Origin of the sequence: Ventosimonas gracilis (genome assembly GCF_001580025.1) — a bacterium.
Lineage (GTDB): Bacteria > Pseudomonadota > Gammaproteobacteria > Pseudomonadales > Pseudomonadaceae > Ventosimonas > Ventosimonas gracilis.
This window is the reverse complement of the sequence record NZ_LSZO01000017.1, coordinates 1-49539: the sequence shown is the minus strand read 5'-3', so window position 1 is coordinate 49539 and position 49539 is coordinate 1. Positions and strand designations below refer to the sequence as shown.

Annotated in this window: 52 protein-coding genes, 4 tRNA genes and 1 other RNA gene; 26 read left to right on the top strand and 31 right to left on the bottom strand. The window is 55.7% G+C overall.

The features are described 5' to 3' along the window. A partial coding sequence (locus AXE65_RS01090; RefSeq protein ID WP_068386789.1) for an ABC transporter substrate-binding protein occupies positions 1 to 857 on the bottom strand: 857 nt, incomplete at its 3' end. A 179-nt stretch (positions 858 to 1036) separates the two neighbouring features. Between AXE65_RS01090 and ffs the strand changes: the two genes are divergently transcribed. The 4 genes from ffs (at position 1037) to recR (ending at position 3816) form a co-directional block, all read left to right on the top strand. Continuing rightward, positions 1037 to 1133: signal recognition particle sRNA small type (ffs, locus tag AXE65_RS01085), an RNA gene on the top strand. Between the two features lie 35 nt (positions 1134 to 1168). Beyond that, a complete protein-coding gene (gene dnaX / locus AXE65_RS01080) occupies positions 1169 to 2857 on the top strand; it encodes a DNA polymerase III subunit gamma/tau (RefSeq protein ID WP_068386787.1) in 1689 nt (562 codons plus the stop codon). Positions 2858 to 2871: 14 nt separating this feature from the next. Further along, entirely contained in the window at positions 2872 to 3198 is a 327-nt protein-coding gene (locus AXE65_RS01075; RefSeq protein WP_068386784.1) for a YbaB/EbfC family nucleoid-associated protein, read from the top strand. Between the two features lie 12 nt (positions 3199 to 3210). After that, positions 3211 to 3816 carry a recombination mediator RecR gene (gene recR / locus AXE65_RS01070; RefSeq protein ID WP_068386781.1) on the top strand — a complete coding sequence of 202 codons (606 nt, stop codon included), beginning with the start codon at positions 3211 to 3213 and terminating at the stop codon, positions 3814 to 3816. On the opposite strand, the gene fnr is transcribed toward recR, so the two are convergent. Continuing rightward, positions 3800 to 4540 (bottom strand): fumarate/nitrate reduction transcriptional regulator Fnr, encoded by a 741-nt coding sequence (gene fnr, locus AXE65_RS01065; protein ID WP_068386813.1) that lies wholly within the window; start codon positions 4538 to 4540, stop codon positions 3800 to 3802. The two genes, recR and fnr, sit on opposite strands and share 17 nt — an antisense overlap. 237 nt (positions 4541 to 4777) lie before the next feature. Here fnr and AXE65_RS01060 point away from each other — a divergent pair, with 237 nt between their 5' ends. Beyond that, positions 4778 to 5122 (top strand): hypothetical protein, encoded by a 345-nt coding sequence (locus AXE65_RS01060; protein ID WP_068386778.1) that lies wholly within the window; start codon positions 4778 to 4780, stop codon positions 5120 to 5122. A gap of 41 nt (positions 5123 to 5163) precedes the next feature. On the opposite strand, the gene AXE65_RS01055 is transcribed toward AXE65_RS01060, so the two are convergent. From AXE65_RS01055 to AXE65_RS01035, 5 genes are all read right to left on the bottom strand, one after another. Further along, positions 5164 to 7068: a beta-ketoacyl synthase gene (locus AXE65_RS01055; RefSeq protein WP_068386775.1), complete on the bottom strand. Its 1905-nt coding sequence runs from the start codon at positions 7066 to 7068 to the stop codon at positions 5164 to 5166. Between the two features lie 20 nt (positions 7069 to 7088). After that, positions 7089 to 8186 (bottom strand): agmatine deiminase, encoded by a 1098-nt coding sequence (gene aguA / locus AXE65_RS01050; protein WP_068386772.1) that lies wholly within the window; start codon positions 8184 to 8186, stop codon positions 7089 to 7091. A gap of 25 nt (positions 8187 to 8211) precedes the next feature. Further along, positions 8212 to 9282: an extracellular solute-binding protein gene (locus AXE65_RS01045; protein ID WP_068386769.1), complete on the bottom strand. Its 1071-nt coding sequence runs from the start codon at positions 9280 to 9282 to the stop codon at positions 8212 to 8214. 408 nt (positions 9283 to 9690) lie between these two features. Then, entirely contained in the window at positions 9691 to 10752 is a 1062-nt protein-coding gene (locus tag AXE65_RS01040; RefSeq protein WP_068386766.1) for an extracellular solute-binding protein, read from the bottom strand. Positions 10753 to 10889: 137 nt separating this feature from the next. After that, the gene (locus tag AXE65_RS01035) at positions 10890 to 11462 is read right to left on the bottom strand and encodes a DUF6436 domain-containing protein (protein ID WP_068386763.1); all 573 of its coding nucleotides are present in this window, start codon (positions 11460 to 11462) and stop codon (positions 10890 to 10892) included. A 98-nt stretch (positions 11463 to 11560) separates the two neighbouring features. Here AXE65_RS01035 and AXE65_RS01030 point away from each other — a divergent pair, with 98 nt between their 5' ends. Continuing rightward, complete coding sequence (locus tag AXE65_RS01030) at positions 11561 to 12295, top strand: hypothetical protein (protein ID WP_204376490.1); 735 nt, start codon at positions 11561 to 11563, stop codon at positions 12293 to 12295. A gap of 46 nt (positions 12296 to 12341) precedes the next feature. Continuing rightward, a complete protein-coding gene (locus AXE65_RS01025) occupies positions 12342 to 13328 on the top strand; it encodes a sulfate ABC transporter substrate-binding protein (protein WP_068386757.1) in 987 nt (328 codons plus the stop codon). 306 nt (positions 13329 to 13634) lie between these two features. Here the strand turns inward: AXE65_RS01025 and rplI are convergent, their stop codons facing one another. Genes rplI through rpsF form a run of 4 tightly spaced genes read right to left on the bottom strand, consistent with a single transcriptional unit; the run spans position 13635 to position 15731 of the window. Continuing rightward, positions 13635 to 14081 (bottom strand): 50S ribosomal protein L9, encoded by a 447-nt coding sequence (gene rplI / locus AXE65_RS01020; protein WP_068386754.1) that lies wholly within the window; start codon positions 14079 to 14081, stop codon positions 13635 to 13637. A 23-nt stretch (positions 14082 to 14104) separates the two neighbouring features. Then, positions 14105 to 14998: a hypothetical protein gene (locus tag AXE65_RS01015; RefSeq protein ID WP_068386752.1), complete on the bottom strand. Its 894-nt coding sequence runs from the start codon at positions 14996 to 14998 to the stop codon at positions 14105 to 14107. 29 nt (positions 14999 to 15027) lie between these two features. Further along, entirely contained in the window at positions 15028 to 15258 is a 231-nt protein-coding gene (gene rpsR, locus AXE65_RS01010) for a 30S ribosomal protein S18 (RefSeq protein ID WP_068386749.1), read from the bottom strand. Between the two features lie 26 nt (positions 15259 to 15284). After that, positions 15285 to 15731, bottom strand: a complete 447-nt coding sequence (rpsF, locus tag AXE65_RS01005; protein ID WP_068386747.1) for a 30S ribosomal protein S6 — start codon at positions 15729 to 15731, stop codon at positions 15285 to 15287. Between the two features lie 185 nt (positions 15732 to 15916). Here rpsF and mutM point away from each other — a divergent pair, with 185 nt between their 5' ends. From mutM to AXE65_RS00990, 3 genes are all read left to right on the top strand, one after another. After that, positions 15917 to 16729, top strand: a complete 813-nt coding sequence (gene mutM, locus AXE65_RS01000) for a bifunctional DNA-formamidopyrimidine glycosylase/DNA-(apurinic or apyrimidinic site) lyase (protein ID WP_068386744.1) — start codon at positions 15917 to 15919, stop codon at positions 16727 to 16729. A 71-nt stretch (positions 16730 to 16800) separates the two neighbouring features. Then, a complete protein-coding gene (locus tag AXE65_RS00995; RefSeq protein ID WP_068386809.1) occupies positions 16801 to 17388 on the top strand; it encodes a lysophospholipid acyltransferase family protein in 588 nt (195 codons plus the stop codon). Positions 17389 to 17465: 77 nt separating this feature from the next. Further along, positions 17466 to 17798: a multidrug transporter gene (locus AXE65_RS00990; RefSeq protein WP_068386740.1), complete on the top strand. Its 333-nt coding sequence runs from the start codon at positions 17466 to 17468 to the stop codon at positions 17796 to 17798. 8 nt (positions 17799 to 17806) lie between these two features. On the opposite strand, the gene AXE65_RS00985 is transcribed toward AXE65_RS00990, so the two are convergent. Further along, the gene (locus AXE65_RS00985) at positions 17807 to 18100 is read right to left on the bottom strand and encodes a DUF2845 domain-containing protein (RefSeq protein WP_068386806.1); all 294 of its coding nucleotides are present in this window, start codon (positions 18098 to 18100) and stop codon (positions 17807 to 17809) included. Positions 18101 to 18242: 142 nt separating this feature from the next. On the opposite strand from AXE65_RS00985, the gene mpl reads away from it, so the two are divergent. Together mpl and ubiX are read left to right on the top strand one after the other, a co-directional pair. Then, positions 18243 to 19610, top strand: a complete 1368-nt coding sequence (gene mpl, locus AXE65_RS00980) for a UDP-N-acetylmuramate:L-alanyl-gamma-D-glutamyl-meso-diaminopimelate ligase (RefSeq protein ID WP_068386803.1) — start codon at positions 18243 to 18245, stop codon at positions 19608 to 19610. Beyond that, on the top strand, positions 19607 to 20230 hold the full coding sequence (ubiX, locus tag AXE65_RS00975; protein ID WP_068386737.1) for a flavin prenyltransferase UbiX: 624 nt from the start codon (positions 19607 to 19609) through the stop codon (positions 20228 to 20230). Before mpl ends, ubiX begins: the two co-directional genes overlap by 4 nt. 6 nt (positions 20231 to 20236) lie before the next feature. On the opposite strand, the gene rraA is transcribed toward ubiX, so the two are convergent. The 10 genes from rraA to exbB form a co-directional block, all read right to left on the bottom strand. Beyond that, positions 20237 to 20716, bottom strand: coding sequence for a ribonuclease E activity regulator RraA (gene rraA / locus AXE65_RS00970; protein ID WP_068386734.1), 480 nt, complete (start codon positions 20714 to 20716; stop codon positions 20237 to 20239). A 32-nt stretch (positions 20717 to 20748) separates the two neighbouring features. Further along, positions 20749 to 20824: transfer RNA gene (locus tag AXE65_RS00965), tRNA-Ala, on the bottom strand. Positions 20825 to 21189: 365 nt separating this feature from the next. Further along, a complete protein-coding gene (pssA, locus tag AXE65_RS00960; RefSeq protein WP_068386731.1) occupies positions 21190 to 22002 on the bottom strand; it encodes a CDP-diacylglycerol--serine O-phosphatidyltransferase in 813 nt (270 codons plus the stop codon). A gap of 90 nt (positions 22003 to 22092) precedes the next feature. After that, positions 22093 to 23109, bottom strand: coding sequence for a ketol-acid reductoisomerase (ilvC, locus tag AXE65_RS00955; RefSeq protein ID WP_068386729.1), 1017 nt, complete (start codon positions 23107 to 23109; stop codon positions 22093 to 22095). Between the two features lie 22 nt (positions 23110 to 23131). Beyond that, entirely contained in the window at positions 23132 to 23623 is a 492-nt protein-coding gene (gene ilvN, locus AXE65_RS00950; RefSeq protein WP_068386727.1) for an acetolactate synthase small subunit, read from the bottom strand. Continuing rightward, on the bottom strand, positions 23623 to 25347 hold the full coding sequence (locus AXE65_RS00945) for an acetolactate synthase 3 large subunit (RefSeq protein ID WP_068386724.1): 1725 nt from the start codon (positions 25345 to 25347) through the stop codon (positions 23623 to 23625). Before AXE65_RS00945 ends, ilvN begins: the two co-directional genes overlap by 1 nt. Positions 25348 to 25707: 360 nt before the next feature. After that, a complete protein-coding gene (locus AXE65_RS00940; RefSeq protein WP_068386720.1) occupies positions 25708 to 26748 on the bottom strand; it encodes an ankyrin repeat domain-containing protein in 1041 nt (346 codons plus the stop codon). A 95-nt stretch (positions 26749 to 26843) separates the two neighbouring features. Further along, positions 26844 to 27557 (bottom strand): energy transducer TonB, encoded by a 714-nt coding sequence (locus AXE65_RS00935; protein WP_068386717.1) that lies wholly within the window; start codon positions 27555 to 27557, stop codon positions 26844 to 26846. After that, positions 27554 to 27973 (bottom strand): TonB system transport protein ExbD, encoded by a 420-nt coding sequence (gene exbD, locus AXE65_RS00930; protein WP_068386715.1) that lies wholly within the window; start codon positions 27971 to 27973, stop codon positions 27554 to 27556. Before exbD ends, AXE65_RS00935 begins: the two co-directional genes overlap by 4 nt. 3 nt (positions 27974 to 27976) lie before the next feature. Then, positions 27977 to 28945 carry a tonB-system energizer ExbB gene (gene exbB, locus AXE65_RS00925; protein ID WP_153015351.1) on the bottom strand — a complete coding sequence of 323 codons (969 nt, stop codon included), beginning with the start codon at positions 28943 to 28945 and terminating at the stop codon, positions 27977 to 27979. 218 nt (positions 28946 to 29163) lie between these two features. On the opposite strand from exbB, the gene hemE reads away from it, so the two are divergent. After that, positions 29164 to 30222, top strand: a complete 1059-nt coding sequence (hemE, locus tag AXE65_RS00920; RefSeq protein WP_068386710.1) for a uroporphyrinogen decarboxylase — start codon at positions 29164 to 29166, stop codon at positions 30220 to 30222. Here hemE and AXE65_RS00915 read toward each other — a convergent pair whose 3' ends face one another. After that, a complete protein-coding gene (locus AXE65_RS00915; RefSeq protein ID WP_439144665.1) occupies positions 30223 to 31083 on the bottom strand; it encodes a peptidoglycan DD-metalloendopeptidase family protein in 861 nt (286 codons plus the stop codon). Positions 31084 to 31270: 187 nt separating this feature from the next. Between AXE65_RS00915 and AXE65_RS00910 the strand changes: the two genes are divergently transcribed. Then, a tRNA-Ser gene (locus AXE65_RS00910) sits at positions 31271 to 31360 on the top strand. A 27-nt stretch (positions 31361 to 31387) separates the two neighbouring features. On the opposite strand, the gene AXE65_RS00905 is transcribed toward AXE65_RS00910, so the two are convergent. Continuing rightward, on the bottom strand, positions 31388 to 32890 hold the full coding sequence (locus tag AXE65_RS00905; RefSeq protein ID WP_068386706.1) for a leucyl aminopeptidase: 1503 nt from the start codon (positions 32888 to 32890) through the stop codon (positions 31388 to 31390). A gap of 135 nt (positions 32891 to 33025) precedes the next feature. Between AXE65_RS00905 and lptF the strand changes: the two genes are divergently transcribed. The 5 genes from lptF (at position 33026) to AXE65_RS00880 (ending at position 37670) form a co-directional block, all read left to right on the top strand. After that, positions 33026 to 34150, top strand: coding sequence for an LPS export ABC transporter permease LptF (gene lptF, locus AXE65_RS00900; protein WP_068386797.1), 1125 nt, complete (start codon positions 33026 to 33028; stop codon positions 34148 to 34150). Continuing rightward, positions 34137 to 35198 carry an LPS export ABC transporter permease LptG gene (gene lptG, locus AXE65_RS00895; RefSeq protein WP_068386702.1) on the top strand — a complete coding sequence of 354 codons (1062 nt, stop codon included), beginning with the start codon at positions 34137 to 34139 and terminating at the stop codon, positions 35196 to 35198. Before lptF ends, lptG begins: the two co-directional genes overlap by 14 nt. Positions 35199 to 35271: 73 nt before the next feature. Beyond that, positions 35272 to 35859, top strand: coding sequence for a DedA family protein (locus AXE65_RS00890; protein ID WP_068386699.1), 588 nt, complete (start codon positions 35272 to 35274; stop codon positions 35857 to 35859). A gap of 38 nt (positions 35860 to 35897) precedes the next feature. Then, the gene (locus tag AXE65_RS00885; RefSeq protein WP_068386696.1) at positions 35898 to 36161 is read left to right on the top strand and encodes an accessory factor UbiK family protein; all 264 of its coding nucleotides are present in this window, start codon (positions 35898 to 35900) and stop codon (positions 36159 to 36161) included. 27 nt (positions 36162 to 36188) lie between these two features. Continuing rightward, entirely contained in the window at positions 36189 to 37670 is a 1482-nt protein-coding gene (locus tag AXE65_RS00880) for a YifB family Mg chelatase-like AAA ATPase (protein ID WP_068386693.1), read from the top strand. A gap of 262 nt (positions 37671 to 37932) precedes the next feature. Here AXE65_RS00880 and AXE65_RS00875 read toward each other — a convergent pair whose 3' ends face one another. Beyond that, on the bottom strand, positions 37933 to 39090 hold the full coding sequence (locus tag AXE65_RS00875) for a phospholipase D-like domain-containing protein (protein WP_439144664.1): 1158 nt from the start codon (positions 39088 to 39090) through the stop codon (positions 37933 to 37935). A 230-nt stretch (positions 39091 to 39320) separates the two neighbouring features. Between AXE65_RS00875 and AXE65_RS00870 the strand changes: the two genes are divergently transcribed. Genes AXE65_RS00870 through AXE65_RS00850 form a run of 5 tightly spaced genes read left to right on the top strand, consistent with a single transcriptional unit; the run spans position 39321 to position 44178 of the window. Beyond that, positions 39321 to 40478 (top strand): branched-chain amino acid ABC transporter substrate-binding protein, encoded by a 1158-nt coding sequence (locus AXE65_RS00870; protein ID WP_079213981.1) that lies wholly within the window; start codon positions 39321 to 39323, stop codon positions 40476 to 40478. A gap of 50 nt (positions 40479 to 40528) precedes the next feature. Further along, positions 40529 to 41446: a high-affinity branched-chain amino acid ABC transporter permease LivH gene (gene livH / locus AXE65_RS00865; protein ID WP_068386687.1), complete on the top strand. Its 918-nt coding sequence runs from the start codon at positions 40529 to 40531 to the stop codon at positions 41444 to 41446. Beyond that, positions 41443 to 42684: a high-affinity branched-chain amino acid ABC transporter permease LivM gene (livM, locus tag AXE65_RS00860; RefSeq protein WP_068386684.1), complete on the top strand. Its 1242-nt coding sequence runs from the start codon at positions 41443 to 41445 to the stop codon at positions 42682 to 42684. Before livH ends, livM begins: the two co-directional genes overlap by 4 nt. Continuing rightward, entirely contained in the window at positions 42681 to 43475 is a 795-nt protein-coding gene (gene livG / locus AXE65_RS00855; protein WP_068386680.1) for a high-affinity branched-chain amino acid ABC transporter ATP-binding protein LivG, read from the top strand. The genes livM and livG overlap by 4 nt, the downstream gene beginning before the upstream one ends. Before the next feature lies 1 nt (position 43476). Next, complete coding sequence (locus AXE65_RS00850) at positions 43477 to 44178, top strand: ABC transporter ATP-binding protein (protein ID WP_068386677.1); 702 nt, start codon at positions 43477 to 43479, stop codon at positions 44176 to 44178. 20 nt (positions 44179 to 44198) lie between these two features. On the opposite strand, the gene rnk is transcribed toward AXE65_RS00850, so the two are convergent. From rnk to AXE65_RS00835, 3 genes are all read right to left on the bottom strand, one after another. Continuing rightward, positions 44199 to 44621 (bottom strand): nucleoside diphosphate kinase regulator, encoded by a 423-nt coding sequence (gene rnk, locus AXE65_RS00845; protein ID WP_068386674.1) that lies wholly within the window; start codon positions 44619 to 44621, stop codon positions 44199 to 44201. A gap of 174 nt (positions 44622 to 44795) precedes the next feature. Then, the gene (gene trmB, locus AXE65_RS00840) at positions 44796 to 45479 is read right to left on the bottom strand and encodes a tRNA (guanosine(46)-N7)-methyltransferase TrmB (protein ID WP_068386671.1); all 684 of its coding nucleotides are present in this window, start codon (positions 45477 to 45479) and stop codon (positions 44796 to 44798) included. Between the two features lie 6 nt (positions 45480 to 45485). Then, on the bottom strand, positions 45486 to 46280 hold the full coding sequence (locus AXE65_RS00835) for a thiazole synthase (protein ID WP_068386668.1): 795 nt from the start codon (positions 46278 to 46280) through the stop codon (positions 45486 to 45488). Between the two features lie 177 nt (positions 46281 to 46457). Between AXE65_RS00835 and AXE65_RS00830 the strand changes: the two genes are divergently transcribed. Both AXE65_RS00830 and AXE65_RS00825 read left to right on the top strand, forming a co-directional pair. Beyond that, positions 46458 to 46533 (top strand) — tRNA-Thr (locus AXE65_RS00830). Positions 46534 to 46860: 327 nt separating this feature from the next. After that, positions 46861 to 47880, top strand: coding sequence for an Ldh family oxidoreductase (locus tag AXE65_RS00825; protein WP_068386665.1), 1020 nt, complete (start codon positions 46861 to 46863; stop codon positions 47878 to 47880). Between the two features lie 67 nt (positions 47881 to 47947). On the opposite strand, the gene AXE65_RS00820 is transcribed toward AXE65_RS00825, so the two are convergent. The 3 genes from AXE65_RS00820 to AXE65_RS00810 all read right to left on the bottom strand — a co-directional run bounded on the left by AXE65_RS00820 (position 47948) and on the right by AXE65_RS00810 (position 49387). Beyond that, positions 47948 to 48679 (bottom strand): GntR family transcriptional regulator, encoded by a 732-nt coding sequence (locus tag AXE65_RS00820; RefSeq protein ID WP_193393226.1) that lies wholly within the window; start codon positions 48677 to 48679, stop codon positions 47948 to 47950. A 54-nt stretch (positions 48680 to 48733) separates the two neighbouring features. Then, a complete protein-coding gene (locus tag AXE65_RS00815) occupies positions 48734 to 49177 on the bottom strand; it encodes a Z-ring associated ZapG family protein (protein ID WP_068386661.1) in 444 nt (147 codons plus the stop codon). A gap of 133 nt (positions 49178 to 49310) precedes the next feature. Continuing rightward, positions 49311 to 49387: transfer RNA gene (locus AXE65_RS00810), tRNA-Met, on the bottom strand. Positions 49388 to 49539 lie beyond the last annotated feature (152 nt).

Sequence of the window (49539 nt, the reverse complement as noted above, 5' to 3'; positions counted from 1 at the left end):
GCGTGCTCACCCGCCACTTGCAAAATGGTCTTGGTTTCCGAAGCGGCGGGCGAGCTAATCGGCCCGCGATAGCCCAGTTCTCTGGCGGCCTTGATAATCGAGGCGGTAATCCCGGGCGGCGACGGGCTGGTGACGATAAAGGCGGGTTTTGCGGCAATACAGCGCGCAACAATCGGGTAGAAGTCGGTATCTTCCCAGTTGTAGTAGAGCGCTGTGGTCTGCTTGATACCGTAGTAGTCCATCAACCGTTGGTAGGAAAAATGGCAGTCGGTGCCGTCTTTATCATTCGGGCCGATAAAAGCGGCGGTTTTTAGCGCGTCTTTGCCGTATTTTTCGAGCATAAAGGGGATATAGGCGTAGCCCTGCTCGTAGTCGGACATTTCCGCGCGAAAGTGCAGCGGGTATTTGCCACCAAACAGTTCCAGATAGCCCCAGCAGCCCACCATGGAAATCGCCCCGGCCGGTTCGCTGACCTGCAATACGCCAACGGTGGAAGCCGCTCCGTTGGTAAATACGTACTGGCAGCCGTCCTGCTCAATCAGCCGCAAGGTCGCGGCGCGTGAGTCGGCGGTTTCGCCTTTGGTGTCGTAGTTAATCACTTCAATGCGGTGCGCCACGCCGCCCAGTATCAGCCCACCCGCCGCGTTGACTTCGGCTGCGCCGTCGATAAAACCTTGCGCGGTGGACTGCCCCCAATAGGCCGCAGGACCTGATAAAGGCCCCGCGCCGCCAATGCGGATGACTTTGCTGTCTTGCGCGAATAAATGCTTGGGCCAGAGCGCGGTGGCAGCGGCGAGTGTCGCGCCGCCTGCCAAGAGATTACGGCGGCTGAGATGGCCGGGATGGGTTGTATTCATGAGGGTAAACCTCCCAGTTCGGGGTTTTGTGTTGTTGTTAAAAGGCTAACGCGGGCAGTATTGAAGTACCTTTGCCTGTGCGCTATCCAAAATCGGCAAAAAACCAAACTTGCAACTCGCCCACAAGCCGCTACAATGGCGCACCTTCGTGCTTGGCGTGAAGGGCGTTATGGTGGCTTTATTTGTCCCCTCGCAAAAATCAGCCGTGAACCCGGTCAGGCCCGGAAGGGAGCAGCCGCAGCGGTGACATTTTGTGCCGAGGTCAGGCGGGTAAAGCTACCACCCTCTTATTCCAATCTCTCTGCCCGCCTATGAGCTATCAGGTTCTCGCCCGCAAATGGCGACCGCGCACTTTTCATCAGATGGCGGGGCAAGAGCACGTGCTCAAAGCGCTGATTAACGCGCTCGATAGCGGCAGATTGCATCACGCCTACCTATTTACCGGCACGCGCGGCGTGGGCAAAACCAGTATTGCGCGGATTCTCGCCAAGTGCCTTAACTGCGAGCAAGGCGTTAGCGCCCAGCCCTGTGGCGTTTGCGCCGCCTGTACGCAAATCGACCAAGGCCGCTTTGTCGACCTGATTGAGGTGGACGCGGCCAGTCGGACCAAGGTCGAAGACACCCGCGACCTGCTGGAAAACGTGCAATACGCGCCGACCCGTGCGCGTTACAAGGTCTATCTTATCGACGAAGTGCACATGCTTTCGGCGCACTCGTTTAACGCGCTGCTGAAAACCCTGGAAGAGCCCCCGCCGCACGTTAAATTTCTGCTGGCCACCACCGACCCGCAAAAACTGCCGGTCACGGTGCTCTCGCGCTGCCTGCAATTTGCGCTGAAAAACATGTCCGCCGAACGGGTCGTGCAGCATTTACAACACGTGCTGCAAGCCGAACAAGTGCCTTTTGAGGATGAAGCCCTCTGGCTTTTGGGTCGCGCCGCCGATGGCTCGATGCGTGATGCTTTAAGCCTTACCGACCAAGCTATTGCCTTTGGCGAAGGCAAACTGATGAGCGCCGATGTACGCAGCATGCTGGGCACACTCGACCACAGCCAGCTTCACGGCCTGCTGCAAGCGCTCAAGGCAGGCGATGCGCCGGGGCTGATGGCACAGGTTAATCAACTTGCGGAACTTGGGCCGGACTGGGCGGGGTTGCTCGCGGAACTGATCAACCTGCTGCACCGCATTGCCATTGCCCAAGTGGTGCCGGATGCGCTGGATAACGGCGAGGGCGACCGCGAGGCGGTGCTGCAATTGGCGCAAAGCCTGCCGCCGGAAGACGTGCAGTTCTACTACCAAATGGCCTTGATAGGACGCCGTGACCTACCGCTTGCGCCGCAGCCGCGCGGCGGTTTTGAAATGCTGCTGCTACGCATGCTGGCGTTTCGCCCGCATGATAGCGAATACGCGCCATCCGTCAGGTTAAGCGGCTCAGCCGAAGTCAAAGACCATTCCCCGTCGCCCGCCGAATCGATGACTCAAATAGTGGCCGAAGAACCGCCGCCGATTGAGCAAGACAGCGGTTTTGAGCCGTCCGTTAATAGCGGGCAAGAGAGCCTACCGCAGGCTTCGCCCCCATCAGCGGGACCAGCCGCTGAAAGCCACAGCGCAAACAGCGCGGAACTTGCCGAACGTTGGCAAGAGCTGCTGCCGCAACTGGGGCTAAGCGGCATGTGCGCCAGTATCGCCAGTCACAGCACGCTGGCCGCAGTAGACGGCGATCACTGGCTGCTGCACCTTGACCCCAGCCAGCCCCTGCTGAGCGAAACACAGCAGCAACGCCTTGGCGAGGCGCTGGAAAAATTCCACGGGCGGCCTATTCGCTTGCGTATCGAACAGCAAACGCCCAGCCAGCAAACCCCGGCGCAGCGCAGCGAGCAACAAAAACAAATCCGTTTGCAGCAAGCGGAACTTGCCATTGCTAAAGAGCCAATGGTCATGGCGATGATGGAACAATTTGCTGCCGTGATTGAACCCGGCAGCATTCAACCGATTGATTGATGAGGAAAACCTAAATGCTTTCAGGTGGAATGGCCGGGCTGATGAAGCAGGCGCAAGAAATGCAGGAAAAAATGCAGAAGATGCAAGAAGAACTGCAACAAGCCGAAGTCACCGGCCAAGCGGGTGCGGGCCTTGTTAGCGTAGTGATGAACGGTCGGCATGACGTTAAGCGGGTGAGTCTGGATGACAGCCTGCTACAAGAAGACAAAGAAATTCTCGAAGACCTCATCGCCGCCGCAGTTAACGACGCTGTTCGCAAAGTCGAGGCCAACAACCAGCAAAAAATGGCGAGCATGACCGCCGGATTGCCGCTACCGCCCGGCTTTAAATTGCCGTTTTAAGCCGTTGATTTCATGAGCTTTAGCCCGCTGATCAGGCAACTTATCGATGCTTTGCGCATTCTGCCTGGCGTTGGCCAAAAAACCGCGCAGCGCACCGCACTGCACCTGCTCGAACGCAACCGCAGCGGCGCATTAAGGCTCGCCGAAGCGCTCGAACAAGCCATGCAGGGCGTAGGTTATTGCGAACGTTGCCGCTCCTTAAGCGAGCAGCCGATTTGTAATTTATGCCTTGACCCGCGCCGCGATGACAACCTGCTCTGCGTAGTAGAAGGGCCGCTCGACGTACAGGCGGTCGAACAAAGCGGCTACCGCGGGCGCTATTTTGTGCTGCGCGGGCATCTGTCCCCGCTCGATGGATTAGGCCCGGAAAGCATCGGCATTCCCGAACTGCTGGAACGTCTTGAAAAGGGCGCATTTAGCGAACTGATACTGGCGACCAATCCCACGGTCGAAGGGGAAGCCACGGCGCATTACATTGCCCAGCTACTGATCCAAAAAGACCTGCTGATTAGCCGTATCGCCCACGGCGTGCCGCTCGGCGGCGAATTGGAACTGATTGACGGCAGCACCCTGTCGCATGCGCTGGCCGGACGCAAGCCGCTTAATCCGCTGGATTAAGCCTGCCTGCGGCGCAGCCTTCAAGCTTTGGCACGTCCAAAATACGCACCTCTTTACCCTCTGCCGATAGCCAACCGCTTTGCACAAAGCGGGTAAACACGCGCGAGACGGTTTCCACCGCAAGCCCTAAATAGTTGCCCATCTCGCGGCGCGACATGGCAAGGCGAAACTGGCTGCCCGAATAGCCGCGTGCGCGAAAACGGGTGGACAGGTTCAGTAGAAAACTGGCAATCCGCGCATCAGCGGTTTTTTTCGACAGCAGCCACATCATCTGCTGGTCGCCCTGAATTTCGCGGCTCATCACACGCAGTAACTGATGACGCAAGCTCGGCAAGGTCGCGCTTAATTCATCCAAATGCGCAAAAGGCAATTCGCATAACGAAGTGGTTTCCAGCGCCTGTGCACAAACCGGATGGCGCTCGCTGTACAGGCCGGACAATCCCAACAGTTCACTGGGCAAATAAAAGCCGGTTAATTGCTCGCTGCCGTCATCATTAATACTGAAGGTTTTAAGACTGCCCGAACGCACCGCAAACACTGAATTAAAGTGGTCGCCTTGATGAAACAGAAATTCGCCTTTTTTCAGCGGCTTGCCCCGTTTGACAATACCATCGAGCCTATCCATATCGGCAAAATCCAACGACAGCGGCAGACACAAACTGGACAAGCTGCAATCCTTGCAATTTATTTGCGGCAAGGTATTGGTCTTGATAAGAGTTGTCATCATCAGAAATCTGCGTTTACAAAGACAATAGTGAGGGTACCCCAATACATCTGCCCGCGCCATGTGCGCTTTTGTCCTTGACAAAATTGTGCATTTCATAGCGATTTATTTATAGTCGCACGAGCAATAAATTCTATTGCTTACAAAAAGGAATTTCCTGCATAAAAAGTAGTAGCAGCGTTATTTTAGTACTTGCATGTTCCCTGCTTTTAGCCGCATTACCGGCAGCAGCGCAAGTTGGAAATCAATACCGCCAGCAGAAGCTGGACAATTAACGACTCCCTCGTTAGCGCCGAACCCGGCACCAGCGTTAAAGGTAAAGTCGAGTTCTCCGACTTCTCGCCTTATTTAGCTATTGGTTGGGGGCATCAGAACAATAAATCGGGCTTTGCTTTTATTGCCGATTTGGGCATTTCTTTTGGTAAAGCCAAAACCAAGTTTGATCTCAGCGATTCGGTACATAACAAGCTGATTATCTCAATCGGTAGCGCCGCCGATGGTGAAACTGCCCGTCAGCGCAAAGAGTTGGCCGTCATTAAAATCTGGCCGCAGGCTTATATTGGGGTTTCTTATAACTGGTAAGCGGCTATTGCCCTTTTGCCTTTAGCCAAAAGGGCAAAGCATTACAGCATATCTAAAAAGCGCTTGTCTTGTTGATAATCGATTGGCAGCGGATAACCAGGAACCGTTATCCCTTGCATTGTTAATTCAACGGCCTGTTCATCAATTAAATCCTGGCCGAAGTTATAGATAATATCGAACTGTCCGCCTAGCGCTCTTTTATCATAAGCTGCGGCCTGTTCACGGGTGCCTTCAAGGCGCTTTTGCCAAGCATTGAATGCAGCGCTTCCGTGGCGTTTATGCAGCATTTTTTGGGTTATCGCAGGCGATAATACGACGCCTGTTGCATTGTTGCCGCCAAAGCCTTTGGAGTTAATAAAGCAAACATCCGCCTGGTATTCGCGGTCGTTTAATGCAATATCCAAATGGCTGCGATATAAATCATCGGCCAGTTTATCGATGGTTTTAATGCCCGGCAAAAGGCCATAAGCAAAACTGCCCAAAGCCGAAACCATTTGGTCGGCGCTGGCGGTGGCCAAGGAATGTCCTAGATAGGCTTTAACGGCAACCAAAGGCCAGCTTTCTATCGCAAAGGCCTCGGCCACCCGGTTAATTAAATGCGATTCGCTGACCCGATTGGCGGGCGTGCTTGAACCGTGCGCTTGCACAAAGCTGCGTTTTCTTATGCCTTCAAGACCCACTAATTGGCTGGCGCTTTGCACCGCTCGGGCAAGGGTTAATAGATTGCCAGGACCCGGAGCGGAAATGGATTTTTTAAAGCCATCGGCATGGATAAACACATCCGTTGCCGCGCCGTAAATCTCTGCACCTAATTCCAGGGCGAGCGCGTCATCCATCAATATCAGGTACTGGCTGGATTCACCGAGGGTAAAGCCGCAGTTCTCGCCAAACGGGCGGCTGGCGCGGCGAAAATCGACTTCTTCTGTACCTTGCACGCGGCGCAGACCTTCTTCGGTCGCAAGCGCCCCCATGGCGCTGTAGCCTTCAATACATTCCGGCGTAATCGGCGCTTCACTGTTGCCGACCAGCACCACGCGGGCGCGGCCTGTATTGATCTGTTCAATGCCTTTTTGCAGGTTGTACAAAAAGGTCGCGCAAGCACCGGTGACGCTGCCACTGGTACCGACGCTGCCTAATACATAAGCGTTGATAAAGTCCGTCGGCATGCTGTTTAGGCCCAGCGGACACTGCTTGGCGCTAACTCGCGTGCCTTTAAGGCGCGCTTGCAGCATGCCGCCAAGACCGTTTTCATCCAGTTGGCTCATGATGCTGCCGGAAAATACCGCAATTTGTTCCGGCGAGACTTTTTGCAAAACACAAGGCCAGTCGATGCCCATTGAGCGCAGCGCATCGGTCGCGCCGATGATCGCCAGTTGCAGACCGCGCGGGTGAAAGCGCGAATGATAGAGTTCGGCGGGTTCAAAGCCGCTGGGCAGTTGGCCGGCGGATTTAACCGGCAGTTCACGGAAACTGGTGGCCGAAAACTGCGCCGCTTCGCTTAAGGTCACGCGTACCTGATGCCCTTCTGCCAGCGCCTCAACCTGCCAGCCAGCGGGCAAAGGTTCGGGCAGTTGGCGGCGACGGGTAATAAAAGTAATGGGTTCGCCGCCTTCGCCTGAGAGGCTGATGGGCGTTTGCCAAGGCACCGCGTTGACATCGAAATAGCGTTTTTCAATTCTTCTGACCAAGGTATCGGCCAGAATTTGCGGCGAGTAGCGCTGCAAAGTGGCGGCAAGGTCAAGCGGCTCACCGCTGCTGGTGCAGCAATAGCGGCCATTACTGTAGCTGACCAGCTTCATCATGGTGGCAAGACCGGCCAAGGTCTCCTGGCGCTGTTCGGCGGGCAAGGATTGTAAAACCGTGCGGCGAAAGCCGTGATGGAAGGAGCTGCGACCGGCCGCGTTGTAGCCGCCGAAGCCGACAATAACCGGCAGATGGGATTTCACGAAGAACAATCTCTACAGTTTCAGGCAGTTGCCGGTTGTTGTTGAGTGATGCAGTGGATATTGCCGCCGCCCAGCAGGATTTCCCGCCCCGGCAGCATCACGACCTCACGTGCAGGGAACAGCCGCTGCAAAATCGCCTTGGCCTCGTCGTCCTTGGGGTCGTCAAAACAGGGCGCAATGATACCCCCATTGACGATAAGAAAGTTGACATAAGAGGCGGCGAGGCGAATGCCACTGTCGCGCAGTTGACTGCCTTGTGCGCGATCGACCCCGGCACATTCTTCATCCGTGGCATAAAGAGGGCCGGGGATGGGCATTTTGTGCACGGTTAGCGAGCGCCCTTTGGCATCTTGGCTATTTTCCAATACGCGAAGCGCGGCTTGGCAGCGGGTAAAGTTGGGGTCTTGTGGGTCGTCGGTAAAGGCCAGCAGGACTTCGGCGGGGCGAATGTAGCAGCAAAAATTATCGATATGGCCGTCGGTTTCATCGTTAAACAGTCCATACGGCAGCCAAATAATGGTTTCTACACCCAAATAGTCGCGCAATTTTTGCTCAATTTCAGCGCGTGATAGCTGTGGGTTGCGATTGGGGTTTAGCAGGCATTCTTCGGTGGTTATCAGCGTACCCTCGCCATCGACATGGATGGAGCCTCCCTCAAGGACAAAGTCTGGCGTGTGGTAGCGCGGGCAGCGCTCGATTTGCAAAATCTTTTGCGCGACCTGTTCATCACGCAGCCAATTAGGGTAAAGCCCACCGTTAAGGCCGCCCCAAGCGTTAAACGCCCAATCCACCCCGCGTACTTCGCCCGCTGCATTGCGGACAAAGGTAGGCCCGGTATCGCGCACCCAAGCATCGTCGCTGCTGATTTCCACCAGCCGTATCGCGGGCGAAAGACGGGCACGGGCGTTTTCATATTGCGCGGCGGATACCCCAACAGTAACCTGCTCAAAGCGGGCTATCGCCTGCGCTACAGCGGCAAACGCCGCCTGCGCCGGTTTGCCGCCCAAACGCCAGTTATCGGGACGCTCCGGCCAGAGCATCCAGGTCTGCCGGTGTGGCTGCCATTCGGCAGGCATAAAAAAGCCATCGGCTTTTGGAGTACGGACGAGGGCGCTCATGGCAGTACCTGTAATTTGAGCCGTTTTATTGGGCTGTGCCTTTGACAAAACGCGACCATATTTCATCTCTTAGCGCTTCTTTCTCTGCGCTTAGCGTACTAAGCACATAAAGGCGCCGAAGATCCGCGCTATCCGGGTTAAACATGGGGTTTTCAGCAAGGTCAGCCGGGAGGAACTGGGCCGCCTCGGTATTGAAGTTGCCGTAAAAAAGCCCCTCGGTCAGCCTGGCGGCGATTTCAGGTCGCATCAAATAATTGATCAATTCGTGGGCAAGCTCTGGGTTGACGGAGTTGGCCGGGATAACCAAGCTGTCGAGAAACATCGCCGAGCCTTCTTTGGGGATAAAAAAATCTACCGGCTGCCCGGCTTCGCGCGCACGCAGCGCATCGCCCATCCGCGAGACGGCGACACAGAGCTTGCCTTCGGCAAGGTCACGGATATAGCGCTCGCCATCGGCATAGCGCAGATGGGGGCGCAACGTGTCCAAAACCGGCACGGCTGCTTGCCGAATGCGCCGTATTGAGCTTCTGTCCAAAGACAATCCCTTGTAATTGAGCAAGATGCTCAGCATCTCATTAGGTGCATCCAGTGTCGTCATACCGCAGCCGGCAAGACGGCGGCTGATGGCTGGGTCAAACAGGATGTCCCAGCTTTGCGGAACGCGCGAGCCCAAAGCAGCTTCAACCTTTGGCCGATTGACTGCAAGGCCGATGGTTCCCCACAAATAGGGCGCGGCATACTGGCGTTGTGGGTCAAAAGCATTGAAGTGAACCATCAGTCTACCGCCGGAGTAGGCAAGATTGGGCAGTTTGCTTTTATCCAGTGGTTGCACTAACCCCTCATCAATCAATGTAGGCAATACAAAGTGCGAAGGCACCAGTAGATCAAGCGCTTCCCCACCACGAACCACATTGAGCATCTCTGCCATGCTGGTATAAATGGGGGTTTGAACTTTGATGCCGGTTTCTTTGGTGAAGTCGGCTAAAACTTCCGGCACCATATAATCGTTCCAATTGTAAAAGCGCAGGGTTTTATCTTGCGCCTGAACCTGCATGCAACAGAGAAAAATAAAAACCGTTGTAATCAGGTACTGCATCATTAAGCTCCTGCTGGTAAGTGTGCAGAAAACAGGTAAAACACGCCACCTTGCGTATTTAATCCATATTTAGAGACGATATAGAACGAACCCGTGATTTTCGGCGAGATATGCCATTACCGCAAGACGTGTAAGGCTTTGCAGAATGCTAATGGCTCTGCCAATCACAACAACAACCGAGCGCGAGATTATGGCGGGCTTACGCGGCGGCCTTCGAGCAATGCTTGCAAAATCGGTTTAGCAAAGCTGAACGCCGCCTGCGCCGGTTTGCCGCCCAAACGCCCGTTATCGGGACGCTCGGGTCAGAGCATCCAGGTCTGCCGGTGCGACTGCCATCCGGCAGGCATAAAAAAGCCATCGGCTTTGGGGGGGGGTACTGCTGGGGCTGATCATAAAAATACCTGCGGGTTACTTGCCTTCAACAAAGCGCGTCCAAATATGGTCACGTGCGGCTTCTTGTGTTTCGCTTAACGGCTCAAGAGTATGCAAGCGGAGCATTGTCGCCGTGTCGGGGTAAATTGAGTGGTTATTAACCAAGGCTGGGCCAAGAAACTTGGCCGCTTCCAGGTTGTAATTGGCAAAAAACAACCCCTCGGTCAAACGGGCGGCAATTTCTGGGCGCATCAGGTAATTGATGAACCGGTAGGCGAGTTCCGGGTTCGGCGCATTGGCTGGAATCACCAAGGTATCCAGGAACATCACCGAACCTTCGCGCGGAATAAAAAACTCAACCGGCTGACCCGCCTCACGTGCCTGTAAAGCCTCGCCTACCCAAGCAATGGCAAGGCACAGCTTGCCTTGGGAAAGGTCAACTAAATAACGCTCGTCATCTACATAGCGCAAGTTAGGGCGCAGTGCATCCAATATCGCCCCCATCTGTTCGATGCGCCGCGGAGAACTGCGTTTCATGTCGAGACCTTTGTAGTTCAGCAAAATGGTTAAGGTTTCGTTGGCGGCATCCAGCGCACTGACCCCGCAACCGGTAAAACGACTGACGAGTTTAGGATTAAAGAATAAATCCCAACTTTCCGGCAGCGGCCCGCCAAAGGCGGCTTCAGCTTGCGGTTTATTGATGGCAATGCCGACCGTTCCCCATAAATAGGGGGCAGCGTAAAGATTTTGCGGGTCAAACGGGGCGAGTTTTACCATCAGCTGCTGATCGGTATAAGCCCAGTTGGGCAGCTTGGTTCTATCCAGCGGCTGCAAATAACCTTCGTCAATCAAAGGAGGCAATCCAAAGTGGGACGGCACCAGCACATCAAAGGCTTCACCGCTGCGCACTACTTTCATCATTTCTTCCATGCCGACATAAATCGGTGTTTCTACTTTGATGCCGGTTTCTTTGGTGAAGTCGGCTAAAACTTCCGGCACCATGTAATCGTTCCAATTGTAAAAGCGCAGGGTTTTATCTTGCGCCTGAGCCTGCATGCAGCAGAGAAAAATAAAAACTGCTGTAATCACGTATCGCATCATTAAGCTCCTGCTAGTCAATGTGCAGAAAAACTAAGGAAAGCACGCCACCTTGCGTATTTAACCCATTTTAGAGGCAACATAGAACGAAGCCTCGATTTTCGGCGAGATGTGCCATTACCGCAAGACCTGTAAGGCTAATGGGTCTGCCAATCACAAAAGCAACCGACTGCAAGATTATGGCGGGCTTCTACGCGGCGGCCTTCGAGCAATGCCTGCAAAATCGGTTCAACAAAGCTGTTTGCCGAGTTGCAAACCGCGCCTTGGCTGTACGGGCCAAAATAAGCCAATTGGCCACTGTTATCCCAAATAGCAAGCGCCGGGCTGGCTGGAATGGCCTCACTGCCGGGCAGCGTATCCAGGGGCTTTAAGGCCGCAAGCGGCGCGGGTAACTGGCCTTGGCTGGCGGTTTTTTGCAGGACATAAAAATCCACCCCAAGCGGGGAAAAATGCTCCATCAGTTCCGCCAGATGCTGCTGATTAAGCGCATTGCACGGGCAGGTCGGGTGCCAAAAATGCACCAAGCGGATGCGGCCTTTTCCGGCGAGTGCGGGCGGCAGTTGCAAGGTTTCTCCGGAAAAAATCTGCGTTTGTGCGGCAAACGGGCGCAGCCATCGCCCTTCAAACCAGCGTAGGGTCAGCCAGATTCCCGCAGGCACCAAGGCGAGCAGCAGGCCAAGCAGCAGTGTTTTACGACGAAGGATGGGCATGGCAGTACATGACTAAAACGTTATAGCTTGCCACGGTACGGCTTTCGGTTGAATATCGGCGACTTTCTGTCACAGGTTTGCAAACAATGCGCAAAAACATGCAGGACGTTAGCTTTGAGCGACGGGCGCAATTAAATAGCGGTGCACCGTCTAGCCATTTGATGGAAACACTTTGCGTGGATTTTGCCGAGCTGATGCGCGTTGCCGTGCCACAAGTGGACGCGGCAACGCTTTTAGCCATGCAGGGCGCACAAAGCGAAGGTATTGTCCGCCGTATGCAGCGGGCGGGCGAATTGCTTGCGGTGAAATTGGGCGATGATGGTTTTGCTCAGTTGGCTCAGCATTCATCGGATACGGTGCGTGGCTGGGCTTGTTACCTGTTAGCCAGATTGCCCCATCTTGACTTGGCACAGCGCCTTGAGCGGATCAAACCGCTCGCCGATGACCCACACTACGCGCCGCGAGAATGGGCATGGCTCGCGCTTAGGCCGCAGATGGCGGCGGAACTTGAGCATTCGATTGAGCAGCTTAAACCTTGGACGTTAGCGCCACCTGAAAACCTACGCCGCTTTGCCAGCGAAAGCCTGCGCCCGCGCGGGGTTTGGTGCGCTCATATCAAGGCATTGAAGGACTATCCCGAATTAGCTTTGCCGCTACTCGAACCCCTACAGGCAGACCCTTCCCGCTATGTGCAGGATTCAGTCGCCAACTGGCTTAACGATGCCAGCAAAAGCCAGCCGGATTGGGTGCGCGGCGTTTGCGCGCGCTGGCAGCAATCAAGCAATCCGGCCACTTGGCGCATTTGCCAACGCGCGTTAAGAAGTTTGGCGTAACTCTTTATTGATCCTTTATTTACTCTTAACCCACAGGAAGCTGTTAATGAAAAAGCTCTTACTCGCCGCTGGTTTTAGCCTCGCCGCCGCCACGGCGCAGGCGGCAGAACTGCTCAATGTCTCTTACGACGTGATGCGCGATTTTTACCGCGCCTACAATCCGGCCTTCCAAAAGCACTGGCAAGCACAGGGCAATCCGCGTTTAAGCATTCGCATGTCGCACGGCGGCTCCAGCAAGCAGGCGCGTTCGGTGATTGACGGCCTGCCCGCCGATATGATCAGCATGAATATGGCGACCGATATTGATGCGCTGGTGGAAAACGGCCAGTTGCTCCCCGCTGATTGGGCGAGCCGTCTGCCGAATAACAGTGCGCCCTTTAGTTCGGCGACGGTGTTTATCGTGCGCAAGGGCAATCCAAAAAATCTCAAAGATTGGCCGGACTTACTCAGCGAAGGCGTGCAGGTGGTCATCCCCAATCCGAAAACCTCCGGCAATGGCCGTTATACCTATCTGTCCGCTTGGGGCTATGTGCTAAAAAACGGCGGCAGTGAAAGCGAGGCCGAGGATTTTGTCGGCAAACTGTTCCGCCAAGTGCCGGTTTTGGACAGCGGAGGACGCGCCGCGACTTCAACCTTTGTGCAAAACCAAATTGGCGATGTGCTGATTACTTTTGAGAATGAGGCAGAAATGATCGCCCGCGAGTTTGGCCGTGGTGAGTTTGAGCTGGTCTATCCCAGCGTCTGCGCCGAAGCCGAACCACCGGTTGCGGTGGTCGATAAGGTGGTCGATAAAAAAGGCACGCGGCGCGAAGCCGAAGCCTATTTGCAATGGCTATGGTCAGAGCAAGCGCAGCGAATGGCGGCTGAGCACTATCTGCGCCCACGCAACGAGACGATTTTGGCGGAATTTGCCGACCGCTTTCCGTCCGTCGAGTTTCTGCCCGTAGTAGAAACCTTTGGCGCTTGGGCGGATATTCAAGCCAAACACTTTAAAGACGGCGGATTATTTGACCGGATTTACGGCGGACAATAATAGGGTCTGTTCCCGCTTCAAACGTGGCCGCGACGGAGGCAGATTTTTCGCGCGGCAAGGCGCGAGAAGCGAAATTTGCTCATGCAAATGAGCGACGAGTAACACAGCAGCGCGAAAAATCTGCCCCGTCCCTTCGGGCTGCGCTCAAAATTTCGCCATACGGCGTTGCAGCCTTTGCCAAGGTTGTACACATTGGCTGCAGGCTGCGCCTAGTCTGGCGAAATTTTGCGCAGCAGCGCGGCTCGCGTTTGAAGCGGGAGCAGACCCTACAGAAACCCTCTCCCGCCTGCGGGAGAGGGCAAGCCTTTAAGCGGCAGCGACGACCACGCGCACGCTGGCTTCAACTTCCGTGTGCAAATGCAGCATCACATCAAACTCGCCCAATTGGCGAATATTGCCGTTCGGCAGGCGAACTTCGCTTTTCGCAACCGGAACGCCCGATTCGGTTAAGGCATTGGCAATATCGTGCGTGCCGACCGAACCAAACAGCTTGCCTTCGTCACCGGCGCTGGCGCTAATGCGCACTTCCAGTTCAGCCAGTTGCGCGGCGCGGGCTTCAGCGGCGATTTTTTTATCGCGCGAGGCTTTTTCCAGTTCGGCGCGACGCGCTTCAAAGGTGGCGATATTGGCCGCCGTAGCCGCCGTAGCCTTGCCTTGCGGCAGCAGATAATTGCGCGCATAGCCGCTGCGCACACTGACTTTATCGCCCAAGCTGCCAAGCCCGGTGATTTTATCCAGCAAAATAACTTCCATTGGGTATTACCTCTTAATTCTCTTTAAATGTCAGGATTGCTTGCCGAGTGCCCTTTGCGCGTTTTCAGACCGCGAAAATCAAACAGGCTGTCGGCCAGCGCCAGCACCACCAAAAGCGGATAAGCAAGCTGCATAAACAGCAGCAAACTTAAATAAAGTCCCACCAAGCCAAACTTTCCGCCCGCCTTGCCCGCCAGCTTGCCATGCACCAGAGCGAGCCCTGCAAACAGCAAAGGCAGACTGCAAAGCGGCACCAGTACGGCTCCTGTCGCCGATAACGCGGGCATTAGCAGCAGCAGCGCGAACAGAGAAAAAGCAACGCTCTTCGGCAGACGCAGTGCGTGAAACTCGCGGGCAAAGCCACCGGGATTGAACAGCAGCGCCTGCCAATAACGCGCCAGCATCAAGCCAATCAAGCTGGCAATCTGCAGCAGCGTGGCCAGTACGCCGAGCAAAAGTTGCGGCATTAACTCGCTCAAACGCAACTGCTCGGCCTCGCTCATCTGCTGATACAAAGTGCCCAAAGCTTGCGGCAAAAACGGCTGCAACTGCGCATTCTGCGCGGCCAAGGGTTCGCTGAAAGCGAGCTTTAAGCACAGTGCAGAGGCAGCGCCGGTCAGCAGACTGCAGAGCAGTACCCATACCCAGCTTGAGTAACGACGCAGCACTTGTGCTAAGGCGAAACTGCCCAGCAGTATCAGCGCCATGCGCGGCTCGTCCGCTACCTGCCACCAAGCAAGGGTAGGCAACAGCGCCAGCAGCAAAGCAGGGCCGCTGGCGGCCAAACCACGGCGCAGCAGCAACAAACTGCCGCCCGCGGCCGCCAGCCAAACTAGCAACGGTATGGCAGAAGCCGCGGCGAGCAGCAGGCCGCAAGAGACCTGCCCGCGCAAGATAAAGTGCAGCAGGGCGCGCATGGGTGCGGGGGTTCAAGGTGCTTTGTGGTTTAGCGGTCGTGACTGTCGCTGTAGGGCAGCAGCGCCAAAAAGCGTGCGCGTTTTACCGCGGTCGCGAGCTGGCGCTGGTAGCGCGCCTTGGTTCCGGTAATACGGCTGGGAATGATTTTGCCGGTTTCCGTGATATACGCCTTGAGCGTGTTCAGGTCTTTGTAGTCAATCTCTTTTACGCCTTCGGCGCTAAAGCGGCAGAACTTGCGGCGACGGAAAAAACGTGCCATGGAGTAACTCCTTCAATTAGTAGCGATTAGCCTTCGGCTTTGGACTCTTCGACGTCGTCAGTATCCGCTTCGTCATCATCGTCTTCAGCGCCTTCTTGCTGCGCAGGCTCTTCTTCCGTGCGTTCACGACGCTCACGACGCTCACCGCGGTTTTCTTCAGCTTTAAGCATTTCCGATTGTTCGGTGATGGCTTCGTCACGGCGGATGATCAGATTACGGATAACCGCATCGTTATAGCGGAAGGTTTCTTCCAGCTCGGCCAGTGCTTTTTCCGAACATTCAATGTTCATCAGCACGTAATGGGCTTTGTGGACGTTATCGATACTGTAGGCCAGTTGTCGGCGCCCCCAGTCTTCAAGACGGTGGACTTTACCGCCGTCTTCTTCAATCAGCTTGCTGTAGCGCTCAACCATCGCGCCAACCTGCTCGCTTTGGTCAGGATGAACCAAAAAAACTACTTCGTAATGACGCATAAATGCTCCTTACGGGTGAAGCCTGCCGCACTGCGCGGTCAGACAAGGAGGGTGAAGGTGAAAATGCCAAGCATTTTCGCGCTTTGCACAAGGCAAAACGCCCGCCAAGATGGCAGGGGGCAGCATTTTAGGCAAGAAGGTAGACACACGCAAGGTAAACTGGCGCTTTTGCTTGGGTGGCTCGCATGCCTGAATTGCCTGAAGTCGAAACCACTCGCCGTGGTATTGAGCCCTATCTGCTCGGCCAACGCGTCATCCGCGTGTTGCTGCGTGAACGAAGATTGCGTTGGCCGGTGCCAGAGGATTTGGACGTGCGTTTATCCGGTCAGTGCATCCAAGCGGTCAAGCGCCGCGCCAAATATCTACTGATTGAGGCCGAAGTGGGCACATTGATTTGTCATTTGGGCATGTCCGGCAGCCTGTTTTTGCTGCCAAGCGGCTCGCCCGCCGCCAAGCATGCGCATGTGGATATTGAGCTGTCATCCGGACAATCGCTGCGTTATACCGACCCCAGACGCTTCGGCGCTTTATTGTGGACGCTTGACCCGGCGCAGCATCCGCTGCTTTTAAAGCTCGGGCCCGAACCGCTTTCCGATGAATTTACCGGCGAGCATCTGTATCGCCTGTCGCGCACGCGGCAAACCGCCATCAAGCCCTTTATCATGGATAACTTGGTGGTCGTCGGCGTCGGCAATATCTACGCCAGTGAAGCGCTGTTCGCCGCCAAAATCGACCCCAGACGCGCGGCGGGCTCGATTTCCCGCGCCCGCTTACTGCGACTTGCCGAAGTGATCAAACAGATATTGCAACAAGCGATTGCCTGTGGCGGCAGCAGCCTGCGTGATTTTGTCGGCGCGGACGGCAAACCGGGGTATTTTCAACAGGAACTGTTTGTCTACGGGCGTGGCGGGCTGCCCTGCAAAGTCTGCGGCAGCTTGCTGCGCGAAACGCGCCTGGCTCAGCGCAGCAGCGTTTGGTGCGCATATTGTCAGCGTTAAGCTCATTGCAGCTTGACCTGCTTGCTGCCATCATCGAAAAAAGGCCAGCAGTGAAAAGGAGCCGCCGTACCGTGAATGATGCCAAAGACAGCAACTACCGCCGCAACCGCTTTACCGAATGGCTGGGGCGCAGCACCTTAAAGCTGCTGGGCTGGCAGGTTAGCGGCGAGCTGCCCGCACTGGATAAATTCGTTCTCATCGGTGCACACCACACCTCCAACTGGGATTTTGTTGTGCTGCTGGCGGTGAAGTTCAAACTCGCCCTAAATGCCCGCTGGTTCGGCAAACATACGCTGTTTCGCTTTCCGTTCGGCGGCCTGCTGCGGCGTTTGGGCGGCGTACCCATTCAAAGACACTTAAAGCAAGGTATGGTCGAACAAGCCGTTACCGAGTTCAAAACCCGCCAGCAATTTGCCCTTGCCATCACCCCGGAAGGCACTCGCAAAAAAGTCGAGCGCTGGAAGATGGGTTTTTATCACATCGCCAAAGGCGCTGGCGTACCGGTAATATTGGTCGCGCTGGATTACCCTGGTCGCCGCGTTATCTTGGGACCTGCTTTTTATCCCAGTGACAATGAGGCCATTGACATGCAAAAAATACTGGCGTTTTATCGCAACTTCATACCGAAAAAGCCCGAGTATGCCTTGACCTGTGAATAAAGCCAGTCAAACTGCTGTTGTTTATTTCGTGTTATCTGCTGTATCGCACTTCATCATCTAACTAAAGGACTGACCTCATGAAAACATTTCGCACCGCCGCCGTTATCGCTACTTTTTCCGCCTGCCTGCTGACCGCGCCGGTACAGGCAGCCAATAACGGCGACGAACTTTATCAAGTGGAAGCGCCCTCCGCTTTTTCCATGATCGCCGACTTGGTGATTGCCAGACCCATATTGATTATCGGTACGGTAGCGGGCGCCGGGCTTTTTGTAGTGACACTACCCTTTACCGCACCGGTTGGCGCAGCCAAGCACAGCGCCAAATCCTTTGTGGTCGAACCCGCCCGCGCCGCTTTTGTGCGCTGCCTGGGCTGCACTGAAACCGGCCGTTACCAGGACGACAATCAGTAAACGCAAAGCTAATTCCTGCGCTTGCTTTTGATGTCTACCAAGCGGTTGCCTTCAAAGCGCAGGAAATACAGCATGCCGCCGCGCAGCAAGTAAGACCATTCTTCCACCGCGACCTCTTCTTGGCGAAAACCGTAAAAACTGCCCACCCGCACCGTGCGGTAGCCGATGACATCGCGGCTGCGCGCCTCTCCGCACTTATCCTGCACTTCAGCCATACGCTCGCCCAAGCTCACCACGGCACTGCCACAACGCAGCGTGGAAGCCGCCTCAGCCACCCCCGCCCATAGCAGCCATAACCCCATCAATAAACGCAGTAAAAAAGCCACAATAGCCTCCTTAGCAGACAGAGGATTGCCCGAAGGATACGCCAACCGCTTAAGCTATGCCCTGTTAAAACCTTTGGCTGTGTTGCAAATCCTTGCAGCCGTATTGTTCGAGAGCCTTATGCACATTCATATATTGGGTATTTGTGGCACTTTTATGGGGTCTTTGGCGCTGCTCGCCAAGGCTTTCGGCCTTAGGGTCAGTGGCTGTGATGCCAATGTTTACCCGCCGATGAGCACGCAATTGCAGCAAGCCGGTATTGATTTGATAGAGGGCTATGACCCGTCGCAGCTTTCGCCCACACCGGATGTGGTGGTGATTGGCAATGCGCTGTCACGCGGCAATCCGCTGGTCGAAGCGGTGCTCAACCAAAATCTGCCCTATACCAGCGGCCCTGCCTTTCTGGCGCAGCATTTGCTGCCCGCGCGCTGGGTGCTGGCGGTTGCCGGAACGCACGGCAAAACCACCACCAGCAGCATGCTCGCTTGGCTGTTGCAAGCGGCTGGTCTTAAGCCTGGCTTTTTGATTGGCGGCGTGCCGCAGAACTTTGGCTGTTCGGCGCAGCTTGGCAAGTCTCCATTTTTTGTATTGGAAGCCGACGAATACGACAGCGCTTTTTTCGACAAACGCTCCAAATTCATCCACTACCGCCCGCGCACAGCGATTTTAGGCAATCTGGAATTTGATCATGCCGATATTTTCCCTGACCTTGCCGCCATCGAGCAGCAATTTCACCATTTGGTGCGCACCATCGCGGGCAATGGGCGGATTATTTATCCCAAAACCGATGCGGCGTTGACCCGCGTGCTGGAAAAAGGCTGCTGGAGCGAGACGGATACCACCTGCGAAGGCGGGCGCTGGCAGGCTAGGCTACGCAAAGACGACGGCTCCTGCTTTGAGGTCTGGCTAGATGGCAAGCCACAAGGCACGCTCGAATGGACTTGTAGCGGGCAGCACAATGTCGCCAACGCCTTGGCTGCGCTGGCCGCTGCCGAGCATGTTGGCGTGAGCCCGGCGCAAGGTATTGCGGCGCTAGGTGAATTTGTCGGCGTAAAACGGCGTATGGAAAAAATCGCCGAACTGCGTGGCATCAGCCTGTACGATGACTTCGCCCACCATCCCAGCGCCATTGCCAGCACTTTGGACGGCCTGCGCAAACGCATTGGCAAGGTGCCGTTGATCGCCATTATCGAGCCGCGTTCCAACTCAATGAAACTCGGCGCTCATCAGGCCGGATTGCCGCAATCGGTGAGTCAGGCTGACCAGGTGATTTGGTACGCACCGGGGCATTTGGGCTGGGATATTTCCAGCGTTGCCGCCGCCTGTAGCGTACCCTGCACGGTAGCGCGCTGCACACAAGCGGTTATCGATCAGGTGATCAGGCACGCCAAAGCGGGCAGTCATGTGGTCATTATGAGCAACGGCAGTGCCGATGGCCTGCACGGCAAGCTCGCCAAGGCACTGGAGGAATTGGAGGATTTGCCATGAAGCGCATTACCTTGGCGATAACCGGCGCATCCGGCACGCAGTACGCACTGCGCCTGCTCGATTGCCTGATACAAGAACAGCGCGAGGTGCATTTTTTAATTTCCAAAGCCGCACAACTGGTGCTGGCGACCGAAACCGACTTGGCTCTGCCGGGTAAGCCGCAAGCCATGCAGACGTTTTTAACCGAATACACCGGCGCACAGCCCGGGCAAATTCGCGTATTTGGCAAGGAAGACTGGCTCGCGCCGCCCGCCTCAGGCTCAAGCACGCCCGCGGCAATGGTGGTCGTGCCCTGTTCGACCGGCACACTGTCTGCCATTGCTTGCGGCGCTTGCAACAATCTGATTGAACGCGCCGCCGATGTTGCGCTTAAAGAGCGCCGCCCGCTGATTTTGGTGCCGCGCGAAGCGCCCTATTCAAGCATCCATCTGGAAAACATGTTGCGGCTTTCCAATCTGGGCGCGATTATCCTGCCTGCCTCGCCGGGCTTTTATCACCAACCAAAAACTATCGACGACCTGATTGACTTTATCGTCGCCCGTATTCTTAACCTGCTCAACATCCCGCAAGACATACTGCCCTGCTGGGGCGAGTATCACCAAACGGGCGATGAGGATTAGCAGACCCTAGCCCAACGCCTTGGGCGAGATAATCACGCCATTGTTGTCGGCATAGAGAAAGTGACCGGGGTGGAAGGTTAAACCGGCGAAAGTCAGCGCTAGATTGACATCGCCCAAGCCGCGCTTTTCGGTTTTTTTCGGATGGGCGGCGAGCGCCTGAATACCTAAGTCAGTTTCAGCGAGCCTATCGACATCGCGCACGCAACCGTAAATCAACACCCCTTCCCAGCCGTTTTGAGCCGCCTGTGCGGCGACTTGGTCGCCGAGCAAGGCGCAGCGCAGCGAGCCGCCACCGTCAACGACCAGCACCTTGCCTTGTCCCGGCAGGGCGAGTTGCTCCTTGACTTTGGAGTTGTCCTCAAAGCATTTGACGGTCTGTATCTGCCCGCCAAAGGCATCACGCCCGCCAAAGTTTGCAAACAAGGGTTCAGCGACCTGGGTTAAATCGGGGAAAGCATCACACAGATCCGGCGTAACAATGGACATGCTGGCGAGCTTCTAAAAGGATGCGGGGGATTTGGTGGAGCTAAGCGGGGTCGAACCGCTGACCTCTTGCATGCCATGCAAGCGCTCTACCAACTGAGCTATAGCCCCATCTGAAGGGACGCGCATCTTAGGCGGGAGGAAAATGACTGTCAACTGTTTCCCTTAAATTTTTGTGTGCGATTGCCCGCTCCCGCAAGCGGGCGAGCCTAGGGTCTGTTCCCGTTTCAAACGCGAGCCGCGCTGCTGCGCAAAATTTCGCCAGACTAGGCGCAGCATGCAGCCAATGTGTACAACCTTGGCAAATGCTGCAACGCCGTATGGCGAAATTTTGGGCGCAGCCCGAAGGGACGGGGCAGATTTTGCGCGCCGCTGTGTTGCTCGTCGTTCATTTGCATCAGCAAATTTCTCTCCTCGCGCCTTGCTGCGCGCAAAATCTGCCTCCGTCGCGGCCACGTTTGAAGCGGGAACAGACCCTAAGGTTTAGCGCGGTTCAGTTGCAATACCCACTGCACCGGGCCTGAGGCGGCGTAGATCAGGGCAATCAGCAGCAGTACGCGCGGCGGGTCACTGAATATCAGGGCAAATACCAGTACGACGACCAAGATGGCGACAAAGGGTACGCGGCCTTTGAGGTCGAAGGCTTTAAAGCTGTGGTATTTGATATTGCTGATCATCAGCGCACCGGCGAGGGCGACCAATAGCGCGACTAATAACGAGAGCTTGGAGCCTTTTATGCCAAAGTCGTGGAATGCCCAAACTAACCCTGCAATCAATCCGGCGGCGGCCGGGCTGGCAAGGCCGATAAACCATTTTTTATCCACTTTGCCGATTTGCGTATTAAAGCGTGCGAGCCGCAGCGCAGCACCAGCGGTGTAGATAAAGGCGACGGCGAGGCCGACGCTGCCTAAATCCGACAGTGCCCAAGTGTAGGCGAGTAGCGCAGGCGCAAGGCCAAAGGCGACCATGTCGGAAAGTGAGTCGTATTCCGCGCCAAAGGCGCTTTGTGCGTTAATCATGCGCGCGATGCGTCCGTCCAGTCCGTCCATCACCATTGCCACAAAGAGCGCGGCGGCGGCAAAGGAAAACTGCCCGTTCATGGCGGCGATAATCGAATAAAAACCGGCAAACAGGTTGGCGGTGGTAAACAGGTTCGGCAGCAGATAAATGCCGCGCCGATGCACCTTGCGCCCTTCGGCATCCTGCACTTCTTCGACGTGCTCATCAATGGGCAACAGGCTGGAAGCGGCGTCTTTGGATTCTTCGGCGGGTTCGGGCTGTTCGTTCATAAAAGAACTCTTAAGTGGATGAAGCCAAGGTCTACCCTATCCCCCCAGCCCCTCTCTTACAAGTGGGAGAGGGGAGTAGACCGGGCCTGCTTAGTTTTTGCTTTTATCCACCAGTTTGTTAGCTGCAATCCAAGGCATCATGGCGCGAAGGCGTTCGCCGATTTGTTCAATCGGGTGCTCAGCGGTCAAGCGGCGGCGGGCGGTCATGGTGGGATAGCCCAAGGCACCTTCAGCAATAAATTGCTTGGCGTATTCACCGTTTTGGATGCGTTTTAGCGCTTTGCGCATGGCTTTGCGTGACTGCTCGTTAATAATCTCGCCGCCGGTGAAATACTCGCCAAACTCGGCATTGTTGGAGATGGAGTAGTTCATGTTGGCAATGCCGCCTTCGTACATCAAATCGACTATTAATTTGAGTTCGTGCAAGCATTCAAAATAGGCCATTTCCGGCGCGTAACCGGCTTCGACCAAGGTTTCAAAACCGGCTTTGACGAGTTCCACACAGCCGCCGCAGAGCACTGTTTGTTCGCCGAACAGGTCGGTTTCGGTTTCGTCTTTAAAGGTGGTTTCGATAATGCCGGTACGTCCGCCGCCAATGCCGCAGGCGTAGGACAGCGCGAGGTTTTTTGCGTTGCCGGAAGCGTCTTGGTAGACGGCGATCAAGTCAGGAATGCCGCCACCTTTGGCAAATTCGCTGCGCACCGTGTGACCGGGGGCTTTCGGCGCAATCATGATGACGTCAAGGTCGGCACGCGGCACGATTTGGTTGTAGTGGATGGCAAAGCCGTGGGCAAAGGCGAGCGCCGCGCCTTGTTTAAGATTAGGTTCCAATTCTTCGCGGTAGAGCTGGCCCTGGAATTCGTCCGGGGTTAAGACCATCACCAGATCCGCCTGCGCGACGGCGTCTTTGACTTCGGCCACATTCAGGCCATGTGCCTTGGCTTTGGCGACCGAAGTCGAGCCGGCACGCAGTCCCACCGTGACATTGACGCCGGAATCTTTGAGGTTGCAGGCGTGTGCGTGTCCCTGCGAGCCGTAGCCGATGATGGCAACGTTTTTGCCTTGTACCAGTGACAGGTCGCAGTCTTTGTCGTAAAACACTTTCATGGGAGTTCCTCGGGTTGAAATTTCAAAGGCTTAGAGTTTTATCGCCACGGGCGATACCAGTAACGCCGCTGCGCACCGTTTCTACAATGGCGGCGGTGCCGATGGCTTGCAGGAAGCTGTCGAGCTTCTCGCTGGTGCCAGATAGCTGAATGGTGTAAGTGCTGCCGGTCACATCGACGATTTGTCCACGGAAAATATCTGTGGTGCGCTTGACCTCCGCTCGCTGCGCGCCGCTCGCCTTGACCTTGACCAGCAGCAGTTCACGCTCGATATGGGCGTTTTCCGACAAGTTGATCAGCTTAACCACGTCAATCAGTTTGTTTAGATTTTTGGTGATTTGCTCAATCATCTGGTCGTGACCGATGGTGGTCAGCGTTAGCCGCGACAAGGTCGGGTCTTCGGTCGGCGCAACGGTCAGGCTTTCGATGTTGTAGTTGCGCTGCGAGAACAGGCCGACCACGCGCGACAGTGCGCCGGGTTCGTTTTCCAGCAAAAGGGAAATAATGTGCCTCATCAGGTACGCTCCGTCTTGCTCAGCCACATATCACGCATGGCGCCGCCGCGAATTTGCATCGGGTAGACGTGCTCGCTGGTATCCACCTGAATATCCAGAAAAACCAAGCGGTCTTTATGGCTGAAGGCTTCTTCCATTTTCGGCTTTAAATCCGAAAGCTTATCCACACGAATGCCGATATGCCCATAGGCTTCGGCGAGCCTTCGAAAGTCCGGCAAAGATTCCATGTACGAATGCGAATAGCGGCTGTTGTACTGCATATCCTGCCATTGGCGCACCATGCCAAGCGCACCGTTATTGAGGTTGATGATTTTCACCGCGAGGTCATATTGCAGACAGGTGGACAGCTCTTGAATGTTCATCTGAATGCTGCCCTCGCCGGTCACGCAGGCGACGGTTTCTTCAGGGAAGTTGAGCTTGACGCCCATCGCCGCCGGAAAGCCAAAGCCCATAGTGCCAAGGCCGCCGGAGTTAATCCAGCGCCCGGCTTTGGGAAAGCGGTAATGCTGCGCGGCAAACATCTGGTGCTGGCCGACATCTGAGCTAATCCATGCCTCGCCCGCTGTCACTTCCCACAGCGTTTTAATCACTTGTTGCGGTTTGATAATCGAGCCGTCACCCGCCTCGAACGGGAACAACTCTTGTGCGCCGCGCCATTCGTCAATCTGCTGCCACCAAGCGGCCATGCTGCTTTCATCCAGCCGCTGATTGATCTCCGTCAATTGGCTCAGCATCTCGACCAGCACCGGTTTGGCAGGACCCACGATGGGAATATCGGCCTTGATGGTTTTGGAGATGGAAGCCGGGTCTACATCGATATGGATAATTTTCGCGCCCGGGCAGAACTTATCCGCGCCGTTAATCACACGGTCGTCAAAGCGTGCGCCAATCGCCAAAATCACATCCGCATGGTGCATGGCAAGGTTCGCGACATAACTGCCGTGCATGCCGAGCATGCCCAAAAACTGACTGTCTGTGCCCGGAAAGCCGCCCAGCCCCATCAGCGTATTGGTCACCGGCAAATTAAGCTGCTTGGCGAGCGCGGTTAATGGCTCAGAGGCATGGCCGGTAATAATGCCGCCGCCGGAATATAAAATGGGTCGCCGCGCCGACAGCAGTAAATCCAGCGCCTTGCGGATTTGCCCGGAATGCCCACGCACAGCAGGGCTGTACGAGCGTAATTTGACCTTCTGCGGGTAGTGGTACTGGTACTTTTGTGTGGGGTCGCCCATGTCTTTGGGTATATCAATTACCACAGGCCCGGGTCTGCCGGATTCGGCAATATAAAACGCCTTTTTAACAATCTCCGGAATTTGCGCCGCATGCTGGACGATAAAGCTGTGCTTCACTATGGGTCTTGAGATACCGACCATGTCGGTTTCCTGAAACGCATCACTGCCGACCAAGTCACTTTGTACCTGGCCGGAAATCACCACCATCGGGATGGAATCCATATAGGCCGTGGCAATGCCGGTAATCGCATTGGTCGCGCCAGGACCTGAAGTGACCATCACCACCCCGGCCTTACCGGTCGCGCGCGCGTAGCCGTCAGCCATGTGGGTGGCGGCCTGTTCGTGGCGCACCAGAATATGGGTGACATCATTTTGCCGAAACAGCGCGTCATAGACGTGCAGCAACGCACCGCCCGGATAACCGTATACGTACTTAACGCCCTCATCGTGCAAGGCACGGATGAGCATTTCGGCGCCAGATAAAAGCTCCACCTGTGTTACCTCTGCTTGCTAAACATAAAAAGACAGACGAGCCGCAAAACCTTGCAAGCTGTCGTTAGCGGGAAGAATCCTTAACGTTTGGAATCCCCCACCCAAAGCGAGATAACGCCACTGGGATTATCGCGGGCGGCGCGGATAGTGGCCAATCCCCCACAACGCCCCTACCGGTTACAGCACAAGGCGCAGAAGCGGCCAATTGTTCGGATTAGTGCACGGCAAGTCAAGCAGCCGTAGGGTCTGCTCCCGCTTCAAACGTGGCGAAGGCGGAGGCAAATTCTGCGCGCAGCAAGGCGCGAGAAGAGAAATACGCCGCTTTCGGCAGCGTTCCAATAGCTCAAAATACCCTCTTGCTTATGGAAAAGCATGAGCGCTTTTTTCTGTCATCCGCTCGTGCAGCTCAATATAAAGTGGATGCTTGCTGCTGTTAATAGCCGATTGAACGGCTTGCATTGTTTCGGCATTAAAAGCCGCACCCTGTTCAACCAAGTAAAGCGCAATCTCGGGCTTATCACTATTAATGGCAGCGTCAAGGGCGCTAATACCTTGGCTGTCTTTCGCGTTAATATCGCTGCCGCGCTGTAGCAGCAGTTTGACTTGATCAAGACCGCCACCCGCAATGGCACGGTGCAGCATGGGCGGTTGTCCCGGGTGCGTATGATTGGGCGATAATCCGCCATCTAACATGGCTGCCAGATAACTGGGGCCTGCTTTTATAAACGCCAAATCCAGTGTGCTGCCGTAACTTTGCGTCTCTTCATCCGGATTCACGCCGAGTTCCAGCAACAGATGGACAAGCGCAAAGCGCCGATTATCCAAGGCAAATTCCATTAAATACAGCGCCTGGGTTAATGCCGGGCCTTTTTGCCGAAAATCGTATGCATTAAGTTGCTGGCGAAGCCCGTGGATATCGATAGTGTTGCTTTCACGTATTGTCTGAAATTGCTGATTAAGCTTGTCGTCCAGCAGCAGCATGTCACGCAGTTCGGCGCTGTGGAAAAAATCAATACATTTAAGCAGTTTGATTTCTTTGCCATCTTCCAAACCATGATAAGCCTGCCCCTTTAAATAATCCTCGGCAAGATCGGCTAAATGGCTGTATATATCAAGGCCGTCAGCAAAATTAAAATACCCGTTTGCCGCCCTAAGCGCATCTTCACGCACGGGTTCATTGTCTTCAAAGGTTTTAGCGATACAACTGGAAAGCGCCCAATTGCGCTTTAATGTGAAATCGTCATAACCGCTTAATGGCGATTGTTCGCCGGATTGAACGGCGGCGACATTGTCATGCGGTGGATCGGCGTATTCGCTGGGCGGCGTTGATGGATTGGACGAGCAGGCCATCAGTGAAAAAGTGAGCAGACCTATAAAGCAAGATTTGGCCGGGTACGCCATGATCATCCTCTGCTTATCTGTAAAAGCCAGACTATAGCAGGGTTATCGTTATTCGCTTATTGCAGCGATGGCTTTTCACGCAGCGCCGCTTGCGTCTAGCGGCGGCGCTCCAGTGAGTAGACGAACGGGGCGATGACTTCTACACCGTCGCCCTTTATCAGTTCGGCGGGCGGCTTGGGCAGCGTTCCGGCGCGGCGCAGCATGGTGAGTGTGGCGCGGTCTAATGAGGCGCTAGCGGACGGGCCGACCACTTCGGCAGACAGCAGCTTGCCGCCCGCATCAACCTTAAAGCGCACTTTCACCGTACCTTCAAAGCCGCGCCTTCTGGCGTCTTCCGGGTAACGCTTGTAACGCGCCAGATGGCTCAATAGGCGGGTTTGCCAGCTAACTTCGGCCTCGGACGGGCCGCGTGTAGCGACCACTTGTGGCGCGGGTGGCGCGGAAACCACCGGTGGCGGCGATTCTCGCGGCGGCGCAGGAGGCGCAGGAGGAGGCGGCGGCTCGGGCGGTTTGGGCTGTGGCGGTTTCGGCGGCTTGGGTTTAGGTTTTGGCTTCTCGATAACGATTTCTGGCTCGGGCACCTCCGGCTCGGGTTCTTCCTCAGGTTCCGGCGGCGGTGGAGGAGGCGGCGGGGCGATAACCGGTTCAGGCAGCGGCGGCAATTCCAGCATAATGGTAGCGGGCGGCGTGGCGGCAGGCGTGGCTTCGACTTGCCAGAAAAACGCCCAAATCGCCAGCCCCCCGTGCAGCAAAAGTACCGCCAGCAGGCTGGCTCCGTAGCGTAAAAAGGAACGAACAGGCGCGCTCATTGCAAGGTCTCAAGCCCCACCAGGCCGATTTTCAGATAGCCCGCGCTGCGCAAGGCGTTCATTACCTCCATCAGGCGATCGTAGAGCACATCTTTATCGCCACGGACAAAAATGGTTTTGCTTTTATCCGCGCCGGTCAGTGCATCGAGCGCTTGCCCTAGTTGCTCTTTGGTAATCGGGTTGTCGCCCAGATACAGGGAAAAATCGTCCTTGATGGACAGGTAAATGGGCTTGTTCTCGCGCGGCTGCGGCTTGGCGGTGGAGGCGGGCAGGTTGACTTTAATATCGACCGTGGCGAGCGGTGCAGCGACCATAAAGATAATCAACAGCACCAGCATCACGTCGATAAATGGGGTGACGTTGATTTCGTGCGACTCAACCAGGTCGTCACCACCGTCATTAAGATGCAGCGCCATTGGCTAAGCCCTCTTCACCAGGTGCATTTGTGCACCCTGCTCTTCGGGCAAATGGTCGAGTTCACGGCTGAGCAGCAGCAGCACTTCGGCCGAGCAGTCGGATACTTCGGCCTTGTAGCCGCTGATGGAGCGGGCAAAGACGTTGTAAATCACCACCGCCGGAATGGCCGCAACCAGCCCCAGCGCAGTTGCGAGCAGCGCCTCGGCAATGCCGGGGGCGACTACCGCCAAGTTGGTGGTTTGCGACTTGGCAATGCCGATAAAGCTGTTCATGATGCCCCACACGGTGCCAAACAGGCCGACAAAGGGCGCGGTCGAGCCGATGGTAGCGAGCGGCCCGGTGCCACGGCTCATGGTGCGTCCGCTGGCGGCAACCAAGCGCTCCAGACGAAACGCGGCGCGCTCCTTGATGCCTTCACGCTCGCGCGTATCGGCGGACAGCCTCACCTCTTCCAAAGTTTCCTGCACCAGATAATGGCTTAAGCCTTTGCGCCGAAAGCCGCTATCGGCTTCTTTAAGCGAGCGGGCTTTTTTCAAGCCCGCCAATTCGCCTTTTAGTCTTCTGCGCGCGATAAAGATTTCGAGACCCTTGGCCAGAGCAATAGTCCAGGTAATCACCGAGGCAATCGCAAGCCCAATCATGACGATTTTGACCACGATGTCGGCGTTTTGGTACATGCCCCAAGGCGACAGGTCGTGGGAGAACATCGGCGATTCGCTCTCGCTGCTCTCGCCTTCAGCAGCCAAGTCTTCAGCCGCGATAGCTTCATTCTCAATGGTGTTGCTTTCAGCTTCAGCCGCTTCGGCCTCAGCCTCAGCCTCAGCGCCCGGCGCTAAGCTAGTGGTCGCAACCGGCAAAGCGGCGTTTTCCTGCGCAAGCGCTGGCAATGGCGCAAACAGTGCAGCGCAAAGCAGCAGCGCGGACAAACGGGCAACGCGGGAAGAAGCCGCGAAAAGAGAAGAGGAATACATTTCGTTTAGCATCATGCAAGGGAGGGATTAGAGCAGACCAGGGAGAAAGTACAGAATAGAGAATGCTGATAAGCATTATCATTGATAAAGGGGTTTGGGTTCAAGCACAATGTTACAAGATAACAGGCTAATGACTTAAAATCCGACAAAACGCTTATTGCGTGTGTTTTACCTTCCATTTTGCGAAACTGCCTGCCCTTTTCAGTGCGAACCGAGCGATGACCTCCTTAAAAAACGACCGTCTGCTGCGAGCCTTAACCCGCCAGCCTACCGACGTCACTCCGGTATGGATGATGCGCCAGGCCGGACGCTACCTGCCGGAATACCGCGCCAGTCGCGCTCGCGCCGGTGACTTTATGAGCCTGTGCCAAAATCCTGACGCCGCTTGCGAAGTCACGCTCCAGCCGCTGCAACGCTACCCGCAGCTCGATGCCGCGATTTTGTTCTCGGACATCTTAACCATCCCCGACGCAATGGGCTTGGGGCTGTATTTTGAGGCCGGCGAAGGGCCGCGTTTTAAGCGCCCCATCAGCAGCCGCGCGGATATTGAGGCGCTGCCGGTGCCGGATGTCGAACAAGCGCTCGGCTACGTTATGCAAGCGGTACGCCAAATTCGCAAGGAGCTAAATGGCCGTGCACCGCTGATTGGTTTTTCCGGAAGCCCGTGGACGCTCGCCACCTATATGGTCGAAGGCGGTTCCAGCCGTGATTTTCGCAAAATCAAAACCATGCTCTACAACGAGCCAGAGACCCTGCATGCACTGCTGGATAAACTGAGCCAAAGCGTCACCGACTATCTGAACGGGCAGATTAAAGCCGGTGCGCAAGTCGTGCAGATTTTTGATTCCTGGGGCGGCGCGCTCTCTTCTGCCGCTTTTGCTGAGTTTTCACTGGCTTATCTCAAACGCATTGCCGCCGGATTAATCCGCGAAAACGAAGGTCGCCAAGTGCCACTCATCCTCTTTACCAAAGGCGGCGGATTGTGGCTTGAAGACTTGGCCGAAACCGGTGCCGATGCATTGGGGCTGGACTGGACTTGCGACATAGGCCGCGCCCGCGCCCGTGTCGGCCATCAGGTCGCGCTGCAAGGCAATATGGACCCGGCCGTGCTGTACGCAAAGCCTGCCGTTATCCGCGCCGAAGTGGCTCGAATCCTCGCAGCCTACGGGCAAGGCGCGGGACACGTATTTAATCTGGGTCACGGCATCACGCCGGATATTGACCCATCCCACGTGGCCGCGTTTTTTGAGGCGGTGCATGAGTTATCCGCACGATAGTTATTGGCTGCCGGCAAAGTTGGGCAAACGGTCTATCGGCTGATTGAATTCAAACGGGATGGATTGCAGCGCAAAACCGACATTGCGCTGCACCACAAAATGCAAATGCGGGCCGGTGCTGTTGCCGGTATTGCCGGACAGCGCCAGCAGCGCGCCTTGGGCAACCTTTTGCCCTTCCCTGACTTTAAGCGAACCGCGCTTAAGGTGCAGATAAACGCTCATGGTGCCGTCCTCGTGCAGAATGCGCACATAGTTGCCAGAGGGATGAGTGCCGCGCCCGCTCTGGTTGTTCTCAATACTGACCACCGTGCCAGCACGCGCGGCAATAATCGGCGTTCCTTCCGGCATGGCGATGTCCATCGCATAGCGGCCTTTGGGCGTGTTGTGGCTGAACTTACCGTTCGCCCCCTGGGTCAAGCGAAACGGCCCGCCACGCCAAGGCAGCGGGTAACGATACGGCTTCATGCTTTGCTTGGGGTTGCCCAGCACGTGGAGCAGCTTGGTCTTGTAGTGCAGCGGTTGTTTCGGGTCTTTGGCAGCGAGCGTTAGCAGGCGGATTTCACTGCGTGGCGGCAATACCCAGCGGATGGGTTTTTGCGGCACAAAAGAAGCGTTTTTGACCTCAGACAACGAAAGCTCCACCTCCACCGGCGCGTACAGCTCGTTTTTCACCAGCAGCGTCTCACCGGCTTCGTGCTTGAGTTTTTGTAGCTTTAAACGGTTATCTAATTTTTCGACCATGCGGTCTTTAAATTCAATCACCTTGGCACCGCGCACCACTTTATCGGTATAGGTGACGACGCCGTTTTTATCGGTGTATTTGTAGACTTTAGCCGCAAGGGCGCTGCTGCTGGCTAGCAAGCAGAGAATGGCGAGGCAGCATCGACAAAACAACCAATCAGACACAATAAAATAAACAGATGGCTTAAGCGGGGATGAACCATAGCGCATAAAGCAGACCAATACCCGCTGCTTGGGTCAATTCTTCCCAAGCAAAGAGTGATGGCGGCCATTTCGATAATCAGGTATTATCGCCGCCGTTTGCTTTGGGGAGATGCCGGAGTGGTCGAACGGGACGGATTCGAAATCCGTTGTATTCTCACGAGTACCCAGGGTTCGAATCCCTGTTTCCCCGCCAAATCCATCCCGTTCCATCCCTTGCACCTTAACTTTGCGCCGCGCAGTTCAGCAGGTATTGGGTGAGTAGTGGAACGGGTCTGCCGCTGGCACCCTTTTCTTTGCCGCCGCTGACCCAGGCAACACCGGCAATATCCAGATGCGCCCAGTTAAAGTTTTTAGCAAAGCGCGAGAGAAAGCAGCCGGCGGTGATGGTACCGGCTTTCGGGCCGCCGATATTGGCGATGTCGGCAAACGGGCTGTCCAGTTGTTCTTGATACTCTTCCAGCAAGGGCAGTGTCCAGGCGCGGTCGGCGCACTGCTGCCCCGCTCGCTCAAGCTGTTTCAGCAAATCCTCGTTATTGCCCATCAATCCGGCGGCGTGACTGCCGAGGGCGACGATGCACGCGCCGGTTAGCGTGGCAATGTCGATAACCGCCTGCGGTTTAAAGCGTTCGGCGTAGGTTAGGGCATCACAGAGCACCAAGCGGCCTTCGGCATCGGTATTTAAAATTTCTACCGTTTGCCCGCTCATGCTGGTGACTATGTCACCGGGGCGAGTAGCGCGGCTGCTTGGCATATTTTCCGCGCAAGCGAGCAGGCCAATTAAGTTAATTTTTAGCCCCATCTTGGCGACCGCCTGCACGGTACCCAGCACGCTCGCCGCGCCGCACATGTCGTACTTCATTTCGTCCATATTGGCGGCCGGTTTGATGCTGATACCGCCGGTATCGAAGGTAATGCCTTTGCCGACCAGTACAAAGGGGGCGCTGCTTTTATCCGCACCTTGATAGTTCAGCACGATCAAGCGCGGTGGCTGCTCGCTGCCTTTGGCAACGGCAAGAAAAGCCCCCGCACCTTCAGTCTCAAGTTGTTTTTCATCGAGAATCTCGACCTTGAGTGATTTGTGCTGACTTTCCAGCCACTGCGCTTGCTCTGCAAGATACTGCGGTGTGCAGATATTGGCGGGCAGGTTTGCGACATCGCGGGTCAGTTGCATGCCAAGGCCAATGGCGAGTGCGTGCTCAAGGGCACGTTTGGCCTCGCCAAGTTCTGCTTCTTTGACCAGCACTTGAATGCTTTGCAGCGCACGCTCGGGACTTTTTTGGCTTTTGAATTGGTCAAAGCGGTAATCACAACCGATCAGTACTTCCAGCAAAAGGCGGGTGGCCGCGTAGCGGTCAAAGTCTTTAGGCAGTAAGTCGCCCAAGGCAAAGGTTGCGTCTTTGCCGCCTAAATCCTTAATGGCGTTAAAAGCCGATTGCACGATTTTTCGGTATTTTGCAGCGCTTGGTTTTTCTTTTTCTTTGCCGATACCCACCAATAGTACGCGCTCCGCACTGCTGTTTGGCAGGCCGCGCAGCAGCAGGGTTTGCCCCAGTTTGCCGGACATGTCGCCGCGTTCGCGCCAAGCGCTGATAGCGCCACTTAAGTCTTTATCGATCATTTTGGCGGCTTCATTGAGCTTGCCGTCTTCGCTGATGGCAAGCACCAAAGTGGCGGTTTGTTTTCTTAGCGCTTGTGAATTTCTTGTGGCAACAGAAAATTGCATAAAGGGTCTTCCAAAGAAAAAGTAACGGGACAGACAAGCGGCCATTGCCGGATAATGGCGAGCATTTTTATGCCGCAGGCGATGCTTTGCAGTTTGAACGCTACGCGCCCGCCCCTGCAAGTGTTGGAGTTTTTCTTGATTGCTTTTCGGTATTTATCACGCGAGCTGCTGATAACGGCGGCAGCGGTCAGCGCCGCGCTGCTGGTGATCATTATGAGCGGGCGCTTTATCAAGTATCTGGCGCAAGCCGCGCAAGGGGCGCTCGACCCGTCGGTTTTGTTGATGATTATGGGTTTTCGCATTCCGGGCTTTTTGCAGTTGATTTTGCCGCTCGGTTTGTTTCTTGGCATTTTGCTCGCTTACGGGCGGCTGTATCTGGATAGCGAAATGCTGGTGCTGTCGGCGACCGGCATGAGCGGGCAGCAGCTTTTGCTTTATACCCTGGCACCGGCAGCGCTGGTGGCGTTGCTCAGCGGCTGGCTGAGCCTGTCTTTAACCCCGCAAGGCATTGTTCGCGTCACACAGATTTTAAATGAGCAAAGCGCGTTGACCGAATTTGACACGCTGGTTCCCGGACGCTTTCAGTCGATGAAAGGCGGCTCACGCGTGACTTACAGCGAGACCTTGAGCAATCAGCGCAAGGAACTGGGCGGCGTGTTTATCTCAGACCGCGCCGCGCCGCGCGGCAGCAGCGGCGCAAAAAGCAGCGACATCAGCGTACTGGTCGCGCAAAGCGGCCATCAGGAACTTCAGCCGGACGGCAGCCGCTACCTGATTTTGCAAAACGGCTACCGCTACGACGGTACACCCGGGCAGGCCGATTACCGCATCTTGCAATACGACAGCTACGGCGTGCTGCTACCCAAACCAGAACCGGTCAGCAGCATCGGCTCGCGCGAGGAAGCGTTGCCCACCGCCGCGCTCTGGGGCAGTACGCAGCCTCAGCATCAGGCGGAATTGCAATGGCGGCTGTCCATCCCGCTGCTGGTCTTTGTGGTGACGTTTTTAGCCGTGCCGCTGTCACGGGTTAATCCAAGACAAGGGCGCTTTATTAAGCTGCTGCCCGCCATCTTGCTTTATATGGCCTATCTCGCGCTGCTGATTTTTATTCGCGGCGCACTTTACAAAGGCCGCCTGCCCGCGGCTATTGGCCTGTGGTGGGTGCACGGGCTGTTTTTTGCGCTGGGGCTTTTGCTGCTCTATCAAGAACGCCTGCACCTTTCGTTTAGCAGAAGGAGGGCGGCGCGTGTCCCTGCTTGACCGCTACATTGGCCGCAGCGTACTGGCCGCGATTTTTGCGGTACTCGGGATTATCACTAGCCTCGCCTTATTGTTTGCCTTTGTCGATGAATTAAGCGACATCGAAGGCCGCTACGGCCTTCTTGATGCCGCTTGGTACGTGCTGCTAACCGCGCCGCGGCGCTTGTACGACATGCTGCCGATGGCCTGCCTGATTGGCTGCCTGATTGGCCTTGGCAATCTTGCCAGTCATAGCGAGCTGACCATTATGCGCACGGCGGGCGTGCCGGTTGCGCGCATTGTCTGGGGCGTGATGAAGCCCCTGTTGGCGCTGATGTTGGCGGCAGTGCTACTGGGGGAATATATCGTGCCACTGGCCGAAACCCGTGCGCAGACCAGCCGCGCCCTGGCGCAAAACGGCAGCACTGCGCTGGCTGCCAAGCGCGGCCTGTGGCACCGACAGGGGCAGGAATTTATCCATATCAACGCCGCGCAAACCGATGCCTTGCTCTATGGCATCACTCGTTATCAGTTTGATGGCGAGCGCCGGTTGCTGGCGGCGAGTTTTGCCAAAAGCGCCCGTTATGAAAACGGCAAGTGGCGATTGTTTGACCTGACCGTCACGCGCTTTGAGCCAAAAGCGAGCCGGGTTGAAAACAAAGCCAGTGAAGACTGGCCGATTGAACTCGCCCCCGAGCTACTCAGCACCTTGCTGATTGACCCAGAAATGCTGCCGCTTAAAGGGCTGTGGCGTTATATCCACTATCTGGCCGAGCAAGGTCTAAACAACAGCCGCTATTGGCTCGCGTTCTGGAACAAACTGCTGCAACCTTTGGTCACGGCGGCTTTGTTGCTGCTCGCCATCTCCTTTATCTTCGGCCCGCTGCGCTCGGTCACACTGGGGCAACGGGTATTTGCCGGCACCTTGGTCGGCTTTATCTTCCGTATCGTGCAGGATTTATTGGGACCGGCCAGCTTGGTATTTGGCTTCCCGCCGCTACTGGCCGTGCTGATTCCCTGCGGCATTTGCATGCTGGCAGGCAGCGTGCTACTACGAAGGGTGAGTTGATTTGTCTTACAACCCTTTGCCTCGTGCTTTTAACCGGTTAGGCTTGCGCACCGCTTGGCTGTAAGGTGCGCCGATGCTTCAGCAACTGCTTGACCAATTTGGCTACTTGGCTCTGTTTTTAGGGACGTTTTTTGAAGGTGAAACCATCCTCGTATTGGCCGGCTTCTTGGCCTTTCGCGGCTATATGGAGATTGAACTGGTGGTGCTGGTGGCTTTTTGCGGCAGCTACGCAGGCGACCAGACTTGGTACTACTTGGGTCGCCATAAAGGGCGGCAAATTTTGGCGAAAAAACCGCGCTGGCAAGTGCTGACCGATAAAGCGCTCGGTTATCTGAATAAACATCCTGACCTTTGGGTTTTGAGCTTTCGTTTCGTCTATGGGCTGCGTACGGTGATGCCGGTCGCCATTGGCCTGTCCGGCTATCCGCCGTTGCGCTACCTCATCCTTAACGGCATCGGCGCGATTATCTGGGCGCTCGCGCTGGGCTTTGCCGCGTACTATTTCGGTACGGCGCTGGAAATCATCTTGGGCAACGTTAAAAAATACGAACTCTGGGTGCTCGCGGCTTTACTCTTGGTCGGCGCACTGCTTTGGCTGTGGCGCACCATCAAAGCACAAAAAGCCGCGCGCAAAGCGCGCGAGGAAGGCAGTGAGGTTTAAGCGCTACACTGCCTCTTGACTATTTTTGGAGTTTTCCCATGTTGACCCCCAAAGCCTTACTCGATTCGTTTTCCGAACAAACCGCCCGCCTGTTTGCAGGTGAAATGCTTCCCAAGGCCGAGTTGGAAAATCAGCTAAAAAGCCTGCTAAGCAGCCTGTTCGATAAGCTCGATTTGGTCAGCCGCGAAACGTTCGACCATCAAATGACGGTACTCGCCCATACCCGCGCCCGTTTAGAAGCCCTCGAAGCACGGGTCGCCGAACTGGAACGCGCGGCACAAAACGCGCCGCCCGCAGCCTAAGCTCGCGAACCGGTTCAAGGAGCGAACATGTCGCTAGCCCTGCTGCACAGTCGCGCGCTGATCGGCGTAGAAGCGCCGTCCGTGAGTGTGGAGGCGCATTTGGCTTCGGGGTTGCCCAGTTTTGCCTTGGTCGGACTGCCAGAAACCAGTGTTAAAGAAAGTAAAGACCGCGTGCGTAGCGCGATTGTTCACTGCGGATTTGAATTTCCCGCCCGCCGCATCACGCTAAGCCTGGCACCGGCGGATTTGCCCAAGGACGGTGGGCGTTTTGATTTGCCGATTGCCCTCGGTGTGCTCGCCGCCAGCGGACAGGTTAAGGGCGAGGCGCTGGCACAGATGGAATGCCTGGGGGAGCTTGCGCTATCCGGTGCATTGCGGCCAGTGCGCGGCGTGCTGCCTGCCGCACTGGCCGCGCGTTCTGCTGCTCGCAAGCTGTTAGTGCCGCTCGCCAATGCCGAAGAAGCCAGCCTTGCTTCAGGGCTTGAAGTGATCGCCGCCGATCACTTGCTCAGCGTCTGCGCCCATTTAAACGGCAGCGCCCCCATTGCAGCCTATGTGCCACAGGGGCTGCCGCCACAGAGCCAGTCGTACCCGGATTTGGCGGAAGTGCAAGGACAAGTCGCCGCCAAACGGGCACTACTGATCGCCGCCGCCGGTGGGCATAACCTGCTACTGTCCGGCCCGCCGGGTACCGGCAAAACCTTACTGGCCAGTCGCCTGCCGGGACTTTTGCCGCCGCTCGCCGAAGCAGAAGCCTTGGAAGTGGCAGCGATTAGCTCGGTTGCCAATCACCGGCCGCTACAAAGCTGGCCGCAACGCCCGTTTCGCAGCCCGCACCATTCGGCATCCGCCGCCGCTTTGGTCGGCGGGGGTGGTAGACCCAAGCCTGGGGAAATCACCTTGGCACACCAAGGCGTGTTGTTCCTTGATGAGTTGCCGGAATTTGACCGCAAAGTGCTCGAAGTGCTGCGCGAGCCGATGGAAACCGGCCATATCATCATTGCGCGGGCGCATGACAAGGTGCGCTTTCCGGCGCGATTTCAACTGGTTGCGGCAATGAACCCGTGCCCGTGCGGCTATCTCGATGACCCGTCCGGCCGTTGCCGCTGCACGCCAGAGCAGGTGCAGCGTTACCGTGCCAAGCTGTCCGGCCCGTTGCTTGACCGTATCGATTTGCATCTGTGTGTGGCTCGGGAAACTACGGCTTTACAGCCCGGTCAAGCCGAAACCAGCAGTGCCCAAGTCGCGCTACAGGTCGCCGCTTGCCGCGAACGACAACTGACCCGCCAGGGCTGTACCAATGCGCAGCTTGCACTGGCCGATTTACACCGTCACTGCTTATTAAATGAAGAGGATAAACGCTGGCTGGAAAGTGCTTGCGAGCGGTTAAAACTCTCATTACGCGCGGCGCACCGGCTGCTGAAAGTGGCGCGAACGCTGGCTGACCTTGAGCAAGCCAGCGACATTAGTCGCGCCCATCTGGCCGAAGCACTGCAATATCGACCCTAGGGTCTGTTCCCGCTTCAAACGTGGCCGCGACGGAGCCAGATTTTGTGCGCAGCAAGGCGCGAGAAGAGAAATTTGCTCATGCAAATGAACGACGAGCAACACAGCGGCGCACAAAATCTGCCCGTCCCTTCGGGCTGCGCCCAAAATCTCGCCATACGTTGTTGCAGCATTTGCCAAGGTTGTACACATTGGCTGCATGCTGCGCCTAGTCTGGCGAAATTTTGAGCAGCAGCGCGGTTCGCGTTTGAAGCGGGAGCAGCCCCTAATCCCGCTTATCCAGCAGATTCAGTATCAACTGGTCGATCAATCCCCACAGGCGTTCCAGCAGGCGCCGGTACAGCGGGCGCTGCTGCCAATGTTCGAGGGTAATTTCCTGCCCGTCCGCCATGCCTTGTTGCAGACAGGTCGCACAGGCGCGGGTTAAAGCCTCATCTTGCGCCTCCAGATTGGCTTCCAGATTAAAGCGCAGGTTCCAGTGGTCAAAATTGCAAGAGCCGACGCTTATCCAGCCGTCGGCCAGCACCAGCTTTAGATGTAAAAAACGCGGGCTGTATTCGTGGATGCGCACTCCGGCACGCAGCAAGCTCGGATAGTAGCGGTGACTGGCGTAGCGCACCGGGCCGTGGTCGATATTGTTTGAGGCGAGCAAAAGCTGCACATCGACCCCGCGCTGCGCCGCTTTGCGCAAGGCGCGGCGCACCTTCCAACTCGGCAGAAAATACGGCGTGGCCAGCCAAATGCGCTGCCTGGCGTGGTGGATATGGCGTAGCAGTGACTGCACCAATTCGCGGTGCGTTACCGCATCCGACCAAGCGAGCCGCCCCATGCCTTGGCTTATCGCGGGTGGCGCGGGCAGGCGCGAGCGGCGCGTAGCACCCCAAAATATCTGCCGCCAAGGCCGCGCGGGCGGCGACCATTGCTGCTCAAATAGCCGGTAAAAGTCGAGCGTGATGGCACCGATGCAGCGCACCATCAGCTCATGGCACAGGCTTTGCGCCTCGCCCGGTTGCCAGAAGTTATCGGTCGCGCCAGTGCCGCCGATAAAGGCGGTTTTGCGGTCAATCAGCAGCAGTTTTCGGTGGTCGCGGCGCAGATTGGCAAATCCCTGTCGCCAGTGCAGCGGGTTGTACAGACGAAGCATAACCCCTGCCTGCTCAAGCCGCCTTCGCGCGGCTTTGCTTAAAGCCCGTGCGCCAAAGCCATCGAACAGGCAGCGCACGGTAACGCCACGACGAGCCGCCAAGCACAGCGCCTCGACCAGCAACTGGCTACAGCGGCCTTCTTCGACCAGATACAGCTCCAGTAACACTTCCTGCTTGGCCGATTGAATGCCTTCGAGCATGGCCGGAAAAAACTGATGTCCATCGACCAGCAGCTCAAAGCGGTTGCCCGCCCGCCAAGGGAAGAAGGTTTCCATCAAAGCGCCGCGTCAGGCACCCTCTTCGGCTGGGAGAGCATTTAGCGTTATGGAAAACATATCGCACGACATCCTTGTAGCAAAAGGACGCTAAAAGATAGTCAGTCGCAGCATTTTTGCAAGGTTTTACGCACTTTTATTCACTTTTATGCCGTTTTGTGCTTGTTGAAAGCCGTGCCTTGCCGCAAAATTGCGCCCTTTAGCAAAGTCGCACATCAAGAGGGTGCAAGGCCATGAACAAGACCGTTCGCAACTGTCTGCTAACCATTGGTACGGCAGCACTGGCGCTAGGTATTGCCGCTTGCTCCAAGGAAGAGGACAAAAGCACGATTAAACAGGAAGAGAACAAAAGCACGATTAAAATAGGCCTGGGCGGCCCGGTGACCGGCCCCTTGGCCGAATACGGCGAGCAGGTATTTAACGGCGCACGCATGGCGATAGACCAAATCAATGCCAAAGGCGGCGTGCTCGGCAGACAGCTTGAAGCGGTGGTTTACGATGACGCTTGCGACCCGAAGCAGGCGGTCGCCGTTGCCAATAAGGCGGTCGGTGACAAAATTGCCTTTGTCGTCGGCCATACCTGTTCCAGTTCCACTCAGCCTGCCTCGGATATTTACGAGGACGAAGGCATTTTGATGGTGACTTCTTCGGCCACAGCCCCGGAAATTACCGCGCGCGGGCATAAGCTGATCTTCCGCACCATTGGCCTGGACAATATGCAAGGCCCGGCGGCGGGGCGCTATATCGCCGATAAAGCCAAACCGAAAAACCTGGCCGTGATTCACGACAAACAGCAATACGGAGAAGGCATTGCCAGCGAAGTCAAGCGCACCGCAGAAGAAGCCGGTTTGAATGTGGTGGTGTTTGAAGGCGTCAACGCGGGCGACCGTGATTTTGCTTCGCTGATTACCCGTTTGCGCCAGGCCGATGTCGATTTTGTCTACTTTGGCGGTTATCACCCGGAAATGGGGCTGCTGATGCGCCAATCGCGTGAACGCGGGTTGGAAGCGCGTTTTATGGGGCCAGAAGGCGCAGGCAATACTGAAATTACCGCCATTGCCGGTGCCGCATCCGAAGGCATGCTGGTCACGCTGCCCAAATCCTCCGACCAAGACCCGGCCAATGCCGAACTGGTCGCCGCCTTCAAGGAGCGCAACCAAGACCCCAGCGGGCCGTTTGTACTGCTCTCCTACGCCGCCGCGCAAGTGATTGCCGAAGGCATTGCCAAAGCCGGTACGACAGATACCACCAAAGTCGCCGAAGCGCTGCGCAGCAATAGCTTTACCACGCCGGTGGGCGTGCTGGAATTTGCCGAAAGTGGCGATTTAAAAGATTTTGAATTTGAAATCTACGAATGGCATCAGGACGGCAGTAAAACCCTCGCCCCTTAACCTCCCAACTACCCTTGCCGCGCAGTTATTGACGGCAAGGGATCAATCCTATGTCTGACCTCTATCACAAACTGCAACTGTTAATTGACGGGCTGTCGCTCGGCAGCACCTATGCGCTGATTGCCATTGGCTACACCATGGTCTACGGCATTATCGGCATGATTAACTTCGCCCACGGCGAGGTTTATATGATTGGCTCCTATGTCGCCCTCACCGCACTGGCCGGGCTTGCCCTGCTGGGCGTGGATAGCCTGCCGCTTTTGATGGCCGCAGCGCTGGTCGCCAGCATGATTGTCACCAGCGCTTACGGCTACAGCATCGAGCGCGTGGCCTATCGCCCGCTGCGCAGCAGCAACCGGCTGATTGCACTGATTTCCGCCATTGGTGTATCGATTTTTCTGCAAAACGCGGTTTTATTATCACAAGACTCCAAAGGTAAATCGCTGCCCGATTTACTGCCTGGCGTCATCGAACTGGCTCCCGGCGGGGCGCTGTCTGTGTCCTATATGCAGATTTTGATCTTCGTCGGCACCTTTTTAAGTATGGGCTTATTGACTTGGTTTATCGCCCGTTCGCGCTTGGGACGCGCCTGCCGCGCCTGCGCCGAAGATTTAAAAATGACCGAACTGCTTGGCATCAACAGCAACCAGATTATTTCGCTAACCTTTGTTATTGGTGCGGCCTTGGCGGCGGTGGCGGCGCTGCTGCTATCCATGCGCTACGGCTATATCAGCCCGTCGATGGGCTTTTTGGCTGGCATTAAAGCCTTTACGGCAGCCGTTCTAGGCGGCATTGGCAGCATCCCCGGGGCAATGCTGGGCGGTTTGCTCTTGGGCGTGGCCGAAGCCTTCGGCGCGGATCGGTGGGGCGATGAGTACAAAGATGTGGTCGCCTTTGGTTTGCTGGTGCTGCTGCTGTTGTTCAGACCCAGCGGGATTTTGGGCAGGCCCGAGGTAGAAAAAGTATGAAAGCCAAACTCGGCGCGGCGCTGTTTGCCGCACTGTTGGTGCCGATTATGGCCTGGCCGGTATTTGGTCTTAAGCTCACCATCGTCGGGATCAACCTCACCGTGGAAGGTGCCAGCCGCAGCAAACTGATCCTGATTGCGCTGGGCGCTGTGCTGGTGTTTGTCTGGCAACTGCTGCGTGAGCGCGTGCAATTGCCCGCCTTGCCCATTCCGGCGCAATTCGGCGAACGGCTAAAGCAGCCAAAAACCCAGCAGCGCACGCTGTGGCTTTTGCTGTTGGTCGCGCTGATTTGGCCGTTTTTTGCCAGCCGTGGTGCGGTCGATATTGCCACGCTGATTTTGATTTACGTGATGCTGGGCTTGGGGCTGAATATCGTCGTCGGTCTGGCCGGATTGCTGGATTTGGGCTACGCCGGTTTCTACGCCATCGGCGCGTACAGTTACGCGCTGCTGGCGCACTACGGCGGCTTTGGTTTTTGGATCTGCCTGCCGCTGGCCGGGTTAACCGCCGCGATTTTCGGCTGCCTGCTGGGTTTTCCGGTACTGCGCTTACGCGGCGATTACCTGGCGATTGTCACCTTGGGTTTTGGCGAAATCATCCGTATTTTTCTGCGCAATAAGACCGAGATTACCGGCGGGCCAAATGGCATGAGCATCCCCAACGAACTCAAGCCCAGCCTGTTTGGCCTGTCCTTTGAGCGGCGGCTAGCCGATGGCACGCAAACCTTCCATGAGTTTTTCGGCATCGCCTACCAGTCGCAATACAAGGTCATCTTTTTGTATTTGATTGCCTTGCTGCTGGTGCTGCTGACCTTGTTTTTGGTCAATCGCCTGTTGCGCATGCCGTTAGGCCGCGCCTGGGAAGCCTTGCGCGAAGATGAAATCGCCTGCCGCAGCCTGGGCTTAAATCCCACCGTGATTAAGCTCTCTGCCTTTACCATCGGCGCGAGCCTGGCCGGTTTGGCCGGATGCTTTTTTGCCGCGCGGCAAGGGCTGGTTACGCCCGAATCCTTCGGCTTTATGGAATCGGCGATGATTTTGGTTATCGTTGTGCTCGGCGGCATGGGTTCGCAATTGGGCGTGATTTTGGCCGCCGTGGTCATGGTCTTGCTACAAGAAATGCGCCTGTTTAGCGAATACCGCATGCTGATTTTCGGGCTGATGATGATTGTCATGATGCTGTGGCGGCCACAAGGGCTGCTGCCGATGCGCCGCCCGCAATTGGAGGCAGCGGCATGAGTTCGCCCTTGCAGCTCAATAAAAATGCCGCTGCACTGCTTAAGGTCGATAAGCTCGCCATGCGCTTTGGCGGGCTGCACGCGGTAAACGGCGTATCGCTTTGCGTGCCGGAAAAGCAAATCGTTAGCCTCATTGGCCCCAACGGCGCGGGCAAAACCACCGTATTTAACTGCCTAAGCGGCTTTTACCGCCCAACTTCCGGCAGCATTACCTTGGGCAATGAAGCCATTGAGCATTTATCCAGCCACCAAATTGCCCGCAAAGGCGTGCTGCGCACTTTCCAAAATGTGCGCCTGTTTAAACAGATGACCGCCTTTGAAAACCTCTTGGTCGCACAACACAGCCAGCTTAATACCGGTTTTCTAAGCGGGCTTTTGAAAACCGCCGACTACCGCCAGCGCGAACGCCAGGCCATGCAACAAGCGCGTTATTGGCTAAAGCGCATGGCGCTTTCCGACGTGGGCAACCGTGAAGCAGGCACGCTGGCTTACGGCCAACAGCGACGGCTGGAAATCGCCCGCTGCATGCTGGCCAAACCGCGTTTGTTATTGCTCGACGAACCCGCCGCTGGCCTAAACCCGCGCGAAACCGAAGACCTCAAAGCGCTGCTGGGTGAACTGCGCGATAACGACGGCATTACTGTGCTGCTGATTGAGCACGACATGAAACTGGTGATGAGCATTTCCGACCATATCGTGGTGATCAACCAAGGCATGCCGCTGGCCGAAGGCACGGCGGACGAAATCCGGCAAAACGCGGACGTCATCAAAGCCTATTTGGGGGAAAGCTAACATGCTGCACCTTGAACGGGTCTCCACCTTTTACGGCAAAATTCAGGCGCTGCACGAGGTGAGCCTTTATTTAGCCAAAGGCGAAATCGTTAGCCTGATTGGAGCCAACGGCGCGGGCAAATCCACCTTGCTGATGACCTTATGCGGCACGCCACAAGCAGCCAGCGGCAGCATTCGTTACGAAGGCGAAGAACTCGTCGGCCAGCCGACCTACCGCATCATGCGCAAAGGCATTGCCGTAGTACCGGAAGGCCGCCGCGTATTTGCCCGCCTGAGCATTGAAGAAAACCTCGCCTTAGGCGGTTTTTTCGCCAGCAAACAAGGCCAGCAACAACAGCTCGATCATATCTTGCGGCTCTTTCCCCGGCTCGCCGAACGCTTCAGCCAACGCGCCGGCACCATGTCCGGCGGCGAACAACAAATGCTCGCCATTGGCCGCGCGCTGATGAGCCGCCCACGCCTGCTGCTGCTGGATGAACCTTCGTTAGGGCTTGCGCCTTTGGTGATCGGCGAGATTTTTAAAACCCTGGCTAAGTTGCGCGAGGAAGGCGTGACGATTTTCCTCGTCGAACAAAACGCCAACCAAGCCCTACGCCTGGCCGACCGCGCCTACGTACTGGAAAACGGCCGCATCGTTATGCAAGGCGAAGGCAGGGCGCTCTTGCAAGATCCCAAAGTGCAAGAAACCTATTTGGGGGCTTAGGGTCTGCTCCCGTCAGCTGGTTATTGTTGCTGATAAGCCCCGGCAGCCTCTGGCTGGTATTCCACCTCCAGCAAAATCAGTCGCATGGTTTTGCCGCCCGGCGCAGGCCAGTCGATATGCTGGCCGACGGAAAGCCCCAAGAGCGCACTGCCGACCGGCGCAAGAATGGAAACCGTGCCCTCGCCGCCCGCTTCTTCCGGGTAGACCAAGGTCAGGTGATATTCCTTGCCACTGTTTTCGTCGCGGCAATGCACCCGCGAGTTCATGGTCACGACTCCAGCAGGCACTTTATTCAGCGGCACCACCTTGGCGCGCGCTAGTTCTTTTTCCAGCGCTTCGGCGGCCGGGCCAAATTCTTCCAAACCATCCAGTAAACGCTCCAATCGCTGCAAGTCAAGGCGAGTAATAGTGATGGCGGGCGTGGCTTTTTTTAGCTTGGGCATGCTTAAGGTGCTCTAAAAATAAAAACGATTGGCAGGGACTTTTTATCCAAACGCAAAGCGCATAGAAAAGTTCTTGCCAATCAAGAAAGTAAAACCCCGCCCGCAGGCAGGGTTGGCTGAAATAAATTAACGCGGACAGTAACGGGAGTTTTGCCAATAAGCAAGACAGCTTCGCTAATCCACGCGGATAAATTTAAGGTCAAAAATGCCGTGCCCCAGCCGTTCGCCCCGTTGCTCGAATTTAGTCAGCGGACGCTCCGGCGGACGAGGAATAAAGCCTCCATCCGCGGCCAAATTGCGCCATCCTGGGGCAGCACTCATCACATCCAACATATGCTGTGCGTAGGGCTGCCAGTCGCTCGCCAGATGAAACAGCCCGCCCACTTTAAGCTTGCCGCGCAGCAGTTCAGCGAACTCCGCCTGGACGATCCGCCGCTTGTGATGGCGCTTTTTGTGCCAAGGGTCGGGGAAAAACAACAGCACGCGGTCAAGACTGTTATCGGCGATGCATTGCTTAAGTACATCCAGCGCATCACAGCGGTACAGACGCAGATTGCCAAGCGAGTGCTTTTTGATACCCAGCAGCAAAGCACCAATGCCGGCTTGGTGTACTTCAACACCGATAAAATCCTGCTCCGGCGCGGCAGCGGCCATTGCCAGCGTGGCTCCTCCCATACCACAGCCAATTTCCAGCGTGCGCGGAGCGTTGCGGCCAAATACCTGGTCAAAATCCGCCATGCCATCTTCAAGATTAAGGCCAAACCGGAACCAATCCTCATCCAGCGCCCGCTGCTGCGCTTCAGTGATACGGCCTTTGCGCAATACAAAGCTACGCACGGTGCGGGTATTTTGCGCCATGACTTTTTAAGCAATCAGCCCGTCGATAGGCGAAGAGGCGCTGGCGTAACGCTTCTTCGGCATGCGTCCGGCCAAATAAGCCAGCCGTCCGGCCTCAACCGCATGCTTCATTGCGCTTGCCATCAACAGCGGATTTTGTGCGTTAGCGACGGCACTGTTCATCAGCACCGCATCACAGCCAAGCTCCATTGCAATCACCGCATCCGAGGCGGTGCCAACACCGGCATCGACCAACACCGGCACCTTGGCTTCCTCCAAAATAATGCGCAGATTCCACGGGTTACAAATGCCAAGCCCGCTGCCAATCAATCCGGCCAACGGCATTACCGCCACGCATCCCATTTCAGCAAGCTGTCTTGCCACAATCGGGTCATCACTGGTATAGGCCATCACCTGAAAACCTTCGGTGACCAAGGTTTCTGCGGCTTTTAGGGTTTCCACCACATTCGGGAACAGCGTTTTGGTATCAGCCAATACTTCAAGCTTAACGAGCTGCTGCCCGCCCAATAATTCACGCGCCAAGCGGCAAGTGCGCACCGCTTCCAGCGCAGAAAAACAACCGGCGGTATTCGGCAAAATGCAGTAGCGTTCGGGGGAAATCACATCCAGCAAATTCGGCTCATCGGGGTTTTGCCCAATATTGCTGCGGCGCAGCGCCACGGTAACAATCTGCGCGCCAGAAGCCTCGACTGCCGCCGCGGTTTCGGCAAAGTCCCGGTACTTGCCAGTACCCAGCAACAACCGCGACTGATAGGTACGACCAGCCAAGGTAAAAGGCTTATCAGCGCGAGATTCGCTCATGATGAACTCTTAACAGGTTGAAAACGGCGGAGTATAGCAAAAGGAGGTGAATGACTTTCTTCGCTTCTCGCGCCTTTGCGCTGCAAATCTGCCTCTGCCTTCGCCACGCTTGAAGCGCGAACAGACCCTAACGCTTTACCTGCAAAATCCATCCGCTATAATCGCGCCCTCCTTAAGGCCGGTATAGCTCAGCAGGTAGAGCAACTGATTTGTAATCAGTAGGTCCCGGGTTCGATTCCTGGTGCCGGCACCAAAATAAATTATAAAATCAATAACTTAAATAAGTTATGGGATTTTTGGAGCTTTCTCGATTTTTCTGCGCTTATTAAGCGTGGGTCTTAGAGCCTGTTTGCGATCTAAAGAATATCTGCTATTTCTGGCGCTGATCCTCAAAAATCATAAACAGGCTCTAAGCAACCCGACCGGAAATCACCTATGCCTATGAAATCCAGCTACACCACTCCCCAGGACAGGATCCAGCGTAATGGCTAATGGCCGTGCAGTAGGGGTATGGCTTAAATGCTATCCTTGCTCTCTTTAGCCCCAAGCTAGGGCAGGCAGGTATATCAGGAGGTTATATATGCGCGAGTCTGGCGATGCCGTAAGACTTTCTTTTAATGAATTAAAAGACCTGCTGCGGCGTGTTTTTATTAAAGTCAGCGTTAATCAAGAAACGGCTGAATTACTTGCCGATAATTGCGCAATGGTGGAACGCGACGGGCCGGAAAGTCATGGTGTTTTTCGTATTGAGGGTTATTTAAATACTTTAAAAAGTGGCTGGGTCAATGGCTGTGCTGACCCGCGTATTGAAGACTGCGGCGAATCCTTTATTCGAGTCGATGCCGACAATGGTTTTGCGCAGCTTTGTTTGGCGCGTGCCCGCCCGCTTTTACTGGAAAAAGTCCGAAGGAGCGGTTGTGCGGTATTAATGGTGCGTGGTTCGCACCATTTCAGTGCGTTATGGCCGGATATTGAGCCTTTTGCGCAGCAAGGATTGCTGGCTTTAACCTTTGTCGCCGGGCTTTCCGTAGTGGCCGTATCCGGCGGCAAAACGCCGGTATTTGGTACTAACCCACTGGCTTTTGCTTGCCCGGTGGCGGGCAGTTCCCCATTGGTCTTTGATTTTGCGACCAGTGCGCTTTCCAACGGTGATACCCGAATTGCGGCGCGAGCAGGGCATTTATTGCCAGATGGTTGCGGTATCGATAAAAGCGGCCAGCCGACTAATAATCCCGAACAGATTTTAAATGGTGGTGCATTATTGCCTTTTGGTGGGCATAAAGGTGCGGCCATTATCTTGATGGTGGAAATCCTTGCCGCTGCTTTAACCGGTGGCGCGTTTTCTTATCAGGTTGATTTTAAAAACCACCCTGGTGCAGAAACGCCAAAAACCGGTCAGTTATTGATTGTGATTGACCCTGCACGCGGTGGTAATCATGATTTTGCCGCGCGTGTGGCAGCACTTTTAAACCTTATTCGCGCCTCTGGAGAAAATATCCGCATTGCCGGTGACAAACGTCTGCAAAACCGCGCCCGCGCCGAACAACAAGGCATTGTGATTACGCGTGCGGTATTGGCGCAGTTGAACGGATTTTTATGATATAGAAGATCTATCTTTCGATATTTTCCTCTTCCTTAGTCTCTCTCCCACAAGTGGGCAACAGAGCCTAAGATAGTTTTATTTGCGTACTAAAGTTTTGCTGCATATAGCTTAAAAAGCGTTTTTGGAATAGCTCGGTATGTTCGTGTGCGGCGGCTTCGGCAGCGTCAGCATCGCCGGCAATAATGGCGGCGATAATGTTGTTGTGGTCGCGGCCGGTTTTAAAGTCATCGGCGTTGCTGAAACGCTCACCATCGGTTAAATGGCTAAACATATAGTCAAAATGCAAATGCAATAAACGCTGGCCTTCGCTTAATAAACGCTCGTAATAGGTGATGAAGTAAGGGTTGTGTCCGGCCTTGGCAATTTGCATGTGTAGCGCCTTATTGCATTCGGACATGGCTTGATAGTCGCCGTCTTGTACCGCCTGGATGTACTGCGCATTGGCTTTGTCGATGCGCTGTAAATCTTCCTCGGTACGCGCAGTGGCCGCAAGGCGCGTCACCGTGCGTTGAATTAAATCCAGCGCAGAGATGTAGTTGGGAAATTCTTCAATCTCAAAAGGTGTAACCAAAGTGGTGCGATTGGGCAAAATCGTTACCAGCCCTTCGGTAATCAGCCGCGCCAATGCATCACGTACCGGCGAGCGCGACAGACCAAATTGCGCGGCCAGTGAGATTTCATCCAGTTGTACGCCGGGTTTAAGTTTTAAAGTCAGAATCTGCTTACGTAGTTCTTCATAGATATAGCGCCCGCCGTGACGGCGAGCACCGGTTTCGCTGGTTTTAGGGTTAGCCATGATCGAAATTTTAGGTTTAACCTTTTGCACGCTATATATGTCGTGTATATCGCTTTATTTTTGTAGGCCGTAAGCCTCATCCAGCATGCCGCGCTCGCCTTCTGTTTTGGGCGCGTAGTCTTTTGGTGCTTCACCTTGGTTTTTCGGCAGGCTCAAGCGCTCACGCGGGGTGCTGGGACTTTCATCATTTAAAGCGGCGAGCAAGCGTTGGCGGGTTAAATCATCGGTCGCCAAGCGGTTGGCACCTTCGGACAGGTGCTCTTGCACTTCCTGATAGCTTTGCGTGAGCTTTTTAACCAGGCTCGCTGTGGTATTAAAGTGGCCGATCACTTCGCGCTGATAGCTATCAAAGCGTTCCTGCAATTCGTCAAATTGCTTGGCGCTACTGGCTCGGTGACTGGATAGCAGCCTGGCCCCAAGCAGGCCAATCACAATACCGGCCAGCAGGCAAAACGCCAGCAACAGCCAAGGCTGGGTAAAAAAAGTGCTGTGTTCCACGGCGTGTTTCCTTGCAGGGCTTTAAAACAATGGCGGGCGCATAAGGTAACGCTTGCCGCGCCTTCTGTACAGATAAAGCAAAACCCGCTCATGCAAAAAACCCCGCAGGCTTTCGCCTACAGGGTTTGAAAACTGGTTGCGGGGGCTGGATTTGAACCAACGACCTTCGGGTTATGAGCCCGACGAGCTACCAGACTGCTCCACCCCGCGCGGCGTATTATAGGGGTGGTTTTTCGCTTGTCAAATTTTTCTGCCGTCCTCTAGGGTCTGCTCCCGCTTCAAACGTGGCCGCGACGGAGCCAGATTTTGCGCGCAGCAAGGCGCGAGAAGAGAAATTTGCTCATGCAAATGAACGACGAGCA

Bases quoted from the DNA above. Each gene is read 5' to 3' on its own strand.
- AXE65_RS01045 (WP_068386769.1), bottom strand. From the start codon at position 9,282: ATGCAGTACCTGATTACAACGGTTTTTATTTTTCTCTGTTGCATGCAG.
- ilvN (WP_068386727.1), bottom strand. From the start codon at position 23,623: ATGAGGCACATTATTTCCCTTTTGCTGGAAAACGAACCCGGCGCACTG.
- AXE65_RS00820 (WP_193393226.1), bottom strand. From the start codon at position 48,679: ATGGCTAACCCTAAAACCAGCGAAACCGGTGCTCGCCGTCACGGCGGG.
- ilvC (WP_068386729.1), bottom strand. From the start codon at position 23,109: ATGAAAGTGTTTTACGACAAAGACTGCGACCTGTCACTGGTACAAGGC.
- rpsF (WP_068386747.1), bottom strand. From the start codon at position 15,731: ATGCGTCATTACGAAGTAGTTTTTTTGGTTCATCCTGACCAAAGCGAG.
- dnaX (WP_068386787.1), top strand. From the start codon at position 1,169: ATGAGCTATCAGGTTCTCGCCCGCAAATGGCGACCGCGCACTTTTCAT.
- exbD (WP_068386715.1), bottom strand. From the start codon at position 27,973: ATGGCGCTGCATCTTAATGACGGTGGTGACGACCTGGTTGAGTCGCAC.
- AXE65_RS00850 (WP_068386677.1), top strand. From the start codon at position 43,477: ATGCTGCACCTTGAACGGGTCTCCACCTTTTACGGCAAAATTCAGGCG.
- mutM (WP_068386744.1), top strand. From the start codon at position 15,917: ATGCCTGAATTGCCTGAAGTCGAAACCACTCGCCGTGGTATTGAGCCC.
- AXE65_RS00825 (WP_068386665.1), top strand. From the start codon at position 46,861: ATGCGCGAGTCTGGCGATGCCGTAAGACTTTCTTTTAATGAATTAAAA.
- hemE (WP_068386710.1), top strand. From the start codon at position 29,164: ATGACCTCCTTAAAAAACGACCGTCTGCTGCGAGCCTTAACCCGCCAG.
- AXE65_RS00990 (WP_068386740.1), top strand. From the start codon at position 17,466: ATGAAAACATTTCGCACCGCCGCCGTTATCGCTACTTTTTCCGCCTGC.
- AXE65_RS00885 (WP_068386696.1), top strand. From the start codon at position 35,898: ATGTTGACCCCCAAAGCCTTACTCGATTCGTTTTCCGAACAAACCGCC.
- rpsR (WP_068386749.1), bottom strand. From the start codon at position 15,258: ATGGCACGTTTTTTCCGTCGCCGCAAGTTCTGCCGCTTTAGCGCCGAA.
- pssA (WP_068386731.1), bottom strand. From the start codon at position 22,002: ATGAACGAACAGCCCGAACCCGCCGAAGAATCCAAAGACGCCGCTTCC.
- AXE65_RS00870 (WP_079213981.1), top strand. From the start codon at position 39,321: ATGAACAAGACCGTTCGCAACTGTCTGCTAACCATTGGTACGGCAGCA.
- AXE65_RS00880 (WP_068386693.1), top strand. From the start codon at position 36,189: ATGTCGCTAGCCCTGCTGCACAGTCGCGCGCTGATCGGCGTAGAAGCG.
- livH (WP_068386687.1), top strand. From the start codon at position 40,529: ATGTCTGACCTCTATCACAAACTGCAACTGTTAATTGACGGGCTGTCG.
- rplI (WP_068386754.1), bottom strand. From the start codon at position 14,081: ATGGAAGTTATTTTGCTGGATAAAATCACCGGGCTTGGCAGCTTGGGC.
- AXE65_RS01030 (WP_204376490.1), top strand. From the start codon at position 11,561: ATGCAGGACGTTAGCTTTGAGCGACGGGCGCAATTAAATAGCGGTGCA.
- ubiX (WP_068386737.1), top strand. From the start codon at position 19,607: ATGAAGCGCATTACCTTGGCGATAACCGGCGCATCCGGCACGCAGTAC.
- AXE65_RS00940 (WP_068386720.1), bottom strand. From the start codon at position 26,748: ATGGCGTACCCGGCCAAATCTTGCTTTATAGGTCTGCTCACTTTTTCA.
- rraA (WP_068386734.1), bottom strand. From the start codon at position 20,716: ATGTCCATTGTTACGCCGGATCTGTGTGATGCTTTCCCCGATTTAACC.
- exbB (WP_153015351.1), bottom strand. From the start codon at position 28,945: ATGTATTCCTCTTCTCTTTTCGCGGCTTCTTCCCGCGTTGCCCGTTTG.
- AXE65_RS01075 (WP_068386784.1), top strand. From the start codon at position 2,872: ATGCTTTCAGGTGGAATGGCCGGGCTGATGAAGCAGGCGCAAGAAATG.
- aguA (WP_068386772.1), bottom strand. From the start codon at position 8,186: ATGAGCGCCCTCGTCCGTACTCCAAAAGCCGATGGCTTTTTTATGCCT.
- livM (WP_068386684.1), top strand. From the start codon at position 41,443: ATGAAAGCCAAACTCGGCGCGGCGCTGTTTGCCGCACTGTTGGTGCCG.
- livG (WP_068386680.1), top strand. From the start codon at position 42,681: ATGAGTTCGCCCTTGCAGCTCAATAAAAATGCCGCTGCACTGCTTAAG.
- fnr (WP_068386813.1), bottom strand. From the start codon at position 4,540: ATGACAACTCTTATCAAGACCAATACCTTGCCGCAAATAAATTGCAAG.
- AXE65_RS01035 (WP_068386763.1), bottom strand. From the start codon at position 11,462: ATGCCCATCCTTCGTCGTAAAACACTGCTGCTTGGCCTGCTGCTCGCC.
- AXE65_RS00905 (WP_068386706.1), bottom strand. From the start codon at position 32,890: ATGCAATTTTCTGTTGCCACAAGAAATTCACAAGCGCTAAGAAAACAA.
- AXE65_RS00935 (WP_068386717.1), bottom strand. From the start codon at position 27,557: ATGAGCGCGCCTGTTCGTTCCTTTTTACGCTACGGAGCCAGCCTGCTG.
- trmB (WP_068386671.1), bottom strand. From the start codon at position 45,479: ATGGCGCAAAATACCCGCACCGTGCGTAGCTTTGTATTGCGCAAAGGC.
- mpl (WP_068386803.1), top strand. From the start codon at position 18,243: ATGCACATTCATATATTGGGTATTTGTGGCACTTTTATGGGGTCTTTG.
- AXE65_RS01025 (WP_068386757.1), top strand. From the start codon at position 12,342: ATGAAAAAGCTCTTACTCGCCGCTGGTTTTAGCCTCGCCGCCGCCACG.
- AXE65_RS01015 (WP_068386752.1), bottom strand. From the start codon at position 14,998: ATGCGCGCCCTGCTGCACTTTATCTTGCGCGGGCAGGTCTCTTGCGGC.
- AXE65_RS01040 (WP_068386766.1), bottom strand. From the start codon at position 10,752: ATGCGATACGTGATTACAGCAGTTTTTATTTTTCTCTGCTGCATGCAG.
- rnk (WP_068386674.1), bottom strand. From the start codon at position 44,621: ATGCCCAAGCTAAAAAAAGCCACGCCCGCCATCACTATTACTCGCCTT.
- AXE65_RS00985 (WP_068386806.1), bottom strand. From the start codon at position 18,100: ATGGGGTTATGGCTGCTATGGGCGGGGGTGGCTGAGGCGGCTTCCACG.
- AXE65_RS00890 (WP_068386699.1), top strand. From the start codon at position 35,272: ATGCTTCAGCAACTGCTTGACCAATTTGGCTACTTGGCTCTGTTTTTA.
- recR (WP_068386781.1), top strand. From the start codon at position 3,211: ATGAGCTTTAGCCCGCTGATCAGGCAACTTATCGATGCTTTGCGCATT.
- AXE65_RS00835 (WP_068386668.1), bottom strand. From the start codon at position 46,280: ATGAGCGAATCTCGCGCTGATAAGCCTTTTACCTTGGCTGGTCGTACC.